This window comes from Acidimicrobiales bacterium, assembly GCA_035546775.1.
In the GTDB taxonomy this organism is placed as follows: domain Bacteria; phylum Actinomycetota; class Acidimicrobiia; order Acidimicrobiales; family JACCXE01; genus JACCXE01.
This window is the reverse complement of the sequence record DASZWD010000004.1, coordinates 1-57671: the sequence shown is the minus strand read 5'-3', so window position 1 is coordinate 57671 and position 57671 is coordinate 1. Positions and strand designations below refer to the sequence as shown.

The following is a 57671-nucleotide window of genomic DNA, read 5'->3' as shown; positions in this document are numbered from 1 at the left end:
GGCGCAAGTACGTGCGTGACGCGATGGCGGCGGGGGCGCAGCACATGGCGCTGGTGCGCGACGCGGCGGGCGAGGTGATCGGTGTCGGCGTGGCGCATGCATCCGACGACCCCAACGTTGCCGCCGATATCGCGCTCGTGGGTCCGCTCGACCAGTCCCATCGCGACGCGGATGCCATCACCCGCGCCTTGCTGTCACACCTGGCGACGTTCTACGCGTTCGGCGACGCACCGCTGTGGTTCGAGATCGACACCGGCGAGGGCACCAACGAGGCGCTGGCCCGAGTGGTCACGCCCCACGCGTCGCCCGAAGAAGAGGTCGTGATCCTTACCAGCGACTGATTGGGTACAGGATCCGTGTGACTGACGAGCCTTCTCGCGAAGCGCGCATCGCGCGCGTCTTCGTCGAACTGACCGACACCCTCGTCGAGGACTTCGACGTCATCGACCTGCTGACCATCGTGACCACGAGTTGCGTCGACGTGCTGGGAGCCGATGCGGCGGGCCTCCTGCTCGCCACCGGCAACGGCGAACTCAAGCTGGTGGCGTCGTCGTCGGACGAGGTACAGCTCGTCGAGCTGATCGCCCTCCAGGCGCAGGAGGGCGCGTGCTACGAGGCGTTCCACAGCGGCACGTCGGTCGGCGCCGCCGACCTCCAGGACGAACTGCGGCGCTGGCCGCTGTTCGCCGCGGCCGCGCTGGCGATGAACTTCCGCTCCGTGCACTCGCTGCCGCTGCGGACCCGCGGCGGGCTCATCGGCGTGCTCGGCATGTTCGACTGCGAGGTCGACGGCTTCTCGCCCGACGATCTCGTCGTGGCGCAGTCCTTCGCCGACGTCGCGACGCTCACGGTGTTGCAACACCGCGCGGTGGTCGAGCAACAGGCCGTCACCAACCAGCTCGCCGACGCGTTGAACAGCCGCGTCGTGATCGAACAGGCCAAGGGCGTGATCGCCGGCCAGACGGGCTGGCCGATGGAAAAGGCGTTCGACGCCCTGCGCCGTTACGCCCGCGGCAATCGCCACAAGCTCGTCGACGTCGCCGCCTCCATCATCGACGGGCGGATCAAGGTCGAGGATCTGGACTGAGGCGCTCGAGCTCGCCCGCCTCTTTGAGCAGGCGACTCACCACCCGTGACGGCTGGACGACCACGAGCTTCTTGCCCGCGGCGGTCGCCGCCGCGTGCGCTTCGAGCAGGCACGCCAGTCCGGCGGACTCGATGAAGGTGACCTCCGCCATGTCGACGTAGATCTCTCCGTCGCCGATCTCGGCCACCGTCGACAGTGCGGAGCGCAGCGGTGCGGCCGTGGCCGCGTCGATGTCGCCGCTCACGGCCAGCGTCGTGCGGCCATACGCCGACGTCATGCCGATCCCGAATTCCATGAATGCCCCATTCCGCGCGTGATCCAATACGCGGAGACGGGGTCTCGGGCTCCGATTGGGCAGTTTAGGCCGAGTAGCGCGCCAGCACGCGCCTGGCCGCCTTGGCCAGCGCGTCCTTCTTGGCCGCGGGGCGGTTGACCACGACGTCGGGGCCGAGGCGCAGCAGCAACCGGTCGAGGAACGCGTCGCCCGACACCGTCAGCGTGATGCGCAGCTTTCCGCTCTTCAACTCGTCGACGGACTCGACCGGATAGTTCTCCGTCACCCAGCGCCCATGCGGGCCGACGGTGATGGTGACGGTTTCGGTGTCAGCCCCGGGTGCGGGTTGCACGTGGCCCTTCTGCTGGGACTTCTTGGGGCGCGCCGGCGCCTTGCCGGTGGGGTGCAGCGCCTCGATGCGGTCGACGCGGAACGTCAGCACCTTGTCGGCTTGATGGCAGAACGCTTCGAGGTACCAGTGGCCGGCGTCGTTGAACACCGAGATCGGGTCGACGGTGCGCGTCGAGATGGTGTCCTTGGCCGCGGAGTAGTGCGTGATCTCGATCTGCTCGACGTTGTCGACAGCGCGCTGCACCTCGTCGAGCAGCAACGGGGCGTCGAGTTCGACGGCGACGCCGCCGTCGGCGCCGCCGAGCGACGCCGACAGCTTGTCGAGCGCCCGCGCCAAGGGACCAGACGTCTCGTTGCCCGGCACCGCCAGCAGCGTGCGGCCGGCGGTGAGCAACGACAGCGCGTCGTTGGCCGTCAGCTGGCGGGGGCGGTGGAAGTACTCGGGGATGCGCGCCTCGACGACGTCGTCGACGATCAGCACGTCGATGAGTTGATCGGGCGAGTACGGCGGCAGGCCGCACATCGACACCAGCATCAGGTCGCGCTCGACGTCGTCTTCGCTCATCGAGAACTGCTCGGCGATCTCGCTCAGCTTGGCGTTCTGGCGCGCCGCCAGCCACGTGACCATCGCCAGCAGCCGCCGGAAGCGCAGGCCGGGGTCGCGCTCAGCCACGGGCCAACTCCTCCAGGTGCGCCACGAAGTCGGCGACGACTTCGGGCGGCGAGACGACCACCGCGTGGTCGAGGTAGCCGTAGAGCCACGAGCGAAACCCGTCGCGCGACGTGATGTGCAGGCGCACGCGGATCGAGCCGTCGTCGCGTCGCTCGACGACGAAGTCTTCGCCGAGGTCGTTGATGGCGCCGCGCGCCCAACCGGCGTCGACGTCGACGAGGACCTCTTCGAGGTCGTCCTGGGGATACATGTTGAACTGGCGACCGGGTAGCGCACCGGCGAGGTCGAACCCGCTCGGCGTCGGCGTGGCGGTGCCGTCGTCGCCCACGACCACCGCGCCGTCGATGCGATCGACGCGGAAGAGCCGTTCGTGCTGGCGCCCGGCGTCCCACCCCGAGACGTACCAGCGGCCGTTGCGAAAAGCGACACCCCACACGTGCACTTCGCGGCGCTCACCGCGGTAGTCGAAGAAGGCGGGGGCGCGGCGGCGCCACGCGTCGAACAAGTCGATCAAGCCGTCGTCGGTGGGAAGCGCGGCGAGCGACGGCCCGCTGCTCGCACCTTCTCCCAGCTTCCACAGGGCGTCGCGGCCGCTGTCGTTGTCGATGTTGACGGCGGCCACTGCAAGGTTGAGCGCGACGCGCTCGTCGTCGGTGAGGTCGAGCGCCGGCAGGTAGTAGGCGTCGGGGTCGATGCGGTAGGCGCTCCCGCCGTCGGACTGCGGCACGACTTCGAGGGGCACACCTTCGGCCCGCAGCGTCTTCTTGTCGCGCTCGAACGCGGCGCGGCGCGACTCGCCGCGTTCGGGGTAGCCGCCGACCTCGTCGGCGATCTCGTCGAGGGTGAGCGGGCGGCGAGTCGTCAGCAGCAACGCGACGATGTTGGTGAGCCGCTCGACCTTGTCCATGCGGCTCGCAAACTACATGCCTGGAAGTCGTTGTTCGACGGTCAATATCTCGGCCCACAGGTCGCCGTGCTGCTCGACGCGGGCGAGCACGTCGGCGGCGGTGAAGCACAGATCGTCCGCGAAGTCGGCGGCGACCACTTCGTCCCAGGTGACGGGCGTCGACACCGTCGGCTGGGGCCGGGCGCGCAATGAGTACACGCCGATGGTCGTCTTGAACGACGCGTTCTGGAGCCAGTCGATGAGGACCTTGTCCTTGCGCTTGTCCTTCTCTTGGGTCGTCACGATCAGGTCGGGGTGCCACTTCTCGAGGAGTTGCGCGATGGCGAGCGAGAACGCCCGCGTGTCTTCGAAGTCACACGGCGTGTGCAGCGGCACGTACACCTGAAGACCCTTGCTGCCGCTCGTCTTCGGCCACGCCCGCAAGCCCAGATCGCCGAGGGCGTCGCGCAACCACAGGCCGACCTGGCAGCACTCGACGATGTCGGTGCCCTCGCCCGGGTCGAGGTCAAACACAACGTGGTCGGGTTGGCGGATGTGGTCGGCGCGGGCCAGACCGGGGTGAATCTCGATGGCTGCCAGGTTGGCGGCCCACACCAGCGCCGCGGGTTCTTCGATGCGCGGGTAGTTGATGACCGACGAGCCGTCGCGCTCGCCGCCGGCGAGCGTCATGGTGGGCACCCACTCGGGCGTGTGGCTCGGCGCGTTCTTCTCGAAGAAGTACTTGCCGTCGACGCCGTCGGGATAGCGCTTGAACGTGATCGGCCGGCCCGCGAGGTGCGGCACCATCACCGGCGCGATGCGGGCGTAGTAGTCGATCACCTCCGCCTTGGTGAAGTGCGCCTCGGGGTAGAGGACCTTGTCGAGGTTGGAGAGCGTGAGTCGCCGGCCGGCGACGTCGACCTCAACCTTCGCTGGCGGCGGCACGCTTGTCTCGGGCGGCCTGCACGCTCGCTTCGAGCGCGGCCATGAGGTCCTCGACCTTCGTCGGCGGTTCGACGTCCGCGTGCACGACGATCTCCTCGCCCTCGTCCTTCTGGCGGATGAGTTCCATCACCTTCTCGCGGTAGGTGTCCTCGTACCGGTCGGGGTCGAACTTCTCCGTCAGCGATTCGATGAGCGCTTCGGCCATCTTGAGCTCGCGCTCGGACAGCTCGGTTTCGATGCCGGGCACGTCGAGGGTTTCGATCGGCACGACCTCGTCGCCGTAGAGCAACGTCGAGATGACCAGCGCGCCCTGCGAGGCCCGAACCGCCGCCAGGTACTCCTTGGTGCGCATCACGAACTTGGCGATGCCGACCTTGCCGGTGCTCTCGAGGCTGCGGGCGAGCAGCGCGTAGGCCTTCTCGGCCCGCGTGTCGGGCACGAGGTAGTACGGATGGTCGAAGTAGACGGGGTCGATCTGGTCGAGGTCGACGAACTCGAGGATGTCGATGGTGTGGGTAGCGACGGGGTCAAGGCCGTCGAGCTCTTCGGGCTCGATGACGACGTACTGGCCGGGACGCACCTCGTAGCCCTTGACGATCTCGTCGAAGGGAATCTCGACGCCTTCCTCGGCGCAGAACCGCTTCTGCTGGATGCGGCTGTGGTCCTTGGCGTGCAGCTGGTTGAAGCGGACGTCCTTGGGCGACACGGCCGTCATCATCTTCACGGGCACGTTGACCAAGCCGAAGCTGATCGCGCCGCTCCAAAGTGAACGCGGAGGCATGCCCGTATTCTTGCCGAATGGCTGACTGGGCTCGTCCCGTTGTGCACTGGGCGCTCGAAGCGCGCGACGCGGAAGCGATGAAGGCGTTCTACGGCGCGCTGTTCAACTGGAAGATCGGCGACGGTCCGATCATGACGGTCGAGCCCGGCATCGGCGGCCCCGAGCCCGGTCCCGGCGGCCACATCGCGCAGCACCCGGAGCGCCTCGGGTTCTCGCTCTACGTGCAGGTGCGCGACATCGGCGATTCGTTGGCGCGCGCCGTCGAACTCGGCGGTTCCAAGCAATCAGACCCCTTCGACGTCCCCGGCGGCCCGACCATCGCCTTCATCACCGACCCCGAAGGCAACCCGCTGACCCTCGTGCAGCAGTGACCGTGTGTCAGCCGCCGATGTCTGTGTAGCGCTTGGTGCGGATGGTGCCGCGGTCGATGAGTTCGTCGAAGGCGAGTTGGATCGGGTCACTGACGATGCGCGCGTTGAACTCGTCGATGTCGGGCTCGTCGGCCCACAGAACCACCACCAGCCACTCGCCGTCGTCCGCTTTGGCCGTGGTGCGCCGCAGATAACCCTGCGAGTTGGGGAAGACCTCGGTCTGCACGGCCTTGTCCGCCGCCAGGAACGACTCGTCGTCCACGTCGGCGAGCAGGCGAAACGTCGTGATCTCCAGGACCATGGCACGAGGTTGTCACACCGTCCTGCGACAATCGGAGGATGCCGTTGGGAGCCGCACCGCTAGACGACGTGGCCGAGCGCCTCGCCGCGATCCTGGCCGGCACGGCCGGCGTGGCGACCGACTCCGACGACGGCGATCTGGTCATCGACGGCGACCTCGTGCCGCGCCCGCTCACCCCCGCGCCCGCCGCGCCGCCCGAGGTGTGGGCCGTCGACGGCGGCCAGGCGCTGGTGCGCGACGCCCGCTGCCTGCAGGTCTACGTGGTGCGCGCCGGGCGGTGCTGCTTCGTCGACCGGGTGGCCAAGGTGGAAGACGAGGGCGAGCTGCGGGCCCACCTCGTGGGCCTCGGCCAGCGCGCCGTCGAACTCGCCCGGCTCGACGGTGGCCTGGCGCTGCCGGCCAACACCGCGATCGACGTCAACCTCCTGCGCGAGCGCATCGAGTGGGACGGTATCGAGCGCACCATTCAGGAGGCGTGCGCCGGCGCGCTCGTGCTCGTCGACGGCGACCTGCGGCCCGACCCGCGCCTGCCCGTCGGCTGGGTGACCGACCTGTTGACGGGGGCGGCCGAGCGGGGTGTCACTGTGGTCGGCGTGACCAAGCACACGTCGCTTGCCCGCGGCGGCGCACCCCTCATCGGCCAGCTCGAGGCCGAGGCCGAGATCACCCTCGGCGCCCGCGCCCGCTGGTGGGCCCGCGTCGGTCACTCCCCCGCCGAAACCGGCGTGCCCTTCACCGTCGTGGCCGCCCGCCTCGATCCCGACGCGCCGTACTCGTTCCGCCTCGACGTCGGGCCCGGCGCCGACCCCGAACTCGCCGTCGCCCAAGTGGCCACCGTCGCCGACGACGCGGCCTTCCCCGGCTACCCGTATCCGCTCACCGTCGCCGACCGGCTCGCCGCCTGCCCGCCGTGGCTGCGCGAGGAAGCGTGGATGAGCATCGAGGAGCGGCTGCACGTCGCCGGGGTGCGCGCCGACGTGTTGCACCGCGCCTTCACCGATCGCCACCGCATGATGGAGCGCGCCTCGTGACGACGGCCCACACCCGCGGCCGGCTGTTCGGCAAGAACGTCCTCGAAGGCGTGTTCCGCGCCGCGCCCGACGACGACCTGTTCCTCGGCGAGCTGCTCGTCGCCATCGACGACGCCACCAGGCGCCGCTATCTGTTCCGCGTCGTCGACGTCACCTACGGCCACGAGCACCGCGAGCCGGGCTGGGCCGAGCGCGTCGCCGGCACCATGCTGGCCGACGACGCCCGCGACGACGCCGGCGCCCACCCGCTGTACGAGGCGGAACGACGGACGTACCGCGTCGCCGACTGCCGCTGCCTCGGCTACCTCACTCCCGATGGCAAGGAGTTCCGCAAGCCCAAGTCGCTGCCGACGCAGTTCTCCCGCGTGGTGTCGCCCGAGGCCACCGACCTGGCGTTCCTCGAACGCTCGATGGGCGACCTGCACGTCGGCGTGCTGCGCTCGGGCGAGACCACCGTCGACGTGCCCGTCGGCATCAGCGGCGAGAGCCTGGCCAAGCACGTCGGCGTGTTCGCCACTACCGGCATGGGCAAGTCGAACCTGATGATGGTGCTCGCCGGCGCCGCCATGCAGGCCAACGGCCGCTACGGCCTGCTGATCATCGACCCGCACGGCGAGTACCGCAGCGAACTGGCCCGTCACCCGTGGGCGCAGCGGCGGCTGCGCACGTACTCGAGCGTCAAGGCGCCGAACGTGTCCGCGCTGCGGGTGTCGCTCGGCGAGATGACGAGCGACGATTTGCGCACCGCCACGGGCGACACGTCGCGCGCCCAGACCGAAGGCCTGTTCGAACTCGAACGCTTCTACTCGTCGCAGTACCCCGGCCTGTCGTGGCTGCTGCCCTTCGCGCAGCTCGACGACCTCGTGGGTTTCCGCGACATCGACCTCGGCAAGTCCGTGGCGTTGTCGACGCTCCAGGTCCTGCACCGCCGCGCGCGGCGCATCTGCAACCTCGACGCCATCAGCGCCGATGCCGACGTGTCGGTGGCCAACCAGATCGAACGCGACCTGCGCGAGGGCAAGGTCGTGCTCGTCGACGCCAGCGGCTTCGACTCGACCGAAGAGTTGCTGGTGGCGTCGTTCCTCACGCGCCGGGTGCTCGAGTCGTGGCAGCAGCAATTCCTCGACGACCGCAACGCCCACGCCAGCCTGCCCACCGTCGCGGTGGTGCTCGAAGAGGCCCAGCGCGTGCTGGCCAAGGCCAACGACGCCGATGTGAACGTGTTCCCGCGCGTGGCGCGCGAAGGCCGCAAGTTCAAGGTCGGCCTCGTCGCCGTCACCCAGCAGCCCAAGCTGGTCGATGCGGAGCTCCTCAGCCAGTTCAACACCTTCTTCATCCTTGGCCTCGCGGATGAGCGCGACCGCAACATCCTGCGCGGCTCGGCCAAGCAGGACCTCTCGGCGCTGCACACCGAGATCCAGACGCTCATGCCCGGCGAGTGCCTGCTCGCCGGCGTCGACACGCCTTTCGCCGTGCCCGCCACGATCGACCTGTGGTCCAACGCCTTGCGCGACGCCACGCCCCCGCCCGAGCCGCGCCCGGAGGCGTCGGTGAACGTTTCGGCGATGTTGGACTGATGCGCATCGTCGCGTTGGGAGACGCGCACCTCGGCCGCATCAGCGGACCCGACACCACCAACGGCGTCAACACCCGCGAGCTCGACTTCGACGACTCGTTCCGCCGCAGCGTCGACCTGGCGCTCGAGCAGCAGCCCGACCTGTTCGTGTGGCTCGGCGACATCTTCGATCGCCCCAACCCGTCGTACCGCTCGTATCTCGTCGCCCAGCGGGAGCTGAGCAAGATTCGCGAGCACGGGATCCCGCTGGTCAGCATCAGCGGCAACCACGACACGCCCCGCGTCGTCGGCACCGGCACCCCGTACCGCCCGCTCGAAGACGTCTTCACCGGGTTCAACTTCGCGCCCGGCTTCGAGTACCGCACCTTCGAGTACCCCGGCCTGCGGGTCCACTGCGTGCCGCAGATGGCCAACGTCGACCAGACGCTCGAAGCGCTCGCCGCGGTCAAGGCCAATCGCAGCAACGACCGCGTCAACCTGCTGCTCACCCACCCGCGCCTCACCCAGGTCGAGCCCAAGTTCGCCGACCTCAACGAGATCACCGTCGACGCGTCGCTGCTCGACTGCGACCTCGTGCTGCTCGGCCACTACCACACGTTCAAAGAAGTGAACCGGGGCATGTGGTACGCGGGAGCCACCGACGGCTTCGACTTCTCCGACGAGTACGACACCCCCAAGGGCGTCGTCGTCCTCGAGACCGACACCGGCGCCATGAAGCACGTGGCCCTCGGCGGCCGCCGCCCGATGGTGATGCCCGACGTCGTCCACGCCCTCGGCCTCGGTCCCGACGAGGTGACCGAGCGGGTCGCGGCGGCGGTGGCCAGCGCCCCCGAAGGCGCGGTGGTGAAGGTCATCGTCGAGGGCGTCGCCCCCGAGGTGTGGGTGCAGACCGACCCGCGGGTGTGGCGCGAGGCCAGCACGCAGTGCCTGCGCGTCAAGGTCGACGCCCGGCTCATGCACGCCGGGGTGCAGGTGCAGAACCTGCCCGAGCTCAGCGGGGTGCAGGCGCGCTTCGAGGAGTGGATGAAGCCCCAGGAACTGATCGGCGTCGACCGCCACGCCATCGTCGAGCGCGGCAAGGACTATTTGGCCAACGCCGTCACCGAAGCCGAATGATCGTCCGCCACCTCTACCTCCAGAACTACCGGGTGTACGAGGGCGTGTGCGAGCTCGACCTGCCCGAAGGCCTCGTCGGGGTCTACGGCCCCAACGGCGCCGGCAAGAGCTACCTGATCGAGGCGATTCCGTGGGCGTTGTACGGCCACGCCCGCGGGCCCGTCGAGGAGGTGCGCACCACCGGCGTCAACGACGAGTGCGTCGTCGAGATCACCTTCGAGCACGAAGGACAGACCTACGTGGCGCGCCGCACGCTCAAAGGCGGGCTCAAGCCGAAGCACGACGCCGTCATGCACTGCAACGGCCAGCAGGTCGCCATCGGGGCGCGCGACGTGTCCCGCTACGTGCAGTCGGTCATCGGCATGAACGAGAAGGGCTTCCTGGCGTCGGTGTTCGCCGAGCAGAAGCAGCTCGCGGCGCTCTCGGCCCAGCAGCCGGGCGACCGCCGCCGCCTCGTCCTCGACCTGCTCGGCATCACGCCGATCGAAGCGGCGGTCAAGAACGTGCGCCGCGACGCCAAGGACGCCGCCGCGATCCTCGAGTCGATCGAGGGCGTCGCCTCCGACCTCGAAGCGCTGGCGACCGAGCGCGACGACGCCATGGCCAAGGCGGGCGTCGCCGAGGCCGAGCAGATCACCGCCGACGAGGTCGCCCGCGTCGCCGTCGAGAAGGCAGAAGAGGCCCGCGAGCGTTTCGCCGAGATCAGCAGCACGATCGAAGAGGGCAAGCGGGTCAAGGCGCAGTTCGACAAGCTCGACGCCGACGTGCAGAAGCTCGAAGCGCACGCCGCCACACTCGCCACCGCCCGCGAGGAGCTGGCCGCCCTCGGCGACACCGCGGCCGCGCTCAGCGCCGCCCGCGAGGCGCACGCCGCCGTGACCGCCCTGGCCAAGGCGCAGGCCACCTTCGACGCCGCGGCCGCCGCGCTCGCCAAAAGCGGTTCCGCGGAACCGCCCGACGACACCGCCGCGATCACGACGCGCCAAGCGGCGTCGGCTGCCGCGGAAACGGCGGCGGGCCTGGTCGCCACCGCCCAGGCGCTGCAAGCCAACCTCCGCGCCGCGCAGGCGAACCTCGAGCGCACCGACGCCCTCGAAGGCGACGCCGACTGCCCGACCTGCGGCCAGCCGCTGGGCGATGCGTTCGCAGAGGTGCGGGCCCACCGCGTCGCCGAAGTCGCCGCGGCGCGCGACGCGGCGAGCGACGCCACTGCGAAGGCCAAGGCGGCCCAAGCCGAGGCGAAGGCGCTCGCCGCCGCGGCCGAGGTCGCCGAGCGTGAGCTGGCGGCAGCGCGCGCCGCGTGGGACAACGCGGCCAAGCTCGTCGCCGCCGAGCGCGCCGCCGCCGACGCGCTCGCCCGCGCCCGGGAAGCCGCCGCGGGGCGCGAGGAGCTCGCCGCCGGACTGGCGGCGTGCGAGCAGGCCGACCGGCGCGCCCAGCAGCTCGTCGGCGAACTCAGCCGCGCCGAGGTCGTCGCCGCCGAGCTCACCACTGCGCAGCGCGAGCGCGACGAGGTCGCCCGCGACCTCGAGGCGCGCCGCGCCGCCGCCAAGGCACACGGCTTCACCGCCGCCGGTCTGGCCGAGGCCGACGAGACCCGGCGTGTCACCGCCGCCGCGGCCGCCGAGGCATCCGAGCGCGCCAAGGCCGCGGCGGTCGCACTCGGCCAGGCGCGGGGCCGGGCGCAGGAGAAGGACCTCGCCTACGCCCGGGCGCAGGAACAGCACGCCCGCATCGAGCCGCAGAAGGTCGAAGCCCGCCTGCTGGGTCGTCTCGGCGAGTTGCTCAACGCGTTCAAGGACAGCGAAGCCGCCTCGGTCGGCCCGCGCCTCGCCGGCCACGCCCGCGCCCTGTTCAGCGACATGACCGAGGGCACCTACGACACGCTCGACCTGTCCGACAGCTTCGAGGTGCGCATCACCGACCAGAACCACACCTTCGACCTCAAGCGCTTCAGCGGCTCCGAAGTCGACCTGGCGAACCTGGCGCTGCGCATCGCCATCAGCGAGTGCGTGACGCTCCAGTCAGGCGGCGCCGTCGGCCTGCTCGTGCTCGACGAGGTGTTCGGCCCGCTCGACGCCGGCCGGCGTGTGCGCCTGTTGCAAGCCCTCAACGGCCTGCAGACGCGGTTCCGTCAGGTGCTGGTCGTCACCCACGCCGACGACGTCAAAGCACAGCTTCCGAGTTCGATTGAAGTTCGACCGACGGGAGAACGTCGCTCGACTGCGATCGTGACCTAGCCCGCACGAACAGCGCGGCGCCGACGAGGAGCGCCACGGCGATGACGCCACCGAGCACGGCGTTGCTGGCGTTGAGCAGCTTGAGGCCCGACAGCACGAGCACCGTCACGAGCGCCGGGCGGATGATGGTGTCGGGCGCGTTGGCCGACGCACGGGCACCGAGGTAGACGCCGGGGATCGACCCGATGAGCAGCGACGCCGTCAGCCCGAGCTGGAAGTCGCCGAAGAGGATGTGGCCGAGCGCGGCGGACAGCACCAGCGGCACGGCCTGCACGAGGTCGGTGCCGACGAGCTGGGCCGCCGACAGCGACGGGTACAGCATCAGCAGCAGCACGATCATCAGTGAGCCCGACCCGACCGACGTCATGCCGACGACGAAGCCGCCGAGCACGCCGATACCGATGGTGGGCAGCGTCTTCATGTGCACGTCGCGGATGTCGACGTGCATCCGCCGGCCCCGCTGCACCAGCGCCTTGCCGATGATGGCGGTCGCCGCCACCATCAGAGCGACGCCGAGGATCTTCTTGATGACGTCCTGGAGATGATCACCCGAGCCGAACGACTTCAGCACCAGCACGCCGCAGAACGCCGCTGGCACCGACCCCAGGCACAGCAGGCGGACGAGGCGCATGTCGACGGTGCCGCGTCGCGCGTGCACCAACCCGCCGACCGGCTTCATGATCACCGCCGCAACGAGGTCGCTCGAGACGGCCGCCAGCGGCTGCACGTTGAACAGCAGCACGAGGATCGGCGTCATCAGCGCGCCGCCCCCCATCCCCGTGAGGCCGACCACAAAGCCCACGAGGAGTCCCGCCACCGCCACCAGCAAGTCGATATGCATAACTCCACCAGGTTAGTAGGAAAAGTGGATCAGGTAAAGTGGTGGGCGACGGTGAGTCGGCCGGGTGGCCGCGGCATTCGTAACGAATGTCGAGGAAAGTCGGGACTCCAACGGGCAGGGTGCTGATGCGAGTCAGGACGCGGCGACGTGTCGGAACAGGGCAACAGAGAACAGACCGCCGATGGCCCTTCGGGGCACAGGCAAGGGTGCAACGGTGCGGTAAGAGCGCACCAGCGTCCGGGGCGACCCGGGCGGCTCGGTAACCCCCACTCGGAGCAAGGCCAAATCGAGGAGGCTGGCCCAGCTATTCCTCAGGTGGGCCGCATAGATGGATGGCCACCCCGCCGGTAACGGCGGACAGAATCCCGCTTACAGGTCGACTCACCGTCACCAGGGCCTGTGACCTGCGGAAACGTGGGTCAAAGGCCGGCTCAACGGCTGCCGTGACACACACGTGACACGTCGACTCGAGAGTGCCTCGAAATGCGCGCGCTCATTCGCCGCGTCGCCTTTACTTGGGCAGTGGTCGAAGGCTTCTCGAATGAGCAGATCAATCGCGCCGGAGCGACGATTCGCGCGTACTTCAACGGGGAGTTCGGCGACGTCCGTTTCGACGACGGTACGGAGACCTCGCGCAAGGTTGACGAGGCCTTTGAGGTCATGGTCGCCTTCCGCGCCGCGCACCAGCGGCCACTGATCGTCGCTACCAACGGTCTTCGATCCACGGTCCGTACTCAGAAGTGCCAGGACCTCGAGGTTTCTCAGCGCCTCAAGCGCGGCATCACGATCGTCAACAAACTGGGCCGCGAGCCGAAGATGTTGCTCTCTCGCATGCAAGACATCGCCGGATGTCGCGCTGTTCTCGCGTCGATCGACGAAGTGCGGCGGGTTCAGACGCAGCTCATGCGTCGACGTGGTTACCTGACCTTCAAGGACTACATCGTCGACCCGAAGAGCACCGGATACCGAGGCATCCACGTCATTCTCAGATACAACGACTGCCGAGTCGAGGTTCAACTGCGCACCAAAGTCATGCACGAGTGGGCGATTACCCAGGAGCTTCTCGGCCCCCAGACGGGTATCGACCTCAAGTCGGGCGAGGCTCCGCCGATCGTCAAGGAGTACTTCAGGGACATCTCAGAAGCGATGGCGGTTGACGAGCGCGGAGAGATAATTCCCGAGGAATTGTTGCGTACACTGCAAGAACGTCGAGACGAGGTGTTCTCGATTCTGCGTCGATCTCAGGAGGAGTTGAAAAATGGCTAGCCAAATTCAGCATTTCCTCCTCGTGTTTGATCACACGCAAGGAAAGCTCCTCGAGGAGACTTCGTTCGGATTCGACAGTGAAAGCGCAGTAGCCGCTTACGCGCACAAGGAGCGGGAGTTCGGTGACCGGAAGGACATCGAAGTCGTCCTCGTCGGGTCAGACTCGCTCGCTACCGTGCGCATCACGCACGCCAACTACTACGACGGCAGCGTCGCGCTCCCGAAAGTGATCGACGACCTGATCACGAAGCTCGAGCGTTCAATCGCGGCTTATCAAGAGCACCACAACCACTAGAAGCCATCAGATCGTCGCCGCCTCCGCCGGGGTCGGCGCCAACACCCGGTCGAGCACTGCAGCGGGCACGTTGCGGTCGTCACGCAGCCAGTGGACGTAGGTTCGACTGACGGTCTCGACCGTGTCACCGAGATGACCCGCGACAGCCGACAGCGGCGCTCCCTCGGCGAGCAATGTCGAGGCGCAGAAGTGCCGCAGCGAGTGGAACTTGAACCGGTCCGCGCTCAGCCCGGCGCCGCGGAGCGCCGGTCGCCACGCTGACGCGTAGAACTGATCGCGGCGCAGCATCGGCGCGCCACGCAACCCCCGGAACAACAGACCTTCTGCCTCGTGGTCACGAAGGTGGCGGCGAAGCTCAGTCGCCACGACGGCGGGCACGACGATCGTCCGCGTCTTCTCGCGCTTTGGCGTCGTGAGGCCCAGAACACCCGCCATCGTTTGCAACTGCTGATCGACGACTACCCGCGCGCTCGCAAGGTCGATGCGGTCGCCGCACATGCCGAGCACCTCCCCGACGCGCAGCCCGGCGATGCCGAGCGCGATCGCCGCCCGGTACGGCGCGGGCGCTGCCTCGAGCAACGAGATGGCCTCTTCACGCGTAGGCACCTCGTTCGGGGACACGCGACCGTTGGTGTCACCGACGCCGGCGCGCGGGTTGCGCAACCCGACAGTTGGATCGCGGCCGATGCGACCGGCAACGTGCGCGGCGCGAAGGATCATCCGCGCGTACGCCATCGTGGTGATGGTCGTCGAACGGGCATAGGTCGCGCTGAGGTCGCGCTGCACCGACTGGAGCACGAGCCGATCGATCGAGGCGAGCGACTTCGAGCCGACGCGAGCGACGAGCCGACGCCGATGCGCGCCCCAGGCGTCTCGGCTCGTCTGCTTCCAGTCCTGCGCCGCGGCCCACTCGTCGGCGAACGACTCGAACGTCTGGCGTCCTGCATCAGGATCGATGTAGTGGCCGCGCACCTTGTCGCCCTCAATCGCCTTGAGGTGGTTGCTCGCGTCGATCTTCCGGTCGAAGACCTGCGACCGGCTCCTCCCGTCAGGATCACGCCAGCGGGCGCGCCACTTGTCGTTCCTCCAAGCGTCAATGCTCGCCATCGCTTTCTCCTTCACACACGCTTCATCGGGCGCGGCCGCGGGCGCCTGGTTGCGATCGTGGACGCGTCTCTGCCAAGTGGGCAAGACCGTTCATTGACGCGTACGTGTCAACTCTCAGCGTCGCCAGCCACTCCTCCACCGCGCTCGCCTCGAATCGCACGCGGCTGCCGATCTTGAGGAATGGGATGCGGCGCTCGTAGACGAGCCGACGAACGTGATGCACGGAAACGTTCAGGAGCTCGGCGAGTTCGTCAACGGTCATGAGTGCGAGTTGTCCCATGCCCGTTCCACGTACGATCGCGAGCCGAAAAGCGCGACGAGTTCCGCGCTCAGCCGGCATTCGGCGAGGTAGGTCCACCCAGGTCGGCCGAAGATCGACCGCGCATTTCCGCGCGACAGTGACGAGATGAGATGTGATTCCGAACGCTCGAGGAGCTCACTCGCGCTTCAATGGATGAGTGGCTGACAACTCCGAGAGCCTTCGCGGTGCAATGGTTGATGCGCTGATCGACTCAGCAGTGCTCGGGAGCGCGACAGTTATCGATGCGTTGCGCGCCGTCCCCCGCCACCTCTTTGTTCCGGAGGTGCCTCTTGAAACGGCGTACGCGGACGTAGCAATTCCGATGAAGCTCCATGACGGTCGCGCTATTAGTTCCGCCTCGCAGCCCGCGATCGTGGCCATCATGCTTGAGCAGCTCGACGTGCAACTCGGCGACCATGTACTCGAAGTCGGCGCTGGTACTGGATACAACGCCGCGTTGTTGGCGCACCTCGTCGGCTCAGCGGGACGCGTCCGCACGATCGACATTGACGACGACATCGTTCTTGGCGCGCAAGCACACCTCCACTCAGCAGGGGCAAGCGACGTTGAAGTGATTTTGGGCGACGGGATGTTTGGCGATCCCGACGGCGCGAGCTACGACCGCATCATCGCCACGGTCGGCATCTGGGACATCCCGCCGAGCTGGTGGGAGCAACTTGTTGTTGGCGGGCGTGTGGTTGCGCCGCTTTCTCTCCGCGGGCCCCAGGTCTCCATCGCGTTCGACAAGACCAGCAACGACGTAATGGAGAGTTCCTCTGTTCGGCCCTGCGGCTTCATGCGGCTTCGCGGGCCTTTCAGCCAACCAGCGACGACGGCCGTGACTCGAGGCATCGCGGTGACGATTGACGACGAGGTCGACGGTCCCGCGATCCGAGAGATGCTCTCCGCCGAGCCGGTGGTGCGCGACGTTGGTCTTGAGGCATCGGCGGACGAGATGTACGGAAGTCTGGCGCTATGGCTCGCCTTGCATCTGGACGGATATTGCACCGTGAGCGTCGGCTGGCGCGACGCGGAGCCGCCGATTCACCTGGCCGTGGTCACGCCAGCCGGCAATTACGGCGCCGTTTCGAAGCCGAGTGCGACAGGTTGGAGCCCGGCTCTCTTCGAGGGGACGAGTCTGTCTGTCGTCGGTCGTGTGAAAGAGAACCTGGTCGTTTCCATATTCGGTACGCCGGCACCGACGAGTCAGATTGCGGACGCTCTGAGACGCTGGCACGAAGCAGGACGTCCGTCACCTGCCGATGTCCGTCTCCGGGCGGAACGGCGTCCCACCGCCGGCGGCTCTCAGGCGGAAATCGTCCTTTCAAGAGAGTGGACGACGTTCAGCGGACACTGGGCGGCCGCTCGATAGTCGCCCTGTGCCAACGCAGCGATGTCGAGCGGAGCACCTTGCGATGCCCGCGAAAACGTGGACTTTGTCAGCCGCCGATGAGCGCGCTGACATGCCGGGCCAAGTCAGCGAAGGCAGATGCGGGCGCGCTATCGGGGGCGCGTTCGACGACGGGGACACCCGAGTGGTCGGCGTCGGTTACCTCTGTGTGGAACGGGATCGAGGCGAGGTTCGGTACCGAAGCGGACCAGATTGCCCGGTCAGGCGGGGTCGGCCTGAACAAGGCGATCTCGGCGTCGCAGCACGGGCAGCGGAAGGCGGCCATGTTCTCAACGCCGCCGAGAACGCGCACTCCGCGATACCGCAGCAGGCTGAGGAGCTTTCTCGCGTCGAGGTGCGAGACGTCTTGCGGCGTGGTCACTACGAGGCAACCCGCCATCCCCGGCAGAGCGGTCGCGCGCTGTTGAAGGTCGGCGGTCCCCGGAGGAAGGTCGATGAGCACGACATCGGTCCCGGTCCAGTCGACGTGGTTGACGAACCGGTCGAGGAGCATTCCTGCGAATCCGCCAGTAACCGCAAAGCTCTGCGCCTCGCCCATAAGGAACTGTGCCGAAACGACCTTGATGCCCAAACATTCGACGGGCGACAGGGGGCGACCTCTCTTTGACTGCGGGCTATCCCACAGGGTCACGAAGCGTGTCTCGACCTTGCGTGTGATGTTCAGCATCCGCGGGATGTCCGGCCCGTAGAAGTCGGCATCAATTACTCCGACACTCATACGCAGGTCCCGCAGCGCCAGAGCGAGGTTAACGGTGACCGTCGACTTTCCGACGCCGCCCTTGCCGCTACAAACACCGATGAAGATCGGAGAATCCCCAGCCACCGCCTGACCGTACTGCGCGCGAGTGTGCGCCGACGGAGCGCACCGAACAGTGGGGCTGTGACCAGGAGGGCGGACGGCCACGATGGTCGAGGGTCTGCTCCGACCATCGCGTTCTCGCGGACTGCCCCCGGAGTTGCGTTCTGGCACGCGGTGTTGGCCATCGGTCACAGTTCTGCGCCGAAATCCTCGACCGCGCTACGGCTGAAAGCCTTCGCCGCGTCGACGCCAACCGCAGAGCGGAAGTGGTCTTGAACGAGAGCGCTCGCTTCCTCACCAAACCGTCGCGCGAGTCGGTTCGCATCACGTTGGAGCGCGGCGAGTTCCTGCCGTGTTTCGATCGCGGGCTCATCGTCCCACGCTTTGGAGATGGCGGCACCGAGCACATCGAGAGCGTCTCGGTTCGCGTCGGTGACGACGAGCGCGTCGTTGGTCCGTCGGCCTCGCGTCATACCGACGTATACACCGCGGCCGTCGATCATGTCGTCGGCGACGAGGATGCAGCGGTCCACCGTCCGGCCCTGTGCGGCGTGAATCGTCTGCGCGTAGCCGAGGTCGAGGTAGGCCGCGACGTACTTGGAGGGCAGGCTCACCCTCCCGTCCGCGTTGCGAACCGTGAGCGTGAGCTTGCGCTGGTCGATGCCGAAGATCGTCCACTCTGCGCGGTTGCGGACCATCACGCCCCGGTCGGTTCGCAGCGTTCGGTCGTTGCGTCGAGTCACGACTCGGTCTCCAACAAAGAAACGAAGGCCTTCGCTCGTCTCGACGTAGCGACTTCCGAGTTGGCCGGCGTCGTGACGCATCGTCTGGATCGTGCCGTTGAGTCGCCGCGCGGCCTCGTTTGCCGGCGTGACGATGAGCGCGCTTTCGCCGCGTTGATGCGCGTCCCACCAACGCCTCGCGGCGAAGCGCTCCATCTCGATGCGGGTGCCTCCGGCGATTCGTCCGTGTTCTTCGTAGAGAGCGAGCACATCGCGGTCGCCGGCGCGCAGCCGTTTGCTGGCTGCACGCTCCCAGGCTTGGTCGAATCGGTGGATGCGTTCGAGTTCGATCGCAGGTCCAGTTTCAACGAAGTGGGCGAACATGCCGGCCCGGTCCACGGCAGAAAGCTGGTGCGGGTCGCCGACGAGTGCGACCCGCCACCTGTTCAAGTCGGCGAGACCGGCAAGCGCGGCCAAACGTGGGGTGCCGAGCATCGAGGCTTCGTCTACGACGAGCGTCGATCCCGCTGGGAGCCGGTAGCGGGCCGCCACGGGACCGCCATGTCGCTGGTGTTCGAGCAGCAGCTTGTCGACGGTGTCGGCGTTCATGCCGGTCTCGCCGGCAAGCACCGCGGCCGCCGAGGCAGATGGCGCGACACCGAAAACCGTGACGCCGGCCGCGTGGAGCGCGCGCACCGCTGGGCGCAGCGCCGTTGTCTTTCCTGCGCCGGCCGGCCCAACGACACAGACCAGCGGTGCTGTGCCTGCGACCGCTGCCGCGACGACGCGCTGCGCGGCATCAAGCTCTTCGACCTCTACGCCGGTGAGGTGGGCCGGCGTGCCCGGCGACGCCCAGCGTCGTTCGGCCCAGGCCACGAGAGCTTCCTCCTGCTCGATGATCGAAGGGAGCGTGAGCCGGCGATCGAGCGCCGATTCAGTGATGGGGCGGCCGTCGGACCGCACGGGAATGCGCTCGTCGAGTTCGGGCCCGAGGTCGACAAGCTGCCTCGCAATGGCCTCTTCGGCAACCTCTTCGATGCGGGCAACAAGCTGATCTGCGCGCTCCGAGGTTGTTGTTGGCGTGGCGCGGGCGACGGCGCCGACAAGTTCGGTTGGCCTCCAGCCCGACTGACGCTCAGCAAGGTCCGCGAGGGCGAAGAGTCGCATCCGCGAGGTGTCGGCCGCGTCTAGCGGGAGACCCTGTCGTCTGTCGGTCACTGCGGCGATCAACGTCTCAGGTTGGACCCCGACTTCGGTCAACTCGTGCCGCCACGTGTCGCGCAGTTCGTTGGCCGCGCGACCTTTCGGCTTGGACGGGCGCGAGTCGACAACCGCCTCCCGTTCCAGCCGCCACCGCTCACGCGCCATGGGCTCACGGCTCAGCGTCTCGCGAAATCGGTCGAGCTTGACCTGCAGGCGTGCCTCGACATCTCCCGCTCGACGGGAGAACCGGTCGAGCACCTCGTCAGGAACGCCGGCCATCTCTGCGATCCCGTTGACCGGATCGCGCCACTCGACGCGCAGCCGGCGCGTGAGCTCGGCTCGCAAGCCTGCGTGGTACAGCGCCGACAACGCCCGCTGGTCGTGCTTGATCAGGCGGGCGTCGAGGGCGTACCAGCCGCCGTTGGGAGCTCGCACCTTCGCGACGACGACGGCGTGGGTGTGTAGCTGCGGATCCAACGCGCGGCTCGTGTGCTGGCGGAACCGGGCAACAGCAAGACCGCGACCGTCGACCACGACCACCTGGCCCCCGATGGACGGCCGGACATGGGCGTGGCGCTCGACGAAGCTCAGCACCGCCTCCACCGCCGCGTCGTGCGCAGCCGCAACCTCGGCCCTCAGGTCCGGTTCGCCAACGGCCCAGACGACTGACACGGACTTCGGCGCCGAGAAGGTGATGTCGTAGCCACGGGCCGACCGCTCGCCATACGCGCGACCGAGCAACGCACCGGTAGCCGGATCGCGTCCGGCCATCAGCGCGAGGAACTCGTCGGCGTCGACGTCGCCGGACAGCTCGAACTCGCGTTCCGCGCCGCTCCCCCACCACCGGCCCGCGGGTTCGCCGCCGTCGACGTAGTAGCCGCCAAGCTCCTCGGTGTAATACGCGCCCGCGGACGCGCCCTTCAGCGTGGTCACACGTACGGTCAACGCACACCACCCACACAGCGAACCCGTTTGCACTCGTCTGTCGTTGTTGGTTCCGAGGGCGGGAGAGGTCGCTGAGCCATTGGGGTCAAGCCTCGGGGCCGTCGAACAGGCTGAGCTGTTTGCAGGCGCGATCAAGAGTTGAGGTTGAAGGCGACAGCGATGGGCAGGTGCGAGTGCGAGGCCGGCGTCGACGATCAAGACCGAAGGTCCAGGTCGCAGCAAGGTCGTTGGCCGCGTACCGTCGGCCCGGCGCGGCAACCGGTATGCGCTTCGTCCTGCAGATGAGCGGGACGGCCAGTGGTTCGGTGCCGCGTGCTTCGAGCAAGGCGAGTGCCAGGTCACACGCCGTCGACCAGTCAGTCCGCAGCAAGCGAGCGGCTTGCGGGCCAGTGATCAGCTTCGGGGTGTCGGTCGTCGCCACGGGAAACCTCCGGCGCTCGCGGAGCACCGTCAGGATGCGACAACACCCTCAGCGGAATCCTCAGCGCGTGAAGAGACGGCGATGGACCGGGCCGCTGTGCGAATCAGCGTGAACCTCAGCGTCCCAGGTCACCGGTACAATTTGGGCGTGGCACTGGATCTCGACCGCTACCCGTCCCTGAGACAAGCAGTCGAACGCGCCCGGGCTGCCGCCGAGAAAGATGGATCGCTTCATCCTCTTCCCGGCAAGCACATCGAGACCACACCCGCTTTCCGCGAGGCGTTCGCCAAGATCGTGGCCGATGGCACCTTCGCGGAAGCTGTCGCAACGATCGCGGAACACGATCCTGACCTCGCGTAACGGACGCCGCCCAAGTTGATCGTCGTCGACGATCTCGCGCTCCTGGAGGTGCTCGCCGGCGTCGCCGAGCCCGCGATGCAGCAGGCATTTGAATCCGGAGAAGTGTTCACCACCGGCTGCTGGTACTACCGGCTCGCGAACGCACTGCTGAACAATCGGCTCGAAGGTGCGCTGACGGCAGCGTTCCGCGCTCTCGGTGAGCCCGAACAGGTGCAGGTGCAAGAACACCTTGACGCGCTTCCGCCGAGTGTGGGGCTGCTCGACTACCGCAAGCTGATCCCGATCATGACGACGCTCGAGACGGATCGGCAGCTGAACATGCTCGCTGCGGACGCGATCGCGACAGCAATCGCTGTCGGAGGTGACATAGTCGTGCGCACGGATGCTCCGCTCGTTCGAGCCGCGGCCGCCCAATTCGGCATCGCGTACGAAGTCGTCGAGTCGAGGTAAGCGATTGATCTCGAAGGTCCACGTCGCGAACGTGATGTGGACAAGCAAGCAATAACCCCGGCAGGATGCCTCTGTCGGCAGGGCCCACCGGGGTCTTCGCCGACAGGGTACGCATTCAGCGACGACGACGGTTTGCAGCCGGGGCCAGTGGCCGCGACTGGCTCGAACACGAAATGCCGCATTGTCTTGCCGCTGGCGCCGCAGTGACGAGACTTGCCGCATGACGGCGCAACGACCCAGTCGACGAGCTAAACCTTCGCCCGCATCGTCTCTGCCATCGCGGGTGTCACTAATGGTCGCTCCAGCCGTTGCCTCGACGCTTGGGCTGCTGCGTGACCGATGGACGCTTTCGCAAACGCGATTGCTGGGCGAGCGAGAGTTCGAGCGCGAGGCTGAGAAGCGCGGGCTTCGGCTTCGGCCAGGTCAGCTCGAACAGTTTCATCGGCGCGGCTTGCTCGTCCCGCTCCTCCGCGTCTGGCCGAGTCGCGTAGCGCCTCCGATCCGAACCGACAGCAAGGCACGCTCGCACACGGGTGAGTGGCAAGTGCGGCGCGCTGCCGCTGAGGGCCGAGTTACGGACCCCGCACAGCACGCGTTTCGCCGGTGGCCTCGTAACGCGCACGATCGCGACGTCCGGTATTCGGAGTACCAACTGCTTGCGGTCAGACAATTGCGCGATCTGGCCGCAGGCTTCCAAGGCCGCCGAGTGGGTGACGACATCGAATGGACCCTGCCTCGGGCATCGGTCGAGGTTCAAGAGGTGATGACTCAGTCCCGGAACCTCGCGGTCGCACTCGAACTACTTGCGTCTAGGTATCGCCCTCAGGTTCTGGCCACGCTCCGGTCGCCGTCGGACGATTTGTATTCACACGTCGACGGCATCGAACCAATGCCCGAGTGGCGTCGCTTGGCTGCGAAGCCAGACGTTGTCCTCTCTCAGGCCGAGCATCTTCTTCGCACGGCGGATTGGTTCGACCCGTTGGGGAAATGGGGACGAGTTGCTCGTATCGGTGCACCGAGCAAGTGGGGCGACCTTCGGTTCGACGCGCTGATTGCAATGGACTTTCGGATCGCCGCCGAGCACCTGCTGTTGTTCCGAGAGGATCTAGCTGCGTGCGGGCGTGCACCCGAACTCAAGCCGGTGTCAACCGAGTGGCGCGAGGCGCGCCACAGTCGTCTGGTGGTTGATGCGCGTGAGCGTGCGGAGACATTGCTCGACTTCCGGCTCAGCGAGACGCCCGCCGTGGTTGTTGCATTGGAAGGCGAAACGGAGATGCAGCTCGCGCCGCGAGTCCTGGCGCTAATGGGGGTTGAGGAACGTCAAGGCTTAATCCAGTTCGTGAACTTGAAAGGCGTCGGAGGAGACGTTCGTCTACTCGGCCGTGCTCTAGCCGTGCCGTTGCTCGACCCCAATGGGTTCCGGGGCGCTCGAGTTCTCCGGCGATTGACTGCCTTAGTGATCGCAGTCGATGCGGAGCACGGATATGCGACGCCAGAACTTTGCGAGCGTAAACGTCAAGAGGTCGTTGACGAGATACTTGGTTCCGTGCCGAGCGAAGTGCGCACTCCGAAGATGCGAAGCGATCTCGAGCATCTAGTAGTTGTGCGCACGTGGGGTGACGGTGGACCGTTCGAGTTCTCCCATTTCAGTGATGCAGAACTTGCGCGGGGCATTCGAAGCTTGGCGAGGACCGCTTCGCCGCCCGTGGTCGAGCTAACCGGGCGAGTTGCACGGCATCGAGCCGGCGACCGCAACGTTGAGTCGATCTGGAGGAAATGGCGCAGCGTCACGATCACGAAGCCAATGCTGGCCGACGCTTTGTGGCCCGTTCTCGAGCGCCGGCTTGTGAGCAGGCATTCACGCCGACGAGTACCGATCGGAGAGATCCTCGAAGAAGCGGTTCAGTTAGCGCAACATGTCTCGGTTGTTCGTGAGCTTCGAGTGACGGACGAGGAGTGACGGCGATGCTGATTCGTGACTCTGCGAGAAGGCAACAGAATTGAGCGCGGCCGCGCTCGTTCTCGGCATCATCGGCGCGCTGACAGGCGCACTATCGCTGGGATGGAACATCGCGAGTCATTTTTTGACTTCCGGACGAGCGACAGTTGAGCTTCGCGGTGCGTGGATCAACGGTACGACGTACGCGTCGTTTCCGATCGCTTCGTTCGATGTCTCGAAGCCGACGGCGAGGGACTCCATCCCGGCACTGATGGTCGAGATAACGAACGTAGGCCGGCTACCGGTCACCATCACGGAATGCAGCGTGGGAGTTGGTCCGACGATCGCATATGGCGAGGTCAACCCACCGCGAAACCCCCGAATCCCTTGTCGGCTCGAGGTTGGAGACGTGGCGCGATGGGTCTTCGACGTCGCGGACGTCCTCGAGCTCGTTGACCTGGCCCAGACTCAACTTCCTGACAGGTTCCAGCTACGAGGTCGCGGAACAGTCGGCGCGGGCAAGTGTCAGTTCTCGAAGCAGGGAGTCGACCCCTCGCGCCTTCGCGCCTGAGTCCCCAGAGGTTGCCGGTCAGTTGAGAGGAAACCACGCGCTCAATCGACGCTCTCGCCTCGTGAGGAAGCCGTGGGGGTCGCCCTCGCCCAACCATTGATAACGCCAGAAGTCAATTGTCTCGAACGACGACCATTCGGAGCCCGTGCGGGGCTTCGCAATCGGCAAGCCGATCCATGTCGGCGGCAGGTCGTTGCTGCACCACACCGAGGGGAAGGGTCCGCTCACGTCGTGCAGCGAGCTGCAGATCGACATGTTGGGTTCAATTTCAGCCTCGTAGTACGCGTAGCCCGTCGCGATGTCAGCCTCGACCTGTTCGGGTGTTTCGAAGAACGGAGTAAAGGCGCAGCCGTGTCGCAGGGTGAGTCCGAACACGATGGGACCTCCTGCATCATGAAGGCAGCCGCACACAACTCGGAAGTCTCCACCCGGCCGTCGCGTCGCCATCCACGCGAGAGCTGCTGCACGGTCAACAGGCTCCTCCGGATGCAAGCGAGTCGAGACACCGGCCTGGTGGCGGAGTGGAAACCCGGTCCACTCGGAATTGGAGTCCCGGTGAACAAGGTCGGGGCAAACCTGCCAGAAGAACTTCGCCGCATCCAGGGTCGTCTCAATGACGTCCTTTCCGACGAGATGCGTGTCGAAATGCACCTTTAGCTTCTGCGTGCTTGCGCGTAGGCGCGCGTGGACGGGCGCAGGCACAGGTTGCCATGTGGCGAACGTACGAAACCCCAGCCCCACTCCACCTACTGCAGCGGTCGGATCGGGCGCGACCGGGTGAATGAGGTGTTGCCCAACGTTCCGGACGTATCTGAACGCCTCAATGAGCTCGACACGCGGATCAGCGGGAGAGTCAAAAAGCGACCGGTAGAACGCTTGACCGGAGAAGTCTTTGCAGAGCACTTCGTTCAGGACTTCTACAAAAACGACGAGCGTTCGAACCGGCGTCGCGAGCGTCTCCGCGTCCACGCCAACGCCTGTGCAGGCGCGTTGATAGTTCGCGATAGAAACCTGAATGTCGCGCATCGCCGACCTGAGCCCGTTTAGTTCGTCGGGCGCCGGTATGAGCGGAGACGTCAGCGGTGGCACGCTCCAAACGTACGACTGTTCGACCCAACTGAGCAGTGACGCAGCGCGACCTCACCAAGATGCCGAGCGACGGCCTTTCCGCCGTTGCCTAGCGTGCGTTCTGTGAAGAAGTGGGCTCTGCGCGTGACCATCGCGCTCGTGCTTGTCGCCGCAGGAGTCGCGTTGTGGGCCTACGTGCTTCATGACGTCAAGTGGGACAAGCCATTTGCTGCGGGCATCCTCGGCGCCACCCTTGGCGCGATAGCAGGTGGCGTCGGAGTTGGGCTCGTGACGCTGTTGTTCGGAGGTCGGATCGAGCGGCGTGAACGTCGGAAGGTGCGGTCCGAGGCGGCGGTTCTCTCGCTTCTCGAACTGCTCGACGGTGACCACCTCACCGCCTTGAACGCGGCATCGCTGGTCTTGTCGCGCTGGGCCGACGGCAAGCCGACTGATCCGTTCAATGGCGACGCTCGGAAGCTGACTGCCGCGTTCAAGAGCGAAGCGGTAGCGGCGTTCTCGCCGGCGAAAAACGCCCTGCAGTCGGTCCGCGTTCTCGCGAGCAGGATTGACGATGACGCGTTCCTCACCCACCTCGGTCAGTACACGACTCTTGCGCTGGTAATAAGCTTGGATCTCGAGTTCGGAAACCCCGATGGTGCCCTTGAAAACATCGCGAGAGCTCGCCTGGTTATTCGCGACCTCGCGGTACTCGGGAACGAAGCACTTGGTCACAAAGCGTGGACGCCAAACGGCGACGCGGAGTGCAAGCCGCCGGGGTTCTATTACGAACGCCAGCCGCCCCTCCGCGTGGTGCCGGGAACAATTGACCCGACGTTGTTTATTGGCGAAGGGAGTCCTGAGGAGTGACCTGCCCCTTCGTCCGACGGAAGCTCAGGCGTGCAGCGGGACGATTGCCGCAAGGTCGCCGCAGACCTGGCTCGTCGCTGGTAGCGGCGACGGACCTCAGGAATTCGCGAAGGCACTTCCTCAGATTGTATTGCTACTCGTGAACCTGAAAGAACATACGTTCGACCGACTGGTCGCCGAGAATGGAGAATGGCCGAACGGCGAATGAGTCAGATGGCCGTCGGGGCCAGCGGCGAGCATTTCGGTGCGCCTGGTACGCCAGAGTCGCTCGCTGCGATTGTCAGCGGCATGTCGGTGATTGACGCGGTGCAGGCGGCGGCGCGACTGAGCGTCACGCTCGAACAATCGGACCGCGGTTCAACGCTTGAGTCGCAGCGCGACCTAATTCGCGAGATCTTTCCGCCTGATACAGCGGCGGCGTTCGAGGCTGACCTCGCCGCTGGACACGAGGCAGGCAGGTACGACGCGCTGTTCTTTCCAGGCCAACTCATGGCACTGGAACGACTCGCGCTTGCAATGGGAGTCGAGGGCCCTGGTACGTCTTTCCAAGACGGAGAGCGCGTCCAAGACTTCGTGTTGGCTGCCGCGCAAGTCAACGACGCTCGAGATCTGTTGGGCGCGTCCGACCCTGACAAGTGGGATCTCGTCGACATGGCGATGTACGCCATGCGCGCGGCAGAAATCAACAAGACCGCTTCCGCGGTGAGCGTAGGCGGTCGTGCGTACCGGCTCTGGCTGACCCCCACTAGCGACTGGCCCTCCGGTTTGGAAACCGTTGACGAATATTGCCTTCGCAACTTCGGGATCAGCGCCGGCCTTTTCAGCGCGATCGCGATGGCCCCTGCACTGATGCTGCTCGACATCAAACTCTCCGGTGCGAATCCTGTCTTCAACACAACGAGCTACTTCAGCGAGACCACGGTCGATCCAGAACTCGCCGTGGCAGTTCTCGACCAACTCACCTTCCAACCAACGCGCTCCGACATCTCAGGCCAGGAGCCCACTTATTGGTGCTTCTACGACTTCGCCGAGACGCCGCTCCTTCCCTGCGGACCAGACCTGCTCGTCCCCGCCTGCTTGCGGTTCGCGATCGAGCGCGCGACCACAGGCATCTTTTGGATGCTTCACCGCGACGCCGGTGACCACACTGGCGCGCTTACAACTCACTTCGGGCGAATGTTCGAGTCGTATTGCGTTGAAGTGACGCGACCACTGTCCAGCCCGGACCTCGTCGTGTCCGGTGAGGTGGAGTACGGGCGAAAGGCAGCTCGAAGGAAGTCATCTGACGTCATGATCGCGGTCAACCACGAGACGCGAAAGGCGCGCGTATTCGTCGAGTGTCGAGCTGGCCGCCCTCCTCGCGCCGTGTTCGAGGTAGGCGACCGAACGAGCTTCATTGCCTACGTCGAGGATCTCAAGGGAAAGCTGCGCCAGCTCGACAGGTCCATCACTGACCATCGCTCCGGGATGTTCGCCATAGAAGGAGATGAAGTGCCGGCCTCCGCGCCGTATCTGCCGCTACTGGTTCTCGACGAACCGTTCCAGTGGTCAATCGCGCTGCGAGCGTTGCTCGATGAATGCATCGAGACGGAGCAGCTGTTTCGCACGGATCAGGTGCTACTCCCGATGGTGTGCGGTCTCACGGAGTACGAGTACATGATCTCGGTCGCCGAGCGTGGGGTCCTGCCGGTGGAGACAGCACTCGCGGAACTCGCCTTCGGTGCTGGTGACGAGTCCCTCAGCGCCTTGGTGTATCGGCTGACGGGCCCATTGTTTCCTCCGTCCTACACGCGTGACGGCTTCGAGGAATACGTTCGAGCAACGCGCAGCCACCTCTTTCGGTAGGTCTTCTCGCGCCGAAGCCGGGACGCAATCAACGAAGGCGTGGCGGCAACTCCATGTGGTTGAGGCCGGCCGCCGCAGCGCACGGGACTAAGACGTCTGCACGGCGCGAAGGCTGGGCCTGTCGGTGTTCGGGACATTCGTCCACTGAGCGCGCACGACGCGGCACGATGGCTCGCCATGAGCCATGTGGCCCACCTCGAGCGTGTGGACTATCGCGTCCTTCGGGAGCTGAGCGACCGTTTCTGTATCGACCCAGAGAAGACCACCAGGCCCGCAACTCGGACAGTCAAATTGGTAGCTCGTTTGCAGCTCACGTCGCGTGAGAAGTTGCACGAACGGACCCCACCGGTGGCTGCACAAGTTGCACACGGCAGTACCAGCCGTCGCCTCCGTGGAGTCTGGCAGGTCGCCCTCGTCCATCACCCAGTTGTCCGAATCGCACTCGGGACATCGTCGAGAGGGCTCAAGCAACAACTCGTCTGCCACGTCACGATGATGCCACTAAGCACGATCCGAAATGGCCGCACACCTGCACCACGGAGGCGGCGCCTTCCCGACGTACTGTTACCGCACGATCGTCCGCCCGGAGCCTCACTCCGTGACACAAACGTGACACGCGAGGGTGCGCAACAGCGCACAACAGCGCGACATGCGGAGTAACGGATTCGCAGGTAGCAGGCCACATCGCCGCGACGGCGCAGGTCACGAAGCCGCCAGAGAAGAATCCCGCTTACAGGCCGACTCACCGTCACCACGTCGTCACTAGCGTTGGGCGATGGCTTCCTGCCGGGAACTTTGGGAGCAACTCTCCGCCGCGGAGAATCGGCACGACACGAGCGGGCATCGCGGGTTCCTCGCCGAGGACGTCGTCGTGCACGTCCCGGGTGGCGCGGAGTTGGGCGGCGTCGACGCCTACTGCTCGATGATCGACGGGTTCTTCGGGTTGTTGCCCGACTACCGCGCCGACGTGCTGGCCGCCGCCGAAGCACCCGACCGCCTCCTCGTGCACTGGCGCATCGAGGGGACGGCGGCGGGCGATCGATCGATCAGCTACACCGGCTGCTCGGTGTGGCGCGCCGATGGTGATCGCATCGTCGAAGGCTGGCTGTACCCCGACCGTGCCCAATGCTCGCCCAGCTCGACGGCTAATCCGTCACCCCGGCGCGTACCCTTGGCCCATGGCTTGGGGGCGGCGGTTGGTTGTACTCGTGGCGATCGCGCTGGTCGCGCTGGCGTCGCCGGCCCAAGCGCGGCCGACCGGCGCCGATGTCGTCGCCGCCTGCCGAGCCACTGTCGGCTCGACGCCGCAGGTCGGCGAGCGGGCATGCCGCACCGGCGAACAACTCGTACGCGGCCCCGCCAACCGGTGCCGTGACCTCGACCTCAACGGGGCGTGCTACACGCTCGACGGCCGCCGCACCGGCGAGGGCCACCTGTCGACGTACCTCGGCGGCTGGACGCATCGCGCCCTCACGTTGCAGCGCGACATCGACGACAACGTGGCGTTGGCGCGGGCGACGATCCCCCACACCCACAACACCTTCAACGCGTCCGCCTACTACCCCACCCTGACGAACCAGGACCCGAACCAGATCTACAGCATCCGCGACCAACTCACGATGGACGTGCGCGCCATCGAGATGGACCTGCATTGGTTCCCGTCGCCCTACGGCAAAGTGAAGAACTTCGGCCAGGCGGTGGTGCTGTGCCACGGCACGCAGGTGATCGGGGTCGACGCCGGCTGCTCGGCCGACCGGCCGTTCCCCGACGGCCTCAAGGAGCTGCGCCAGTGGCTCAACGAACCGCAGAACAGCAACCAGGTCGTGCTGCTCTATCTCGAGAACCAACTGGGCTCCTCGAAGGTCGCCCACGCCACGGCGGCCAAGGAGATCCGCGAGGGCCTCGGCGACTTGGTGGCGCGCCCGCCGGCGGGTCACCGGTGCGCGCCGCTCGACACGTCGACCACACCCGCGCAGATCCGCGCCGCGGGCCATCGCGTGATCATCGTGGGCAACTGCGGACCGGGGGCGTGGGGCACGTGGGTGCACGAGCGCGGCGCGTCGTCGAACTGGGTCGAGTCGTCGTCGGGTGCGGGCGACGACTACCCCGGACTCAAGACCGATTGCCCCGCGGAGCGCGCCCGCACCGGCGCCGGTCACGCCGTCGTGCGCTGGTACGAAGACTCGACGTGGCTGTCGGCCATGGTGGGCGGGTCGTCGAGTCAACTCACGACCCGCGAGGCGGGCGCCATGGCGCGCTGCGGCGTGACGCTCATCGGCTTCGACCAGCTCACGCCCGAAGACCCGCGCCTGTCCGCCATCGTGTGGTCATGGGCGCCGAAGGAACCGGCGGCCAACGGCGCCGGGCCGGCGTGCGCGGCCTCGATCGCCGACGCGGGGTTCCACACCGACGACTGCGGCCAGCCGCACGCCTTCGTGTGCATGGTCAACCCCGACACCTGGCGCGTCACGGCGCTCGCTGCGCCGCAGTCAAGCGGCGCCACCGCCTGCGCCCGCGAGTTCCCCGGCTCGCACTACTCGCTGCCCGCCAACGGCTGGGAGAACGCCCTCGTGCGCGCCGCCGCCGGCACCCGCACCGTCTGGCTCAACTACACGCGCGGCACCGACGGCCGCTGGATCCCCTCGACCTGACTTAGTCGGTGGTGACGCCGTCCAAATGGGCGACCTCGTTCCAGGACACGAGGGTCGGCTGGTCGCCGGTGGTGCGGATGCGGGAGATCGACGCCACGTCGCAGAAGAGGCGCCACGCCGCCTGATCGCCGGTGCCGACGGCCCAGGCAACCGCCGCTTTGATCGGCGACACGTGGCTCACCACGACCACGTCTTCGTGCGCCGCCTCGGCCATCAACTCCTCGCAGGCGGCGCGCACGCGCACGCCGACATCGGCGAGCGACTCACCGTCGGGCGGCGTCCACGCCGAGTCCGAGCGCCAGTGCTGCCACACCTCGCTGGGCACTTCGGCGAGCGGTTCGCCGTCGTACTGGCCGTAGTCGACCTCGATCCAGCGTTCGTCGGTTTCGACCTGGGCGACGCCGCACGCCGCGGCGATGGCACCGGCGGTCTCGATGGTGCGCCCGAGCGGACTGGCGATCACCCGCACCGGCTTCACCGAGCGGGCCAGCGCTGCGCCGACCGCGGCGGCCTGACGGGCGCCGAGGTCGTCGAGGGGGATGTTGAGCCGCCCGAGGAGCAGGCGCTGGGCGTTGGCCGCGGTTCGACCGTGTCGGGCAAGGATCAACATCGCTACGCGAGTCTGCCGTCTCGCCAGCGGCGAAGGACGACGACCGCGCCGACGACCCCGATGACCTCGCGCACCACGAGCCACGGCATCGCCGGCACGATGCCGGTCGACCCCCAGCTGCCGAAGCCGGGCCACCAGAACAGCGACTTGTCGACCCACACGAAGTCGAGCACGAGGTGGGCGAAGAACCCGATCGGAATGGCGATGAGGTGCTTGCGCAGCGACCGCCGGTTGATCGTCAACAGCATCACCAGCGCCAGCGAGCCGACGGCGAAGACCAGCGTGTGCGCCAGCGCCCGGTGCCCGACCGGAGCGTCGATGAGTTCGGGCAACACCGCGCCGAGCGCGATGAGGCGGTAGTCGAAGCGCGCGTCGCGCAGGACGGCCCACGCCCCGAGCACCGCGAACGCGGCGTACCAGAAGAACACGCCGGGATGCTTACTCGCGGATGAGCAAGCGACCGCACTCTTCGCAGGTCGTGTGCTGCCCGACCGCCAGCCGGTTGAACTGGTCGAGGTCGGCGGCCGACAGCGACAGGTGGCAGCCGGTGCACACGCCGCCGTGCACGCGGGCGACGGCGATGCCGTCGAAGCGAGCGCGCAGCCGCTCGTAGTTGGCCAGCACCGCCGCGTCGACCTTGGCGGCCAGCGCGGCGCGTTCGGCTTCGAGCGCGGCGAGCTCCTTGCCGCCCTCGCCTTCGGCCTCTTGCAGCGCCGCGAGCACGATCGGGGCCTCGGTCGCCACCTCGTCGAGGATCTGCTGGTTGTGCGCCTGCTCGGCAGCGAGGGCGTCGCGCTGTTCGAGCAACGCCAATCCCGCCTCCTCGAACCCGTCGGCCTGGGCCCGCAGCTGGTCGATCTCGTGGATGATCGCCTGGGCGTCACGGGTCGCGGATCCGGGCGAACGCAGCGCGTCGTCAAGCGCCTTGGCGCGCGCCTCGACGGTCGCGAGCTGTTCTTCGATCGACGCCTCCTCGGCGGCGAGCTTTTCGAGGTCGCCTTCGAGACGGACGATTTCGGCTTCGGCCGCGTGGCGGCGCTCGTTCAACGCGTGCGCCGCGGCGCGCTCGGGCAACACACCGAGGCGACGGCGCAGGTCGTCAATCGCGAGGTCGGTGTCCTGGATGACCAGCAGTTGGGTGCTCACGAGCAGAACGGCGGGTAGTTGTCGGGCCAGTTGTCCGGCTCCTGGCAGCCCGGCTGGGTGGGCGGCGGCTGCGTCGGCGGCGGGTTCTTCGGCGGCTTGGTCGTCGGCGGGCCGCCGCCACCGCCCCCGTCGTGGCCCGGGTTGCCGTCGCCGATGGTGACGCCCGGTTCGCCGACCTGGACGTCGCCCGGCACGACGGTGTCGGTCACACCGGTCGTCGCCGTCGGGCTGAGGTGCATCTGGCGGTTGCCGATCTGCTTTGGGTCGGGAGCGGGGAACGCCAGCGCAGGACGCCCGGCCATCGCGGTGCGCATGAAGGATCCGAAGATGCGCGCCGGGTACGTACCGCCGAACACGCGGCCGACTCCTCCCACGTGATCCATCGAGATCGCGCCCACCGGCGAGCCCATCCACACCGCGGCGGTGAGTTGGCGCGTCGAGCCGACGAACCACGCATCGGTGAAGTCCGACGTGGTGCCGGTCTTACCGAAGGTCATCCACCGACCCGGGTTGGCCGCGGTCCCGGTGCCGTTGGTGACCACGGTGCGCAGCATCGACACGGCCTCACGCGCGATCTGGGTCGACACCTTCTGCTCGCCCTTCGACGCGCCGCGGAACAGCACCTTGCCGTGGCGGTCGAGCACCTTCTCGATGAAGTACGGCTTGTGGTACACGCCGTCGTCGGCGAGCGTCGCGTACGCGGAGGCCATCTCGAGGGGCGACACGCCCGTCTCGAGGCCGCCGATGGCCATCGCCGGCGTCAGGCAGTTGCAGTTGTGGCCGTGCACCTTGAGGTCGGACGTGACGCCAAGGTCGTGTGCCGCCTGTTCGATCTTGTCGAGCCCCACGACCGACGCCAGGCGCACGTAGGCGCAGTTGATCGAACCCGCCGTCGCCTCCGTCAGGCTCATGACACCGCCGCCTTCGCCTTCGGAGTTCTGCAGCTTGTAGGGCGGGTTGTCGGGGAACTGCACGGTGCAGGGCGACGTGCCGTCCACGCTCGTGTTGGGGCCGTAACCCTCGCGCAGCGCGGCCACGAGGTCGAACGCCTTGAACGACGATCCGGGCTGGCGGTGCGACTGCGTCGCCAGGTTGAACTTCTGCGACTCGAAGTCCTTGCCGCCCACGATGGCGCGCACCGCGCCGGTCGACGGTTCGATCGACGCGACGGCGGCGGTGAACTTGCCGTTGGTGTCGGGCAGGATGTTGTCGACGGCGTGCTGCGCGGCGTCGGCGACGGCGGGGTCGAGCGTCGTGTAGATGCGCAGCCCACCCTTGAACACCGCGTTGTAGCGCTCGGACTCGGTCTCGCCGAGGCGGCGGTCGTGCAGCAGCGCCTGCTTGACCTCCTCGACGAAGTAGTCGTTGGGCGTCTTCTCCAGGCTCTGCACGTTGCTCGGCAACGGACGCGCCAGCGCCTGCTCACCCGCCGCCTGGGTGATGACGCCTTCGGTGACGAGCCGGTCGACGACAACCTTGCGCCGCGCCTTGGCCGCCGCCGGATACTTGATGGGGTCGTAGCCGACCGGGTTGCGGATGAGGCCGGCGAGCAGAACGGCGTCGCCCTCGTCGAGCTGCGACGCCTTCTTGCCGAAGTACACCTCGGCGGCCGCCTGGACCCCGTAGGCGCCGTTGCCGAAGTACACCGTGTTGAGGTAGCGCTCGAGGATCTGCTTCTTGGTGTTGTGGTCCTCGAGGCGCCAGGCCAGCAGCGCCTCGCGGACTTTGCGGTCGACGGTCTTCTCCGGCGTCAGCAGCGAGTTCTTCACCAGCTGCTGGGTCAGCGTCGAGCCGCCCTGGCGGACTTCGCCCGACTTGACGTTGGTGGCGAGGGCGCGGAACATGCCGCGCAGGTCGATCCCGTGGTGCTTCCAGAAGCGGTCGTCCTCGACGCCGATGACGGCGTTAACGACGGCGTCGGGTACCTGCGAGAGCTTGACCGGCGCCCGGTTCTCGTCGGCGTGGAGATAGGCGAGAACCGTCCCGTCGCGGCGCAGGACCGCCGAGCGCTCGCTCAGCTCGCTCATCTGGGCCAGCGCCTGGCCCTTCGAGGTCGTCCAGTCGCCGGTGAAGGCGCGCGCCTGAGGAATCAGGATCAGCAGGCCAATCGCCAAGAGCGCTCCGGCGATCGCTGCAGTTCGAACCAAGCGCCCAAGAATCTGCACAGCGCGACAACGCTATAGCTAACGTCGGCCTGCCATGGATCGGCGGACCCAAGCGTTGGCGCTCACCGCCGTGATGGCAGTCGGACTGCTGCGCGGCGGCTGGTGGGTGGCCGTGACCGAGGTCATGAGCCCGATCGACGAGGCGGCCCACGTCGACTACGTCACCGCGATGGGCGACCACGGCGCGCCGCCCAAGGTCGGCCGCGATCGGGTCGACACCCGGATACTCGAACTGGCCAAGGAGTCGCCCACGTCGCAGTGGCGCCCCTCCCCCGTCACCGTCGACAACCACGACCCGCGGTGGGGTGCCTTCGCCCAGAGCTACGAGGGCGTGCAGCCGCCGCTGTACTACGCGGTGCTCGCCGTGCCGTGGAAGCTGCTGCACGGCTACGGCGGCGTGGCCACGCTCTACATCCTGCGCGTCGTCACGCTGCTGATGGCGCTGTGCGCCATTCCGTTGACGTGGTTGTTGGCCCGCGAGGTGTTCCCCGACCGGCCTGAGATCGCGCTCGGGGCATGCGGCGCCCTGGTGTTCGTCGGCGGCTTCAACGCCAACGTCGCCAACGTCACCAACGACGCGCTGGTGATGCCGTTGGTGACAGCCGCGCTGTGGCTGACGGCGCGCACGTGGAACAAGGGGTTCCAGGCCCGCTCGGCGATCGGCGTCGGCGCACTCGTCGGCCTGTCGGTGCTGGCCAAGACCACCGGCCTCGTCGCCATCCCCCTCGTCGCCCTCGGCGCCCTCGGCCCGCTGTGGACCCGTGGCGCGGTGGCGCGCCGCTACGTCGCGTGGGGCGCGCAAGCGGGAGGTGTCGCGGCCGTCTTCGTCATCCCGTGGTTGCTGTGGAACCGGGCGACGTACCACGCCTGGAGCGCGTCGGCCGCCGTCGACAAGATCACCGGTCCCCTCCAGCCGCCGGTGCCGCGCACCCTCCACGGCGTCGTGATGCACCTCAAGAGCGCGGTGACCGCGTTCTGGTCGCCCCAACTGGGCGTCACCCGCATCGGCCACGCGGCGGTGTTCTGGACGCTGGGCGGCGGCGCCATCCTGCTCGCGGGCGCGGTCTTCCACCTGCGCCGCCGCCCGACGCGCGACGCCCTTGGTCTCGCGTGGATGAGCGTGGCGATCCCGCTCGGGTTGCTGCTGATGATCGGGATCATCGCCTACGTGTTCGGCGGATCGTCCTCGGTCGTGGGCCGGCACCTCTACCCCACGCTGCCGGCGCTGCTCGTCGCCATCGCCGCGGCGGCCTGCACGGTGTTCCGCCGGCCGCGTGTCGGGCTCGCGATCGTCGCGCTGCTCGTCGCCGTCGGCGTCACCCTCGAACGCGCCGACGACTCGCGTTACGTCCTCGGCACCTACACGCGCGGCGCCATCGGTCCGCTCACGCCCGTCGTCGGCAACACCCGGGGCGACGGGTCCGTCGCCAGTCCCCTACGCGTGCATCTCGAGGCCAACTGCGTCATCGCCGGCGTGGGAATCGAGTTCGCCAGCGCGCCGATGCCGACACCGACGGTCACCCGCGTCGACGCCGGCGGCGGCACGTTCGCCTTCTATCCCGTTGCAGCACCGGCGCGAGCCGTCGACGTCGACGTACCCGCCGGGTTCCGGCTCAGCGCCACCGCCCACCACCGCACGGCCACACCGGTGGCCTCGGCCTACTGCGCCCAACCCCATCCGGCGCAGCGGCGCTTCGACGCCTTGTTCCACCCCGACCACCCCAACTGGCCCCTCGCCCTCGTTCGTGACTGGCCCACAGGTTGGGCCGTCGTCGCCTGGCTGCTTGCCGCCGCCAGCGCGCTGTGGGCGTGGCGGTCCGTCAGTCCGACAACGCGTCGAGAGCCAGAAACAGATCCTCGATCGTGAACGGCTTCGCCAGCACCACCTTGATGCCGGCGTCGGCCAGCTCGTCGGCGGTCGGGTGCGAGCCGGCCGCCGCGATCGCGACGATCGGGATGTCGCGCGTGCGTTCGTCAGAGCGCAGCAGGCGGACGAGTTCGAGCGCGCCGATGTCGGGCAGATCGACGTCGAGCAGGATCGCATCGGGTACGTGCACCCGCGCCAGGTCGATCGCCATGTGGCCCTGCGATGCGGGAATGACGTCGACATCCGCGAAGCGGGCGAGCATGGCGCTCACCAGCCCGAGGCTGTCGACGTTGCTTTCCACGTAGAGGATGTGCGCCAGATTCGATTTCAATCGCAACGCCCGCGTCGAGGCCGGCGACGCCTCGGCGGCGCGTCCCTCACCACCGGCGTCGTCGGCGCGGGGCAACGTCACCACGAAGGTGTTGCCCCGTTCGTCGCCGGGGGTGACGGTCAGGGTGCCGCCCATCGCCTCGATCAGGCTGCGGCTCAACGGCAGCCCGAGGCCGGTGCCCTTCTCGGCCGTGCCGGACAAACGCACCATCGGTTCGAAGATCATCTCGCACTCGAGCGGCGTCAGCGGCGTGCCCATGTCGGCGAAGCGCAGCATCACGGCGCGATCAGCCACGTCGACGCTGACCGTGACCGGCGCCTCGCGTGCGCCGTACTTGATGGCGTTGGACAACAGGTTGAGTGCGACTTGTTTCAGCCGGTCCGGGTCGGCCCACACCGTCGCGTCGCCGATGGCGCCGGGGACCATCGCCAAGGAGACGCCACGTTCCTCGGCCAGCGGTCGCACGAGGTTCACGGCCGCGCCGAGCACGGCACTCACGCGCACCGTCGTCGGCTTGAGCGACAACCGTCCGCTGGCCAAGCTGGCGCTGTCGAGCAGGTCGTCCACCATCGCCGACAGCTGACGCGCCGCCTGCTCGATGTGGGCGACGTCCTCGAGCGCAGATGACGACAGGTCGTCACGGCGCAACAAGGCGGTGAAACCGAGCAGGCTCGTCAGCGGCGTACGGAACTCATGGCTCACCCAGGCCAAGAAGTCGGTCTTCGCCCGGTTGGCCGCCTGGGCCGCCAGGCGGGCCTCTTTTGCTTCCTGCTCGGCGATGCGGCGCTGGGAGATGTCGGTGACGAGCACGACGATGCCGCGCACGCGCCCGTCGACGATGTCGGGGATGTAGGACGCCTGCGTGTAGCGCTTCTCGCCGTTCGGGGTCGGGATCTCCCGATCGAACATCTGCCGTTCGCCCGCCAGCGCCCGCTCCAAGAACGGCAGGTTCTTGGCGTACAACGCCTCGCCCAGCACCTCGCGGATGTGACGGCCGTGAATCTGTGCCGGCGTCAACCCGAAGTAGTCGACGTAGGCCTGGTTGGCGAGCTGGTTGCGCAGGTCGGCGTCCCAGTAACCGATCAGCGCGGGCAGCCCGTTGAGAATCGCCTCGACGACACCGGCCACATGCGCGGGGGCGTCGTCGATGCCCGGCTCCCACGACGTCTCGTTGCGCACCCTCACCGAACGTATCGACGCCATCCCAACGGCGTGCCGAGGGCCGGCCCAACGGAAGGACAACGATCGCTTGTGGGCGCAGAGGGACTCGAACCCCCGACATCTGCCTTGTAAGGGCAGCGCTCTAGCCAACTGAGCTATGCGCCCGCTTGTGTGAAGGTGCGGGGCGCCAGGGTACTGGCTGGGCGTCGAGCGCTAGTGGGTCCGCTCCAGGACCATGACGGCGACGTCGTCAGGATGCTTGGGCGTCAGCCGATCCACCAGGGCGCGCAGCTCGACCGACAGGCGCGCCGCGTCGTAGCCCTTGGTCTCGGCGAGGAAGGCGTCGAGCTCGCGCTCGCCGAAGGCCGGGTCGCGCTCGACGATGCCGTCGCTGAAGAGCACGACCATGGCGCCGGGCGGCATCCGGTAGCGCTCGACGCGGGGCGAGTCGTCGCCCAACCCGAGGGCGGCGCCGAAGCGGCCGAGACGCTGCACCTCGCCGTCGCACACCATGCGCGCCTGGAGATGCCCGGCGAGGGTGACGGCCACCGTGCCGGTCTGGCGGGTGTAGCGCACGATCGCCGCGGTGCAGAACAGATCCGACGGCTCGGCGACGAGCGCCTGGTTGGCGACGCGGGCGATGTGGGCGGTGTCGGGGTTCTCGAGCGCCGAGGCCCGGGACGCGTAGCGGGCCAGTGACGTGACCGCCGCGGCTTCGGCGCCCTTGCCGCACACGTCGCCGAGCACGGCGACCCAACCGTCCTCGACGGCGAACAGGTCGTAGAAGTCGCCGGCGACTTCGTCAGGACTCGCGGGGACGAGCCAGGCGGCGGCGGCGAAGCCGGGCAGCCGCGGCAGCACCGGCGGCAGCAGGCTGGTCGACAGCGTGCGGGCGATGCGGTCGCGTTCGGCGAACGCCTGCTCCAGTTGCGCGTGCGACCGGCGCTGGCTTTCGGCCCACCGGGCCCGCTCCAGCCATCGACCGATGAGTTCGCTGACGAGGGCGAAATAGAGGCGGTACTCCTTGAGCGGTTGCGGGTCGTCGAAGTGCAATGACAGCAACCCGAGCGTCTCGTCGGCGCGGAAGGGCGACACCAGCCACGAACCGCTGTCGAACATCTGCAGCGACAGCGCCGCCGGGTAGCGCGCCGCGAACTCGGCGCGGTCTTCGACGTAGGCCGCCTCGCCGTTGAGTACGGCGCGCAGCCAGGTGCTGCGCTCGACGTCGATGTGTTCGAGTTCGTCGATCAGTTCGGGCGACGCGCCACGCGACGCGATCACCTGCAACCGGTTGTGCTCGACGATGGCGACGCTGCCGAAGATCGGCGCCGACGGAATGTTGATCTCGTGGAGCGCGGCTTCGGCGACGGCGCGCACCGAGCGGGCGCGGGCGAGCACTGAACTCATCGACAGCACCGCTTCCGCCTGCGACGCGATGCGCTCGGCGCGGCGGCGGCTCTCGGCCTGCGCCTCGGCGTCCTCGCGCAGTTCCACGTCGAGCGAACGCACCTCGTCGACGGAGCGTTCGAGCCGGTACGCCAGCGCGGCGAGCGCCACCACGAGCAGCGACATGCCGACGATGCTCGTGACGCCGCGTTCGGTCAGGTGCCACGTGCGCGACGGCGTCAACCCGAAATACCAGAACTCGGCGACGACGCCGAGACCGGTGATCGCCACGGCGAGCGCGCCCGCGGTGCACGTGACGGCGACGAGCAGGATCGCGAGGAACGCGCTGGGGCGTACTCGCGTCGGGTCGTCCATCGCCTGGAGGGCGGGCAACACCAGCACGGGCACCAGCAAGCCGGCGGCGACGCGCAGCCAGCCCGGCGGCACACCGAAGAGCCAGCGCGGTACCAGGTCGTCGAACTGCGGGCGCTGGAGACCCGTCGCTTGCGGACCCAGGGCGACTTCGACGGCCTCGGCGAAGGGCACCGGCACGACGACCCAGATCGTCTTGCCGCCATCGGCCGCCAGACCGACCCCCCAGCTCTCGGCCAGCGAGTCGACGATGTGGAGCCCGCGACCGTACGGCTCGTCCATGAGCGGCGAGCGCTTCCGCGGCAGGTCGCCACCCTCGTCGGTGATCTCGATGCGCAGCGAGCGCGGGTCGAGCTCGATCGTCAGGTCGAAGCCGGAGTGGGCGTGACGGACCGAGTTGGTCGCCAACTCGGAAACGAGGAGCAGCACGTCGTCGACGAAGTCTTCGGGAAGATCACCGAGCGTCTCGCGAACGAATTGTCTCGCAGCACGAATAGAGCCAGGGTCCGCAGAGAATCCCTGCTCAGCCTTCACAAGCCTGCAACTTTTCCCGGCTCCTTCATTGCCCCCGCTGTTGTTGCCCGAAAATTGCATCCCCTAAACTTGCCGACGCCGCCGGTACCGTTTCGCGATGGCGCGAGGAGAGGGTGACGCGGCAGACGACCTGGTGGGTCGCTACCTGCGCGAAATCGCCGCGCACCAACTGTTGACCGCCGCCGACGAAGTCCGCCTGGCGACGCTCATCGCGGAGGGCCAGGTCGCGATCACCGCGCTGGAGAGCCCGACCCTCACCCCGGCGGAGAAGCGGCGGTTGCGCCAGACAGTGCGCGCCGGCGACGACGCCAAGCAGGCCTTCATCGTGTCGAACCTGCGCCTGGTGGTGAACATCGCCAAGCGTTACCAGCGCGCCGGTATGCCACTGCTCGATCTCGTGCAGGAAGGCAACCTCGGGCTGATCCGCGCCGTCGAGAAGTTCGACCACACCAAGGGCTACAAGTTCTCGACGTACGCCACGTGGTGGATCCGACAGGCCATCGGCCGCGCCATCGCCGAGAAGAGCCGGACGATTCGCGTGCCGACACGTGTCGGTGACGCCGCAGCGGCGGTCGAGCGGGCGCGCAATTCCTTGCGCGAGGCAACCGGCAAGGAGCCGACGCGCCAGGAGATCGCAGAATCCACCGGCATGACCGAGCTAGCGGTGGCGGCGGCCGAGCGCATCACGCCCGACCCGCTGTCGCTGTCGCTCGCCCAGGACGAGGACCGCGAGCTGATCGACACGGTCGCCGATCCGGAATCGGAGAAGGGCTTCTTCGAGGCCGAGCAGGACGACGACCGCATGCACCTCCACATCGCGTTGGCGACGCTGCACCCGCGCGAGCGGGAGGTGCTCGAGTTGCGCTTCGGTCTCGACGGCGACGAGCCGCGCACGCTCGAGGAACTCGGCGAGCGCTTCAAGGTGACGCGCGAGCGCATCCGGCAGATCGAGGCGAAGGCGATGACGAAGCTGCGTCATCCCGCGACGCCGTCGAACCTGCGCCAGCTCCAGGCCCTGGCGGCTGCCAGAGCCCGGAAAGCTGGCTAGAGCGCTTCATTCGGCCCGACCTACGCGGTGAGCGGAACCTGTTCGTCCTTGCGCGGCCGGCCTCGTTTCCGCTTGAACGCGAGGACCTTGCCGTTGAAGAACAGCTGACCACCCCACACGCCCCACGGCTCGCGCCGGGCGAGGGCACCGTCGAGGCAGCGCTCCTGCAGCGCGCAGGTGTTGCAGATGGCCTTGGCGGTGGCGATGTCGTCGAGTTGTTCCGAGAAGAACAGGCCAACCATGGTGGCTGCGCCGTCCTGGCACTTCGGGACGGTGGGCGCCTCAGGTTCTGTCCATTGTTGCGATTGTTCGTACATCCGTACTCCCCCATTTGGATTCGTCGCTGGAAAACAAAGAGACCACCGGGATTTCCCGGTGGCCTCTGAGGGTCCTAACGAAGTTGCGGGTTGCTTACCCAGAACTTCGGACTCCCCTGAGGCCGGCACCATCCTTGAGATTGACCTTGTGGTCTCCCATGGACGGCATCACGAAGACGCGCGTGCGCGTGGCATCGGCGTACGTCGCCGTTGCAATTGCGCAGATCGTCCAAGTGAGCATTGGAATTGGTTACCTCGTGATGGTTTGGTTAGGTCGGGCGCGGCGGCCCCGAAGACAGCAAATTCCGGGGATGTCCGACTCAATCACATGTGCGTGATTCCGTCAATCATTTATTCAGGGAATTTATGCATTGTTGGAGCAGGGCCTGTGACGAGGCAGCGATCGGCGAGCGACGGGCGTCGTGGTCGAGCACGACGAGGTCCTCGCCGTAGCGGTCGGCAACCACCGCGCCTGCCTCCTGACACACGAGCAGCGCCCCCATGTAGTCCCAGGCGCCGTGCGCGGGACGCGGCGTGCAGTCGATGAAGGCGTCGAGCACGCCGGCGGCCACGGCGCAGATGTCGAGCGCGGCCGCACCGAGGCAGCGGTACTGCCGCCAACCGAGCCAGTGGTCGGGCAGCCCCGACAGGCCGACGAACGCGTCGGCCAGTTCGGGGGCGCGCAGCGGCCGGGTGGGCTGACCGTCGACGGTCGCCCCGCCGCCCCGCGTCGCCCGGTACCGGGTGCCGGTTGCCTGGTTGACGACCACGGCGGCGAGCGGGCCGTCGCCGTCGACGGCGCACAGGCTGGTAGCGAACCACGGCAAGCCGGCGGCAGCGTTCGTCGATCCGTCGATGGGGTCGACGACGACGACGATGGCGCGGTCGGCGTCGGTGAGCCCGCTCTCCTCGCTCAACACCCCGACGTTGCCTTTCGCCAGCACGTCGAGCACCGCGGCGTCGGCGGCGAGGTCGCATTTGTACTGGCCGGCACGGGTGCCGGCGAGACCCCAGTCGGTCAGGTCGGCGACGGCGCGCTTGACCGCGTCGGCGGCCTCGTCGAGCAGTTGCAGGAGCGCTTCATTCGTCACGGGGCCGCCAGCGTACGATCTGGGTCGTGAGCGAGCCTGCGAGCGAACCAACGGGTACTGCGGCCGAGTCATCGGCCAGCGCCGGAGGCGCTTGCTGATGGCTGTCATCGACGTGCCGGGATTCGTGGCCGAACTCAAGGACCATGCCGTGGACCACGGCTTCCACGTGCACGACGAGCGGCACTTCGTCGAGACGTACTCGCTGCGCCAGGCATGGGAAGTCGAACTGCACCCCGAGGCGGGCTGCGGCGGCCCCGTCGACCTGCACCTCGCCCTCGAACTCGATCCCCGCGTCATGCTCGCGTTCGAGGACGCCGTCATGGCCCTCGACGACGACGACGAGGACGCGCAACCCCCCGACGAGTTCTACTTCCCGCTGACCTTCACGTGGTCGCTCCCGCCGCTGCCGCACGGTCCCGACCTGCTGCGCCTCGCCATCGACCTCGCCGGCGTCGGCGGAATCGAGTTGCCGGTTGAGGTCTCGGCGATCGACTCGATCCCGTCGGCCACCGATGCGGCCGAACGCCGTTTGACGGTGGTGGCCAAGCAACTGCTGTCGCTGGCGAAGATCTTCGGCGGCGAGGAGTTGCTGTGCGGCGTGCTCGACCGCTGCCTTGCGGTCTCGAACCACTTGCTCGAGAACGCGCCCGTCTGGCTGGACGGGTAAGACCGCCGGGCTAGCGGCGGCGCCGGCCGCCGTTATGTTCGAGGGCGGCGAGCACGGCGTCGGTCACGGCGTCGACGATGAGCGTCAGCTGGTCGTCGTCGAGCTTGGCCGGCTTGGGCGACTTGGCTTCCTTCGCCTCCGCGTTGGCGCGACGGCGCAGCAGCGTGATGTCGCGCTCGATCCGCCCGAGGGAGGCGAGGAACTCCTCGCGCGTTTCGGTCACCTCGGCGGCGCTGGCGGCCACCCACGCGGCGAGGCCGTCGGTGCCACCGATGGCCTTGAGGGCGTCGGTGAGGATCAGACGCAGGTCCTCGGTGACCTCGCCGACCTTCTGGCTGAACTCGGCGAGGGCGTCGGCGCCCGCCTGCACCGCGCCGAAGATCCCGGCGGCCTGCTCGGTGAGGTCGATCTCGCGCTGCGAGGCCAGACGCTCGAGTTGCATGGCGACCTTGGTCAGCGCTTCTTCGGTGCGGCCGAGCGTGTCCTCGGTGAGGCCGGCGACACGAGCGTTGAGCTCGCTCAGCTGGGCGACGGCGTAGCGCGCCGTCACGTCGGGCGTTTCGAGACTCGTCAACGTGGCCGCGGGCGGCTCGGACGCGTCGGCGTGCTCCGGATCCGGTTCGGCGGTGTCGGATGCCGTGTCGAACGCCGGCGTGTCCAGCACGAGCGACAGCGCGGGCTCGGTGGTGGGCACGGGCTCGGGCTCGGCCTCGGGAATCGACGGCAGACCCAGCGACGACGCCACCGCCTCGAGCGGCAACCGCCACCGTTCGGACTCGATTTTGGGCGCGTCCTCACGGATCAGGCGCGGCGCGTTGACCGACACCTCCCGCGGACCGCGGGCCCACACGGCACCGCATCCGGCGAACCGACCCGTGCACACCGTGCCGCAGACCGTGCATTCGCAGTGGTCCGCATACGCGGTCATCGGGTGTTCGCAGGTCTCAGCGATCTGCGGACCGAACTCGTGACACCAACCCATGGTGAGGGAAAGGGTACAGGTGGGGCGGGCAGGGCTCGAACCTGCGACCCAAGGATTATGAGTCCTCTGCTCTAACCAACTGAGCTACCGCCCCGCTTTGCGAGGCACTCTACGAATTTGAGCTCCGGGGCTGGGACTCGAACCCAGAACCTATTGATTAACAGTCAACCGCGCTGCCGATTGCGCCACCCCGGAAGGGAGGTTGCAATTTAGCAAGACCCCACTTCTGTGAAGGATTTTCCGCCCATAGGGCATGCGATCCTTCACAGAACGATGCTTACTCCTCTTCGAGGAAGCCGCGCAGGCCCTGGGACCGGATGGGGTGGCGCAGCTTGGCGAGGGTCTTCGACTCGATCTGGCGGACGCGCTCGCGGGTGACGCCGAACTCGCGGCCCACTTCTTCGAGGGTGCGCATCTCGCCACCGTCGAGGCCGAAGCGCAGCTTGATGATGTCGCGCTCGCGGTCCGACAGCTGGTCGAGAGCTTCGGTGACCGCGGCGGTCAGCATCATGCGGGTGGCGTAGTCGGCGGGGACTTCGGCCGAGTCGTCGGAGATCGTGTCGGACAGCGAGAAGTCGTCCTCGTCGCCCACGGGCTGTTCGAGCGAGACCGTGTCCTGGTTGATCTTGAGGATGTCGCGCACCTTCTCAGGCGACATGTCCTCGAGCTTGGTCGCCAGCTCCTCGATCGTCGGCTCGCGACCCAGCTCTTGGAGCATCTGGCGCTGCACCCGCAGGACCTTGTTGATCGTCTCGACCATGTGCACCGGGATGCGGATGGTGCGGCCCTGATCGGCGATGGCGCGGGTGATCGACTGGCGGATCCACCACGTGGCATACGTCGAGAACTTGAAGCCCTTGGTCCAGTCGAACTTGTCGACGGCGCGCATCAGGCCGATGTTCCCCTCCTGGATCAGGTCGAGGAACTGCATCGCACCCTTGCGGTAGCGCTTGGCGATCGACACCACCAAGCGCAGGTTGGCGTTGGTGAGCTGACCTTTGGCGACGAGGCCGTCGGCGACGGTGCGCTCGAGCGGCCGGCGCTCCTCGGTCGGGATCGACGCGCGGTCGCCGTACTTCTCGTCGAGTTCGGCCAGTTGCGTGTGGGCGGCGAGGCCCGCCTCGATGCGCTGGGCCAGGCGCACTTCCTCCTCGCCGGTGATCAGCGGGAACTTGCCGATCTCCTTGAGGTACATGCGCACCGGGTCGCCGGCGCCGCCGCGCCCGTCGTCGTAGGGGACGTCGGCCGCGCTCCCCCGCGCCGCGCGCGGCGCCCGCGGCTTCTTGGGGCGGTCGACGCGCAGCTGGCGCACGACGGCGTCGTTGGCGGGCGCCGGTTCCTCGGTGAGGACGTCCTGGGCGCTGGCGCGATCGACGGCGTCGATGTCCTCGTAGCGGATGCCGGCGCTCGTGACCCACTCCACGACGCCGTTGATCAGCTCGGGCGTGAGCTCGACGTCCTTGAGGGCGCTGACCAAGTCCTCCGACGACAGCACGCCCTTCACCCGGGCCAACGCCAGCAGCGCCTCGACCTCGTCGGCGGGGATGTCGAGCGGGAAGGACGGAACGGGCATGGATGCGTCGCTCATTCGTCCTCCCCCCTTTCGTCCTCAGCCGGTTCGGCAACGTGCGCCAGCCACGCTACCAATGCCACGGTCGCCTCTGAACGGAGTTCGTCGTCCTGGAGCTGTTCGCGGGTCTGCTTGAGCCACGCGATGGTCGGCGCGACCTCGGCGTAGTCCGCGCCCTGCGCCAGGGACTTGTTGAGCCGGGCCGCCGCGGCGTCGGCGGCGACGCGCACGAGACCGGCGAGCACGTCGTCGGGATCGGCGTCGACGTCGTCGACCGCCAAGCGACGCAGCAGCGCCGCGGCCTCGGGCGGTGCCTGCTCGATCGCCTCGTGGAGGGGCGCGCCCGTGGCCAGCGCCAGGAATGCGTCGTGGTGCGCCTGATCGGTGAAGAGCACCTCGTGCAGCTTGCCGGCGACGGCTTCGGGGCGATGGATCGCCACCTTGAGCGCTTCGGTCTCGGGGCCTTCGATGACGACACGCGGCTTCACTGGCGGTACGACCATCTTCGAGCCGCGTCGTTTGAAGCTTGCAAGAAGCACGGGTTCGGGGATCTCGAGTTGCTGTGCGATCTTTCCGATGTAGATGCCCTGAGTGGTTTCGTTTGGGTGCTCGGCAACCATTTCGAGCGCGCCTTCCGCCGCCTTCGCTCGACCCTCGGGGCTGCGAAGGTCACTGGCGTCGAGAACGCGCTGCACGCGGAAATCGAGGAACGAGCGGGCATCCCTCAGCGCTTGGCGCAACGCCGCGGGATCGCGCCGCGCCAGGTCGGCGGGATCGGCGCCCTTGGGCAACGCCAGCACGTGCAGCGACAAGTCGAGGTCGCGCTCCCAGGCGTAGAAGCGCTCGGCCGCGGCCTGGCCGGCGGCGTCGGCGTCGTAGGCCAGCACGATGCGCGGCGCGAACACGCGCAGGGTGCGCAGGTGCTCCTCGGTGACCGCCGTGCCACAGGTGGCGACGGCGCGCGGCGCCCCGGCGAGGTAGAAGGCGATCACGTCGGTGTAGCCCTCGCACACCACGATCTCGCCGCTCTTGACCGCGTCCTCTTTGGCCCAGTTGAGCCCGTAGAGGATGCGGCGCTTGGAGTAGATCGGCGTCTCCGACGAGTTCTTGTACTTCGCCGGATCGCTCGAGCCCGGTAGGACACGCCCGCCGAAGGCGACCGGCCGGCCCGACGTGTCGTAGATCGGGAACACGACGCGCGCCCGGAAGAAGTCCTGTTGCTTGCCGGCGCGGTTGACGAAGCCGAGGCCGGTGTCGGTGAGTTCCTTGTCGGTGATCTTGAGGTGACGCGCCAACTTGTCCCACGCGTCGGGCGCCCAGCCGATGTTGAACTGGGCGGCGATCTTGGAGTTGTAGCCGCGCTCCTTGAGGTAGTCGCGGGCCTTGCGGGCGTCGGGGCTCGTCAGCAGTTGCTCGTGGTAGTAGGCGACCGCCTTCTCCATGGCGGCGTAGAGCGCGTCGCGCTTCTTGCGGCCCTCCCCGTCGTTGCCGCCGCTGTCGTAGCGCAGCTGGATGCCGGCCTTCGCCGCCAGCTTCTCCACGGCCGCCGCGAAGTCGAGATGTTCGGTCTCGCGCACGAACGTGATGACGTCGCCCGACGCCTGGCAGCCGAAGCAGTGGTAGACGCGCAACTCCTGGTTGATCGAGAACGACGGCGACTTCTCGGCATGGAAGGGGCACAGACCGGTCCACCGCGTTCCAACCTTGCGCAACGCCATGCGCTCGGACGCCACGGCGACGAAGTCGGTCGCCTCGCGTACCCGCGCTATGTCCTCCGCCAGGATGCCCATCCGCCTGTGAGGCTACCGCCGGGGTGTGCGCCCTACTTCAGGTAGCGGTCGAACCACTCCAGCACGATCTCGAAGCGCTGGACGCGGTGGCGCGGTGCCCCCGACCGTGACATCTCGTGGCCCTCACCCGGGAAGCGCACCATCTCGACGTCGCGGCCGAGCCAGCGCAGGCCGGCGAAGAGCTCTTCGGCCTGCGCGATGGGGCAGCGCCAGTCGTCGTCGGAGTGCATGATCAAAAGCGGCGTCGTGATCTTGTCGAGGTACGTCGTCGGCGACTGGCGGATGTACTCATCACGGTCGTCCGTCACCGACTTGCCGTGGTAGCCGAAGAACGCGGTGGCGATGTCGGAGTTGCCCTCCATCAGCGCCAGGTTGTTCGCCGAGCGCTCAGAAACCGCCGCCTTGAACTTCTTGCTGTGGCCGACGATCCAAGACGTCATGTAACCGCCGTACGAACCACCGAGCACGCCGAGGCGATCGCCGTCGACGAAGTCGAACTGCTTGACCGCGGCGTCGACGGCCGCCATCACGTCTTCGTAGTCGACACTGCCCCACCCGGTTCCGGGCTCGACCGGCGCGTTTCGGCCGCGCACGGCGCGTCCCCACGCTTCGCCGTAGCCCGACGAGCCACGGGGGTTGCAGTAGATCACCGCGTATCCGGCACCGGCCGCGACCTGGAACTCGTCGAACAGCTTGTTGCCGTACTGCGTGAACGGGCCGCCGTGGATGTGCAGCAGCGTCGGATACTTCTTGCCGGCCTTGGCGCCGACGGGCGGGATGACCCAGCACGGCACCTTCGTCTTGTCCTTCGACGTCGCCGTGTACGCCTCGGGTTCCTGGATCTGGCGCAGCGTCAGCAGGCGCTCGCCGTGGCGGGTGAGTTGCTTCTCCACGCCGTCGACGAGCACCGACAACTCGAACTGCGTCGTCGGCGATCCCCACACGAAAGCGGTGACACCGTTGCGCACGTCGAAGCCGCTCACGATGCGATCGCCGTCGACCATCAACTCGGGACCCGGCGGGTCGTCCTCGTCGGGGTCGGCGTGCACCCGGTACAGCGGCTGGTTGCCGCGGTCCTCGGCGGTGAACCACAAGTACTCGCCGTCCCACGCCGGCTCGCGCGCGCCCCAGAGGTAGGGCAGACAGTGACGGTCGAGCGACGGAGTGAGAATCGTCACGTCACCGGTCGACACCTCGAGCACGCCCACCTGGCTGTTGGCCGGCAGCACACCGGTGGGCGCGCCGACAAAGGCCAGGTCCGAGCCGTCGGGCGAGTACGCCGGGCGCCCGAAGTTGAACCCCGTCTCGGTGAGCTGTTCGGCGGCTGCCGACCCGTCGGCGCGCACGCGCCACAGGTCGACGGCGCGATCGATGTCCCAGGTGTCGTGGCGCGCCGACGCGAACGCGATCCACTTGCCGTCGGGCGACCACGCCAACCCCGAGTCGCCCCAGGGCCCGTCGGTCAATCGCTCGGGTTTCGTCGTCCCGTCGGCGGGCACGGTGAAGATGGCCCGTGGCCGATCGAGGACGTAGCCGGCGCCGTCGGACTTGTAATACAGGTGGCGGATGCGCCGCGGCGGTTGGTCCTTGGCCTTCACCTTGGCGGCGCGCTCGGTGTCGCCCTGACGCGCGCCGAACGCCACGGTGGCGCCGTCAGGCGACCAGGCGACGTCGTCGATCTCCTCGGGCGACGATGCGAGGCACACCGCTTCGCCGCCACCGAAGACGGGCAGGGTGTAGAGCTGGCTGCCGCCCTCCTCGCGGTGGCTGACGAAGGCGAGCCGCGCGCCGTCGGGCGACCACCGCGGAACCCGATCGCGCGCCGCGCCCGAAGTGAACGGACGCGGTTCGCTCAGCCCGTCGGTACCGACGAGCCAGATGCGCGACCGGTATTCGTTGGCGTCGAGGTGGATCGTGGTGACGACGTAGGCCACCGTCGCCCCGTCGGGTGACACCCGCGGATCGCTGACGTCGACGAGCAGCCCGACGTCCTCGGGCTGGAATCCGAGACGCCGCGCTGCCGGACTCACTTTGTCTGGCCTGAGGTACCGACCACTGCTTGCGCGGCCGCCAAGCGGGCGATCGGGACGCGGTAGGGCGAGCAGCTGACGTAGTCGAGCGCCGCCTGGTTCACGAAGAACTCGATCGACTCGGGATCACCACCGTGCTCGCCGCACACACCGAGCTTGAGCGCGGGCTTGGTCTTGCGGCCCCGCTTGGCGCCGAGCGAGACGAGCTCTCCCACACCCGCCTGGTCGAGGGTGTCGAACGGGTTGCGCGGCAGGAGACCCTGGTCGAGGTAGGCGGTCATCATGCGGCCCTCGACGTCGTCACGGGAGAACCCGAAGGTCATCTGCGTGAGGTCGTTGGTGCCGAAGCTGAAGAAGTCGGCGTGCTGCGCGATCTCCTCGGCGCGCAGCGCGGCGCGCGGCGTCTCGATCATGGTGCCGATGATGACGTTGATCTTCTTCCCAGCCTTTTCCGAACTGGCGAACTCGGCGATCGCCTCTTCGACCCACGAGCGGGCGAGGGCCAGCTCGGGACCGCTCACCGTCAGTGGGATCATCACCTCGACGACGGGCTTGCCGCCGGCCTTGGCGCGCTCGGCCGCCGCTTCCATAAGCGCCCGCACCTGCATGGCATAGAGGCCGGGCTTCACGACGCCCAGGCGCACGCCGCGGGTGCCGAGCATCGGGTTGAACTCTTTCCACTCCTCGGCGGCTTCGAGCAAGCGTTCTTCTTCGGCGCTGAGCCCGCTCGTGGCCTGTTTGATCAGCAGGTCCTCCGTCTTGGGGAGGAACTCGTGCAGGGGCGGGTCCAGCAGCCGCACGGTGACGGGCAGGCCGTCCATCGCCTCGAGGATCTCGACGAAGTCGGCCTTCTGCGCCTGGCGCAGTTCTTCGAGCGCGGCGGCTTCCTCGTCGGGCGTGTCGGCGAGAATCATGCGGCGCACGACGGGCAGGCGGTCCTCGGCGAGGAACATGTGCTCGGTGCGGCACAGACCGATGCCTTCGGCGCCGAACTGACGCGCCACGGCGGCGTCGGCGCCGGTGTCGGCATTGGCCCGCACGCCGACCTTGCCCTTGCGGATCTGATCCGCCCAGCTGAGCAACGTCTTGAATTCGGCGGGCGGCTCGCCCTGGGTGACGCCGACCTCGCCCTTGATGACGCGGCCGTCGCCGCCGTCGATCGAGATGACGTCGCCCTCGTTGACGGTGACGCCGCCGACGGTGAAGGACTTGGGACCGATCTTGAGCGCCTCGGCGCCGACGACGGCGGGCTTACCCCATCCGCGGGCCACGACCGCGGCGTGCGAGACCAACCCACCGCGCGAGGTGAGGATGCCCTCGGCCACGATCATGCCGTGGACGTCTTCGGGCGACGTCTCGGTGCGCACCAGCACCACGCGGTGGCCCTTGGCGGCCGCGGCGGCGGCGTCGTCGGCCGAGAAGTACGCGTGACCGACAGCCGCGCCGGGCGAGGCGCCCAAACCGGTGGCGATCACGGGCAGATCCGTCTGCTGGAACTGGGCGTGGAGCACGGAGTCGAGGTGGTCGGCGGTGACGCGCGACACGGCCTCTTCCTTGCTGATCTTCCAGCTGCCCTTCTGGCCCACCATGTCGACGGCCATGCGGAGCGCGGCGGCGCCGGTGCGCTTTCCGACGCGGGTCTGGAGCATGTAGAGCTTGCCCTGATCGATGGTGAACTCGGTGTCGCACATGTCGCGGTAGTGCTTCTCGAGCCGGTCGAAGATCGCCAGCAGCTCCTTGTGGATCGCCGGGAAATGCTTGGCCATCGCGCTCAGCGGCTCGGTGTTGCGGATGCCGGCCACGACGTCTTCGCCCTGGGCGTTGACGAGGAAGTCGCCGTAGGCGCCGGGCGCGCCGGTGGCGGGATCGCGGGTGAATCCCACGCCCGTGCCGGAGTCGTCGTCGCGGTTGCCGAAGACCATCGCCTGCACGTTGACGGCCGTGCCGAGTTCGTGGCTGATGTGCTCGCGGTCGCGATAGGCGATGGCGCGGGCGCCGTTCCACGAGCGGAACACGGCTTCGATGGCGCCGCGCAGCTGCGCCTCGGGCGTCTGCGGGAACGGCTTGCCCGTCTCCTGCTTGACGACGTCCTTGTAGCGCTCGCACAGCCGCCGCAGCGTGTCGGCGCTGATCGCCGAGTCGGACGTGACGCCGTCCCACTCCTTGGCCGTGTCGAGCAGGCGCTCGAACGGTTCACCCGAGATGTCGAGAACGATGCGGCCGTACATCGAGATGAAGCGGCGGTACGAGTCGTAGGCGAACCGCTCGTCGTCGGTCTGCTTGGCCAGCCCGTCGACCGACAGATCGTTGAGCCCGAGGTTGAGGACGGTGTCCATCATGCCGGGCATCGAGAACTTGGCGCCCGAGCGCACGGACACGAGCAGCGGGTCGACCGGGTCGCCGATGCGCTTGCCCATCTGCTTCTCGAGCTTGGCGACGGCCTTGGCGATCTCGGCGTCGAGGCCCGTTGGCCAGCCGCTGTGCATGTACGCCCGGCAAGCGTCGGTCGTGATGGTGAACCCGGGCGGGACCGGCAGGTTCAGTACCGACGTCATCTCCGCCAAGTTTGCGCCCTTGCCGCCGAGGAGGTCCTTGAGCGACATCGGGGGCTTGCGGTGCTTGTGATCAAACGCGAAGACGTAGGCCATAGGGCTCAAAGCCTATGACGTACGACAAGGATCTCCGTCAGAGTGCGGGTGTGGTCTCTCAGGCAGAGATTTCGGCGCCGCGCACCTTGAGCAGCGTCTTCTCCAGCAGCGCGACGTTGCCTTTGGAGACGAACGTGCGGGCGCCGGCCTTGACGGCGAAGCGCGGATCGTGCGCCGAGTGCACGATCACCGTCGTGCCCGGCTGGTCGTGGAGCGCGGCGATGACCTCTTCGCCACCCATGCCGGGCAGCGCGAGGTCGAGCACGAGCACTTCGGGTCGATGCTCCATCACGAGCGACAGTGCGTCGACGGCGTTGTCGACCCCGGCGAGGATGTCGTAACCACAGCGTTCCGCCACTTCGCGCACGAGACGGCGGATCATGGGATCGTCGTCGCAGACGAGGGCTTTTGGACGCGGTTCTCCGTCGTTCGAGAAGTGACTCATGGCGGATCAGCCGGCGATGGGGTGAGGAGTCTCCGCCAACCGCTCGATCGTCGACTCGAGCTTCCCGTGCTGGCCCTTCGACACGACGAACATGGCACCGCTCTTGACGGCGTACGTCGGGTCGTAAGACGAGTAGATGACCACCTGCGTCTCGGGCGAACTCGCCTTGATCGAGGGCAGGATCTCCTCGCCGGACATGCCGGGCATGACCAAGTCGAGCAGCAGGACGTCAGGATGATGGTCGAGGACCATGTCGAGGGCTTCGAGCGCAGTACCGACGCCCGCGAGGACGCGGAAGCCGGCCTTCTCGAACACCGCCCGCGCGATCTGACGACTCATTGCGTCGTCGTCACAGATGACGGCTGTGGGTTGCCGATTGGTCGCGTCAGACATGGGCTCTCTCCTGAGGGTCTATCGACCTATCGGTGCCATTACCCAACGGCTTTAGGAATTGTTGGGAATCGTTGTCCTCAAAAGCCCAGCTTGTCGCGCACGGCGGGAACGATCTCCGCGATCGGGACACGCACCTGCTCGGCGGTATCGCGGTCGCGAATGGTGACGGCGTTGTCCTCGAGCGAGTCGAAGTCGACCGTGACGCACAGCGGCGTGCCCACCTCGTCCTGGCGGCGGTAGCGACGGCCGATGGACTGCGTCTCGTCGTAGTCGACCATCCAGTTCTGCGCGAGCTGAGCATGGATGTCCTTGGCCAGCGGCGTCAGCGTGTCCTTCTTCGACAGCGGCAGCACTGCGACCTTGTAGGGCGCGAGGCGCGGATGCAGCCGCAGCAGCGTGCGCTTCTCGCCGTCCATCTCGTCTTCGGTGTAGGCGTCGATGAGAAACGCCATCATCGTGCGGGTGGCGCCGGCCGCCGGCTCGATGACGTGCGGGGTGTAGCGCTCGCCGCTGGCCTGGTCGAAATACTCGAGTTTCTCGCCCGAGTGCTGCGAGTGCTGCGTGAGGTCGTAGTTGCCGCGGTTGGCGATGCCCTCGAGCTCGCCCCACCCCCACGGGAAGTCGTATTCGACGTCGGTTGTGCCTGACGAGTAGTGGGACAGCTCCTCGGCATCGTGGGGCCGCAGCCGCAACGATTCCGACGACATGCCCAGGTCGAGGTACCACTCGTAACGCTTCTGCACCCAGTACGCGAACCACTTGTCGGCCTCGGCGGGCGGGACGAAGAACTCCATCTCCATCTGCTCGAACTCGCGCGTGCGGAACACGAAGTTGCCGGGGGTGATCTCGTTGCGGAACGACTTGCCGATCTGGGCGATGCCGAAAGGCGGCTTCAGCCGCGACGTCGTCATCACGTTGGCGAAGTTGACGAACATGCCCTGCGCGGTTTCCGGACGCAGGTAGGCGATCGCGCCCTCGTTCTCGACCGGCCCGGCATGGGTCTTGAACATCAGGTGGAAGGGCTTGGCTTCGGTGAAGTTGTCCTTGGCGCCGCAGCTCGGACAGACGCGGTCCTCGGGCAGCTGATCCTCGCGGAAGCGTGACTGGCAGTTCTTGCAGTCGACGAGCGGGTCGGTGAACGTCTTGAGGTGGCCGCTCGCCTCCCAGATCGCCGGCGGCGACAGGATCGACGCCTCGATGCCGACGACGTCGGTACGCGTCTGGACCATGTCGCGCCACCACGCGTCGCGCACGTTGCGCAACATGAGCACGCCCAGAGGGCCGTAGTCGTAGGTCGACCGGAAGCCTCCGTAGATCTCCGCCGAGGGGAAGACGAACCCGCGCCGCTTGCACAGGTTGACGACTTGCTCCATTAGTTCGGGCGAGTTGCTCACCTCGCACCGCGCAGAGCCGCTTCGCGCAGGCCTACGGCCTGGCGAAATTGCTGCAGTCTCTTCTTGTCGGTGCGCCGATGGGCGCACCTCCGTAGTTCGGGCGACGGCATGGCGACGCAGGTTACAGACGAGTGCGTGCCGCCCGTAAACGCCTTTCGATGTGGTGCTCGACGAGGCCGACGGCGACGGCCTCGGCTTCGGCCGTCGCCGGTGACTCCGGTTCACGCAGGGCGCCGGCGAGGTCGCCGCCGAGCATCCGGCGCATGAGGAAGATGGCTTCGTAGTCGACGGCGAGGCCGCGGCGGTCGTCGACGCAGCGCAGGCCGCCGTCGTCGAGGTCGAAGGCCACGAGGTTCGACACACCACCGCAGGCGACGCACTCGTCGAGCTGCGGTTGGAAGCCTTCGAGCGCCAGCAGCTTGAGGAGGAAGCCGGCCAACACGAGCGGCGCGTCGTCGCGATCGAGTTCCGCCAGCGCACCGACGAGCATCCGGTACAGCGCATTGTTGGGCTCGCGTTCGAGCGCCACCTGGTCGACCGTCTCCAGCATCACGTTGGCACGCCCGAAGCGGTGAAGGTCGTCGCGAATGTTGCCGAGCTGCGAGATGGTCTCGGCCTGGGTGATCGTGTCGAGCTCGCGTCCGAGGTACAGCTGGAGCGACACGTGCGTCGTCGGTTCGAGGCGCGAACCGAACTTCGAGGTGGTGCGGCGGATGCCCTTGGCCACGGCGCGCACGCGGCCATGATTCTCGGTCATCAGCGTGACGATGCGGTCGGCCTCGCCGAGCGGCACCGTCCGCAGGACGACCGCACGATCGGAGTAGCTCCGGATCAGCGCGCGCCCCCGAAGAGACGCTCGCGATTCTGGTACTCGCGCACGGCGTCGAAGAGATGCTCGCGGCGGAAGTCAGGCCACAGGACGTCGGTGAACACCAGCTCGCTGTAGGCCAACTCCCACAGCAGGAAGTTGCTGATACGGAACTCGCCGGACGTGCGCACGACGAGATCCGGATCGGGCATGCCCTTCACGTAGAGGCGCTCGCGGATCGTCTTCTCGTCGATCTTCTCCGGCTTGATTTTCTCGGCGGCGATTTGACGCACCGCGTCGACGATCTCAGCGCGCCCGCCGTAGTTGAACGCGATCGTGAGGGTCATCGCCTTGTTGTTCTTCGTGAGCTCGACGGCCTCGTCCATTCGCTTCAGCAGCCGCTTCGGCACCCGCCAGTCGCGCCGGCCGGCGAAGGTGATGCGGACGTCGCGGCCGTGCAACTCGTCGCGACGGTCCGTCAGGATGCGTTCGTTGAACCCCATGAGGTAGCGGACCTCGTCGACGGGGCGCTTCCAGTTCTCCGTCGAGAATGCGTACACCGTCAGCCAGTCGAGCCCGAGGTCGAGCGCGCCTTCGACGGTGTCGAACAACGCCTCTTCGCCCGCGGCGTGGCCCTCGGTGCGCGGCAACCCACGCTTGGTCGCCCACCGCCCGTTGCCGTCCATCACACACGCGACGTGGCGGGGAATCCGCTTCTTGTCGATTCCCTTGGGGATGTTCGTCGGCACGGCGCGAGAGTACGCGCGTGATCCTCGTCCGCCACGCCAAGCCCCTCGTCGACCCGACGATCCCGCCGGCGGAGTGGGACTTGGCCGATGGGGCCCGTGAGGCCGCGACGGAACTCGGCTCCCGCCTCCGCGGGACGCGGGTACTCGCCAGCACCGAGCGCAAGGCAATCGCGACCGCCGAGGCGCTCGGACTCGGGCCGGTCAGGACGTCGGAGGCGTTCTGCGAGGTGGGGCGGCCGTGGTACGACGACGGCGACGCCATGGCGCGGGATGCCCAGCGGTGGTTCGCCGGCGAGCGCGTCGACGGATGGGAGCCATTCGCCGATGCAGTGCACCGCTTCGGCAGCGCCGTCGACGGGCAGTCCGTCGTGGTCACGCACGGCACGGTGATGACCGCGTGGCTGCTGTCCCGGGGCGTGCTCACCGAGCCGTTCGCGTTTTGGCGCGACCTGCGCATGCCGGATGCCTGGGAACTCGGTCCTACGCTGATGCGGTGTCCGTAGTCGACCAACTCCTGGCGCGGCTCGAAGCCGACCGCGTCGTCACCGATGCGGACGTGATGGACCAGTACCGCCACGACCGTGCGCTCACCGCCACGGCGGGCAAGCCGCTGGCGGTCGTGCGGGCGCGTTCGATCGACGACGTGGTGGCCACGCTCGAGATCGCGAGCGCCACAAAAACGCCGGTGGTCACGCGCGGCGCGGGCACGGGGCTCGCCGGCGGGGCCAATGCCGTCGACGGTTGCATCGTGCTGTCGACGGCGTTGATGAACCGGATCCTGTCGATCGACGTCGCGCAGCGCTCGGCGACCGTGGAACCTGGCGTGCTCAACGGCGACCTCGCGGCGGCCGTCGCCGAGCACGGCCTGTGGTATGCGCCCGACCCTTCTTCGCGTGCGATCTGTTCGATCGGCGGCAACGTCGCCACCAACGCCGGCGGCGCCTGCTGCGTGAAATACGGCGTGACCGGCGACCACGTCGCCGCGCTGAAAGCGGTGCTGGCCGACGGTTCGATCATCGAGACCGGGTCCGTGTGTCGCAAGAACGTCGCCGGGCTCGACCTCACCAAGCTGCTCGTCGGAAGTGAAGGCACCCTCGCCGTCGTCGTGGAGGTAACCGTGCGCCTGCGGCCGGCGCCCAAACCGCCGGCAACGCTCGTCGCCGTATTCCCGACGGCAGAGACCGCAGGCGAAGCCGTGCTGGCAATCGACAAGGTCGCGGAGTTCTCGCTTGTCGAGATGATGGACCGCACGACGATCCGCGCCGTCGAAGCCCACCTGCGCATGGGCCTCGACACCGACGCCGGCGCGCTGCTGATCGTGCAGTCCGACAGCGCGTCGGCGGGCGACGACGTCGCGCGCGCCGAAGCCGCCTGCACCGCCGCCGGCGCCACCTTTACCGCGGCGACCACCGACGCCGAGGAGGGCGCGGCATTCCTGCACGCCCGCCACTCGTCGATCCCGGCGCTCGAGGC

52 protein-coding genes, 3 tRNA genes and 1 other RNA gene (1 of these 56 running past the window's edge) are annotated in these 57671 nt (G+C 67.7%); 22 read left to right on the top strand and 34 right to left on the bottom strand.

What is annotated here, in order from left to right; genetic code table 11:
- Positions 1-341 carry the 3' end of a hypothetical protein gene (locus VHC63_01310; GenBank protein ID HVV35208.1) on the top strand. The gene continues 445 nt to the left of window position 1, outside the view, so 341 of the gene's 786 nt are visible here — the last part of the coding sequence; its start codon lies beyond the left edge, outside the window; the stop codon is at positions 339-341.
- Positions 342-358: 17 nt separating this feature from the next.
- The gene (locus VHC63_01305) at positions 359-1087 is read left to right on the top strand and encodes a GAF and ANTAR domain-containing protein (protein HVV35207.1); all 729 of its coding nucleotides are present in this window, start codon (positions 359-361) and stop codon (positions 1085-1087) included.
- Here the strand turns inward: VHC63_01305 and VHC63_01300 are convergent.
- From VHC63_01300 to VHC63_01280, 5 genes are all read right to left on the bottom strand, one after another.
- Positions 1065-1382, bottom strand: a complete 318-nt coding sequence (locus VHC63_01300) for an STAS domain-containing protein (protein ID HVV35206.1) — start codon at positions 1380-1382, stop codon at positions 1065-1067. The genes VHC63_01305 and VHC63_01300 overlap by 23 nt on opposite strands.
- A 64-nt stretch (positions 1383-1446) precedes the next feature.
- On the bottom strand, positions 1447-2385 hold the full coding sequence (locus tag VHC63_01295) for a WYL domain-containing protein (GenBank protein HVV35205.1): 939 nt from the start codon (positions 2383-2385) through the stop codon (positions 1447-1449).
- The gene (locus tag VHC63_01290; protein ID HVV35204.1) at positions 2378-3292 is read right to left on the bottom strand and encodes a WYL domain-containing transcriptional regulator; all 915 of its coding nucleotides are present in this window, start codon (positions 3290-3292) and stop codon (positions 2378-2380) included. The genes VHC63_01295 and VHC63_01290 overlap by 8 nt, the downstream gene beginning before the upstream one ends.
- Before the next feature lie 12 nt (positions 3293-3304).
- A complete protein-coding gene (gene ligD, locus VHC63_01285; protein ID HVV35203.1) occupies positions 3305-4216 on the bottom strand; it encodes a non-homologous end-joining DNA ligase in 912 nt (303 codons plus the stop codon).
- Positions 4194-4997 (bottom strand): Ku protein, encoded by an 804-nt coding sequence (locus VHC63_01280; GenBank protein HVV35202.1) that lies wholly within the window; start codon positions 4995-4997, stop codon positions 4194-4196. Before VHC63_01280 ends, ligD begins: the two co-directional genes overlap by 23 nt.
- Before the next feature lie 17 nt (positions 4998-5014).
- Here VHC63_01280 and VHC63_01275 point away from each other — a divergent pair, with 17 nt between their 5' ends.
- Positions 5015-5368, top strand: coding sequence for a VOC family protein (locus tag VHC63_01275; GenBank protein ID HVV35201.1), 354 nt, complete (start codon positions 5015-5017; stop codon positions 5366-5368).
- A gap of 7 nt (positions 5369-5375) precedes the next feature.
- Here VHC63_01275 and VHC63_01270 read toward each other — a convergent pair whose 3' ends face one another.
- On the bottom strand, positions 5376-5669 hold the full coding sequence (locus tag VHC63_01270; protein ID HVV35200.1) for a hypothetical protein: 294 nt from the start codon (positions 5667-5669) through the stop codon (positions 5376-5378).
- Between the two features lie 38 nt (positions 5670-5707).
- Between VHC63_01270 and VHC63_01265 the strand changes: the two genes are divergently transcribed.
- The 4 genes from VHC63_01265 to VHC63_01250 are packed head-to-tail and all read left to right on the top strand — an operon-like array spanning position 5708 to position 11632.
- Entirely contained in the window at positions 5708-6700 is a 993-nt protein-coding gene (locus tag VHC63_01265) for a DNA double-strand break repair nuclease NurA (GenBank protein HVV35199.1), read from the top strand.
- A complete protein-coding gene (locus VHC63_01260; protein ID HVV35198.1) occupies positions 6697-8277 on the top strand; it encodes an ATP-binding protein in 1581 nt (526 codons plus the stop codon). The genes VHC63_01265 and VHC63_01260 overlap by 4 nt, the downstream gene beginning before the upstream one ends.
- Positions 8277-9392, top strand: a complete 1116-nt coding sequence (locus tag VHC63_01255; protein ID HVV35197.1) for a DNA repair exonuclease — start codon at positions 8277-8279, stop codon at positions 9390-9392. Before VHC63_01260 ends, VHC63_01255 begins: the two co-directional genes overlap by 1 nt.
- Complete coding sequence (locus VHC63_01250) at positions 9389-11632, top strand: AAA family ATPase (GenBank protein HVV35196.1); 2244 nt, start codon at positions 9389-9391, stop codon at positions 11630-11632. Before VHC63_01255 ends, VHC63_01250 begins: the two co-directional genes overlap by 4 nt.
- Here the strand turns inward: VHC63_01250 and VHC63_01245 are convergent.
- Positions 11559-12473 (bottom strand): sulfite exporter TauE/SafE family protein, encoded by a 915-nt coding sequence (locus VHC63_01245; GenBank protein ID HVV35195.1) that lies wholly within the window; start codon positions 12471-12473, stop codon positions 11559-11561. The genes VHC63_01250 and VHC63_01245 overlap by 74 nt on opposite strands.
- A gap of 52 nt (positions 12474-12525) precedes the next feature.
- Between VHC63_01245 and rnpB the strand changes: the two genes are divergently transcribed.
- The 3 genes from rnpB (at position 12526) to VHC63_01230 (ending at position 14034) form a co-directional block, all read left to right on the top strand.
- Positions 12526-12861: RNase P RNA component class A (gene rnpB / locus VHC63_01240), an RNA gene on the top strand.
- 95 nt (positions 12862-12956) lie between these two features.
- A complete protein-coding gene (locus VHC63_01235) occupies positions 12957-13739 on the top strand; it encodes a RelA/SpoT domain-containing protein (protein ID HVV35194.1) in 783 nt (260 codons plus the stop codon).
- A complete protein-coding gene (locus tag VHC63_01230; protein HVV35193.1) occupies positions 13732-14034 on the top strand; it encodes a hypothetical protein in 303 nt (100 codons plus the stop codon). Before VHC63_01235 ends, VHC63_01230 begins: the two co-directional genes overlap by 8 nt.
- Before the next feature lie 6 nt (positions 14035-14040).
- On the opposite strand, the gene VHC63_01225 is transcribed toward VHC63_01230, so the two are convergent.
- Both VHC63_01225 and VHC63_01220 read right to left on the bottom strand, forming a co-directional pair.
- On the bottom strand, positions 14041-15141 hold the full coding sequence (locus VHC63_01225; GenBank protein HVV35192.1) for a site-specific integrase: 1101 nt from the start codon (positions 15139-15141) through the stop codon (positions 14041-14043).
- Between the two features lie 22 nt (positions 15142-15163).
- On the bottom strand, positions 15164-15421 hold the full coding sequence (locus VHC63_01220) for a helix-turn-helix domain-containing protein (protein HVV35191.1): 258 nt from the start codon (positions 15419-15421) through the stop codon (positions 15164-15166).
- Positions 15422-15599: 178 nt separating this feature from the next.
- Here VHC63_01220 and VHC63_01215 point away from each other — a divergent pair, with 178 nt between their 5' ends.
- On the top strand, positions 15600-16814 hold the full coding sequence (locus VHC63_01215; protein HVV35190.1) for a methyltransferase domain-containing protein: 1215 nt from the start codon (positions 15600-15602) through the stop codon (positions 16812-16814).
- A gap of 67 nt (positions 16815-16881) precedes the next feature.
- Here VHC63_01215 and VHC63_01210 read toward each other — a convergent pair whose 3' ends face one another.
- Positions 16882-17676 (bottom strand): P-loop NTPase, encoded by a 795-nt coding sequence (locus tag VHC63_01210; protein HVV35189.1) that lies wholly within the window; start codon positions 17674-17676, stop codon positions 16882-16884.
- 164 nt (positions 17677-17840) lie between these two features.
- A complete protein-coding gene (gene mobF / locus VHC63_01205; protein HVV35188.1) occupies positions 17841-20510 on the bottom strand; it encodes a MobF family relaxase in 2670 nt (889 codons plus the stop codon).
- Positions 20511-21090: 580 nt separating this feature from the next.
- Between mobF and VHC63_01200 the strand changes: the two genes are divergently transcribed.
- Positions 21091-21303, top strand: coding sequence for a hypothetical protein (locus tag VHC63_01200; GenBank protein HVV35187.1), 213 nt, complete (start codon positions 21091-21093; stop codon positions 21301-21303).
- A gap of 15 nt (positions 21304-21318) precedes the next feature.
- Positions 21319-21753 carry a hypothetical protein gene (locus VHC63_01195; GenBank protein ID HVV35186.1) on the top strand — a complete coding sequence of 145 codons (435 nt, stop codon included), beginning with the start codon at positions 21319-21321 and terminating at the stop codon, positions 21751-21753.
- 289 nt (positions 21754-22042) lie between these two features.
- Here the strand turns inward: VHC63_01195 and VHC63_01190 are convergent, their stop codons facing one another.
- On the bottom strand, positions 22043-22195 hold the full coding sequence (locus VHC63_01190) for a hypothetical protein (GenBank protein HVV35185.1): 153 nt from the start codon (positions 22193-22195) through the stop codon (positions 22043-22045).
- A 264-nt stretch (positions 22196-22459) separates the two neighbouring features.
- Here VHC63_01190 and VHC63_01185 point away from each other — a divergent pair, with 264 nt between their 5' ends.
- Positions 22460-23713, top strand: a complete 1254-nt coding sequence (locus tag VHC63_01185) for a hypothetical protein (GenBank protein HVV35184.1) — start codon at positions 22460-22462, stop codon at positions 23711-23713.
- 568 nt (positions 23714-24281) lie between these two features.
- On the opposite strand, the gene VHC63_01180 is transcribed toward VHC63_01185, so the two are convergent.
- Positions 24282-25352 (bottom strand): hypothetical protein, encoded by a 1071-nt coding sequence (locus tag VHC63_01180; protein ID HVV35183.1) that lies wholly within the window; start codon positions 25350-25352, stop codon positions 24282-24284.
- A 102-nt stretch (positions 25353-25454) separates the two neighbouring features.
- Here VHC63_01180 and VHC63_01175 point away from each other — a divergent pair, with 102 nt between their 5' ends.
- From VHC63_01175 to VHC63_01165, 3 genes are all read left to right on the top strand, one after another.
- Entirely contained in the window at positions 25455-26198 is a 744-nt protein-coding gene (locus VHC63_01175; protein HVV35182.1) for a hypothetical protein, read from the top strand.
- 189 nt (positions 26199-26387) lie between these two features.
- Positions 26388-28043, top strand: coding sequence for a hypothetical protein (locus VHC63_01170; protein HVV35181.1), 1656 nt, complete (start codon positions 26388-26390; stop codon positions 28041-28043).
- Positions 28044-28818: 775 nt separating this feature from the next.
- On the top strand, positions 28819-29418 hold the full coding sequence (locus tag VHC63_01165) for a nuclear transport factor 2 family protein (protein HVV35180.1): 600 nt from the start codon (positions 28819-28821) through the stop codon (positions 29416-29418).
- 1277 nt (positions 29419-30695) lie between these two features.
- Here the strand turns inward: VHC63_01165 and VHC63_01160 are convergent.
- The 4 genes from VHC63_01160 to VHC63_01145 are packed head-to-tail and all read right to left on the bottom strand — an operon-like array spanning position 30696 to position 34597.
- The gene (locus VHC63_01160) at positions 30696-31304 is read right to left on the bottom strand and encodes a histidine phosphatase family protein (GenBank protein HVV35179.1); all 609 of its coding nucleotides are present in this window, start codon (positions 31302-31304) and stop codon (positions 30696-30698) included.
- A 2-nt stretch (positions 31305-31306) separates the two neighbouring features.
- Positions 31307-31732, bottom strand: coding sequence for a metal-dependent hydrolase (locus VHC63_01155; GenBank protein ID HVV35178.1), 426 nt, complete (start codon positions 31730-31732; stop codon positions 31307-31309).
- Between the two features lie 10 nt (positions 31733-31742).
- On the bottom strand, positions 31743-32450 hold the full coding sequence (locus VHC63_01150; protein ID HVV35177.1) for a hypothetical protein: 708 nt from the start codon (positions 32448-32450) through the stop codon (positions 31743-31745).
- A complete protein-coding gene (locus VHC63_01145; GenBank protein ID HVV35176.1) occupies positions 32447-34597 on the bottom strand; it encodes a PBP1A family penicillin-binding protein in 2151 nt (716 codons plus the stop codon). The genes VHC63_01150 and VHC63_01145 overlap by 4 nt, the downstream gene beginning before the upstream one ends.
- A gap of 52 nt (positions 34598-34649) precedes the next feature.
- On the opposite strand from VHC63_01145, the gene VHC63_01140 reads away from it, so the two are divergent.
- Complete coding sequence (locus tag VHC63_01140) at positions 34650-36482, top strand: hypothetical protein (GenBank protein HVV35175.1); 1833 nt, start codon at positions 34650-34652, stop codon at positions 36480-36482.
- On the opposite strand, the gene VHC63_01135 is transcribed toward VHC63_01140, so the two are convergent.
- The 3 genes from VHC63_01135 to VHC63_01125 form a co-directional block, all read right to left on the bottom strand.
- Positions 36436-37992, bottom strand: a complete 1557-nt coding sequence (locus tag VHC63_01135) for an ATP-binding protein (GenBank protein HVV35174.1) — start codon at positions 37990-37992, stop codon at positions 36436-36438. The two genes, VHC63_01140 and VHC63_01135, sit on opposite strands and share 47 nt — an antisense overlap.
- 73 nt (positions 37993-38065) lie before the next feature.
- Positions 38066-38139, bottom strand: a tRNA-Val gene (locus VHC63_01130).
- 48 nt (positions 38140-38187) lie between these two features.
- Positions 38188-40326: an ATP-binding SpoIIE family protein phosphatase gene (locus tag VHC63_01125; GenBank protein HVV35173.1), complete on the bottom strand. Its 2139-nt coding sequence runs from the start codon at positions 40324-40326 to the stop codon at positions 38188-38190.
- Positions 40327-40363: 37 nt separating this feature from the next.
- On the opposite strand from VHC63_01125, the gene VHC63_01120 reads away from it, so the two are divergent.
- Positions 40364-41314: a sigma-70 family RNA polymerase sigma factor gene (locus VHC63_01120; protein ID HVV35172.1), complete on the top strand. Its 951-nt coding sequence runs from the start codon at positions 40364-40366 to the stop codon at positions 41312-41314.
- Between the two features lie 20 nt (positions 41315-41334).
- Here VHC63_01120 and VHC63_01115 read toward each other — a convergent pair whose 3' ends face one another.
- On the bottom strand, positions 41335-41631 hold the full coding sequence (locus VHC63_01115; protein HVV35171.1) for a WhiB family transcriptional regulator: 297 nt from the start codon (positions 41629-41631) through the stop codon (positions 41335-41337).
- 347 nt (positions 41632-41978) lie between these two features.
- Positions 41979-42722, bottom strand: coding sequence for an inositol monophosphatase (locus VHC63_01110; GenBank protein HVV35170.1), 744 nt, complete (start codon positions 42720-42722; stop codon positions 41979-41981).
- 97 nt (positions 42723-42819) lie between these two features.
- On the opposite strand from VHC63_01110, the gene VHC63_01105 reads away from it, so the two are divergent.
- Positions 42820-43389, top strand: coding sequence for a hypothetical protein (locus VHC63_01105; protein ID HVV35169.1), 570 nt, complete (start codon positions 42820-42822; stop codon positions 43387-43389).
- Positions 43390-43399: 10 nt separating this feature from the next.
- Here the strand turns inward: VHC63_01105 and VHC63_01100 are convergent, their stop codons facing one another.
- The 12 genes from VHC63_01100 to uppS form a co-directional block, all read right to left on the bottom strand.
- Entirely contained in the window at positions 43400-44317 is a 918-nt protein-coding gene (locus VHC63_01100; protein HVV35168.1) for a hypothetical protein, read from the bottom strand.
- A gap of 74 nt (positions 44318-44391) precedes the next feature.
- Positions 44392-44465: transfer RNA gene (locus tag VHC63_01095), tRNA-Ile, on the bottom strand.
- Between the two features lie 28 nt (positions 44466-44493).
- Positions 44494-44566 (bottom strand) — tRNA-Asn (locus VHC63_01090).
- An 82-nt stretch (positions 44567-44648) separates the two neighbouring features.
- A complete protein-coding gene (gene rpoD, locus VHC63_01085; protein ID HVV35167.1) occupies positions 44649-45959 on the bottom strand; it encodes an RNA polymerase sigma factor RpoD in 1311 nt (436 codons plus the stop codon).
- Positions 45956-47731 (bottom strand): DNA primase, encoded by a 1776-nt coding sequence (gene dnaG, locus VHC63_01080; protein ID HVV35166.1) that lies wholly within the window; start codon positions 47729-47731, stop codon positions 45956-45958. The genes rpoD and dnaG overlap by 4 nt, the downstream gene beginning before the upstream one ends.
- A gap of 32 nt (positions 47732-47763) precedes the next feature.
- Entirely contained in the window at positions 47764-49761 is a 1998-nt protein-coding gene (locus tag VHC63_01075; protein HVV35165.1) for a S9 family peptidase, read from the bottom strand.
- Positions 49758-52409: a pyruvate, phosphate dikinase gene (gene ppdK / locus VHC63_01070; protein ID HVV35164.1), complete on the bottom strand. Its 2652-nt coding sequence runs from the start codon at positions 52407-52409 to the stop codon at positions 49758-49760. Before ppdK ends, VHC63_01075 begins: the two co-directional genes overlap by 4 nt.
- A 58-nt stretch (positions 52410-52467) precedes the next feature.
- Positions 52468-52854 carry a response regulator gene (locus VHC63_01065; protein HVV35163.1) on the bottom strand — a complete coding sequence of 129 codons (387 nt, stop codon included), beginning with the start codon at positions 52852-52854 and terminating at the stop codon, positions 52468-52470.
- Positions 52855-52860: 6 nt separating this feature from the next.
- Positions 52861-53247 carry a response regulator gene (locus tag VHC63_01060; GenBank protein ID HVV35162.1) on the bottom strand — a complete coding sequence of 129 codons (387 nt, stop codon included), beginning with the start codon at positions 53245-53247 and terminating at the stop codon, positions 52861-52863.
- A 77-nt stretch (positions 53248-53324) separates the two neighbouring features.
- Complete coding sequence (locus tag VHC63_01055) at positions 53325-54620, bottom strand: glycine--tRNA ligase (GenBank protein HVV35161.1); 1296 nt, start codon at positions 54618-54620, stop codon at positions 53325-53327.
- 142 nt (positions 54621-54762) lie between these two features.
- Positions 54763-55473 (bottom strand): DNA repair protein RecO, encoded by a 711-nt coding sequence (gene recO, locus VHC63_01050; GenBank protein ID HVV35160.1) that lies wholly within the window; start codon positions 55471-55473, stop codon positions 54763-54765.
- Positions 55473-56198: a polyprenyl diphosphate synthase gene (gene uppS, locus VHC63_01045; protein HVV35159.1), complete on the bottom strand. Its 726-nt coding sequence runs from the start codon at positions 56196-56198 to the stop codon at positions 55473-55475. Before uppS ends, recO begins: the two co-directional genes overlap by 1 nt.
- A 17-nt stretch (positions 56199-56215) precedes the next feature.
- Between uppS and VHC63_01040 the strand changes: the two genes are divergently transcribed.
- Positions 56216-56701 carry a histidine phosphatase family protein gene (locus tag VHC63_01040; GenBank protein ID HVV35158.1) on the top strand — a complete coding sequence of 162 codons (486 nt, stop codon included), beginning with the start codon at positions 56216-56218 and terminating at the stop codon, positions 56699-56701.
- The coding region (locus VHC63_01035) for an FAD-binding oxidoreductase (protein HVV35157.1) at positions 56692-57671 on the top strand (980 nt) is incomplete at its 3' end. The genes VHC63_01040 and VHC63_01035, both read left to right, overlap by 10 nt.

Coding starts and splice junctions, on each gene's coding strand:
- VHC63_01300 (HVV35206.1), bottom strand. CDS start 1,382: ATGGAATTCGGGATCGGCATGACGTCGGCGTATGGCCGCACGACGCTG.
- VHC63_01290 (HVV35204.1), bottom strand. CDS start 3,292: ATGGACAAGGTCGAGCGGCTCACCAACATCGTCGCGTTGCTGCTGACG.
- VHC63_01280 (HVV35202.1), bottom strand. CDS start 4,997: ATGCCTCCGCGTTCACTTTGGAGCGGCGCGATCAGCTTCGGCTTGGTC.
- VHC63_01275 (HVV35201.1), top strand. CDS start 5,015: ATGGCTGACTGGGCTCGTCCCGTTGTGCACTGGGCGCTCGAAGCGCGC.
- VHC63_01270 (HVV35200.1), bottom strand. CDS start 5,669: ATGGTCCTGGAGATCACGACGTTTCGCCTGCTCGCCGACGTGGACGAC.
- VHC63_01265 (HVV35199.1), top strand. CDS start 5,708: ATGCCGTTGGGAGCCGCACCGCTAGACGACGTGGCCGAGCGCCTCGCC.
- VHC63_01255 (HVV35197.1), top strand. CDS start 8,277: ATGCGCATCGTCGCGTTGGGAGACGCGCACCTCGGCCGCATCAGCGGA.
- VHC63_01250 (HVV35196.1), top strand. CDS start 9,389: ATGATCGTCCGCCACCTCTACCTCCAGAACTACCGGGTGTACGAGGGC.
- VHC63_01245 (HVV35195.1), bottom strand. CDS start 12,473: ATGCATATCGACTTGCTGGTGGCGGTGGCGGGACTCCTCGTGGGCTTT.
- VHC63_01235 (HVV35194.1), top strand. CDS start 12,957: ATGCGCGCGCTCATTCGCCGCGTCGCCTTTACTTGGGCAGTGGTCGAA.
- VHC63_01230 (HVV35193.1), top strand. CDS start 13,732: ATGGCTAGCCAAATTCAGCATTTCCTCCTCGTGTTTGATCACACGCAA.
- VHC63_01225 (HVV35192.1), bottom strand. CDS start 15,141: ATGGCGAGCATTGACGCTTGGAGGAACGACAAGTGGCGCGCCCGCTGG.
- VHC63_01220 (HVV35191.1), bottom strand. CDS start 15,421: ATGGGACAACTCGCACTCATGACCGTTGACGAACTCGCCGAGCTCCTG.
- VHC63_01190 (HVV35185.1), bottom strand. CDS start 22,195: ATGAAACTGTTCGAGCTGACCTGGCCGAAGCCGAAGCCCGCGCTTCTC.
- VHC63_01170 (HVV35181.1), top strand. CDS start 26,388: ATGGCCGAACGGCGAATGAGTCAGATGGCCGTCGGGGCCAGCGGCGAG.
- VHC63_01165 (HVV35180.1), top strand. CDS start 28,819: ATGGCTTCCTGCCGGGAACTTTGGGAGCAACTCTCCGCCGCGGAGAAT.
- VHC63_01160 (HVV35179.1), bottom strand. CDS start 31,304: ATGTTGATCCTTGCCCGACACGGTCGAACCGCGGCCAACGCCCAGCGC.
- VHC63_01140 (HVV35175.1), top strand. CDS start 34,650: ATGGATCGGCGGACCCAAGCGTTGGCGCTCACCGCCGTGATGGCAGTC.
- VHC63_01125 (HVV35173.1), bottom strand. CDS start 40,326: ATGCAATTTTCGGGCAACAACAGCGGGGGCAATGAAGGAGCCGGGAAA.
- VHC63_01120 (HVV35172.1), top strand. CDS start 40,364: ATGGCGCGAGGAGAGGGTGACGCGGCAGACGACCTGGTGGGTCGCTAC.
- VHC63_01115 (HVV35171.1), bottom strand. CDS start 41,631: ATGTACGAACAATCGCAACAATGGACAGAACCTGAGGCGCCCACCGTC.
- VHC63_01105 (HVV35169.1), top strand. CDS start 42,820: ATGGCTGTCATCGACGTGCCGGGATTCGTGGCCGAACTCAAGGACCAT.
- VHC63_01100 (HVV35168.1), bottom strand. CDS start 44,317: ATGACCGCGTATGCGGACCACTGCGAATGCACGGTCTGCGGCACGGTG.
- rpoD (HVV35167.1), bottom strand. CDS start 45,959: ATGAGCGACGCATCCATGCCCGTTCCGTCCTTCCCGCTCGACATCCCC.
- dnaG (HVV35166.1), bottom strand. CDS start 47,731: ATGGGCATCCTGGCGGAGGACATAGCGCGGGTACGCGAGGCGACCGAC.
- ppdK (HVV35164.1), bottom strand. CDS start 52,409: ATGGCCTACGTCTTCGCGTTTGATCACAAGCACCGCAAGCCCCCGATG.
- VHC63_01065 (HVV35163.1), bottom strand. CDS start 52,854: ATGAGTCACTTCTCGAACGACGGAGAACCGCGTCCAAAAGCCCTCGTC.
- VHC63_01060 (HVV35162.1), bottom strand. CDS start 53,247: ATGTCTGACGCGACCAATCGGCAACCCACAGCCGTCATCTGTGACGAC.
- VHC63_01055 (HVV35161.1), bottom strand. CDS start 54,620: ATGGAGCAAGTCGTCAACCTGTGCAAGCGGCGCGGGTTCGTCTTCCCC.